Consider the following 43,488-nt stretch of genomic DNA (forward strand, 5'->3'; position numbering starts at 1 on the left):
GTCTGGGGTGTGGTCGGGTCCACAGGCCGTTGGCCCCAGGTTGTCAATATGTGGGAAGAAGACGGATTCGCCGGCCTCGCCGATTCATTCCGTATCGAACTGAGCAATTCAAACCTACAAGATCCTTCGCTGGCGAAATGGTGGGCAGGTGCGGCCGACCTGCGATCCGGTGGCATCGACCGGATAATGGTCCCGCACCACGACACTTCGCCCATCGAGGAACTCTGCGCAGCAGGCGCCACCGGCGAGGTCTATGCACACGAATTCGTCCAGGTCCGCCCCGGCACGGCACGCTCGTTCCTCTCTGCAGCACTCAATGAAGCCCGCCGGGTTCCTCACAAGCATGGATGGCAACTCGTCGGCGCCTGGTGGACAGCAATGCACAACGAAGACGAGTGCTTGTTGCTGTGGACGATCCCCTCGTGGGAGTCCTGGGCGCAGGTGGAAAACGAGTACTGCACTGGGATCGATGCACTTCTACCCGATACCAGTTCCGACATTCTTCGGCGCGACCGTATCTTGCTGGTTGACGCTCCCCTCTCCCCGTTCCGTACCGGTCGTCAGCCCTCACGTGCTGACCGAACCGACTGGACAGACTGACGCGCCGCGCCTTTCGTCAAAGCTTCCCTTCGGCACCCCGTTCAGGCCGATATGAACTGTTCTGAACCGGTGAGCGTGCCAGTCCATTCTGTTTGCCGTGCGATCCTCGACGTGACGCCATCGACGTTGCCTTTCATTTCGCGACGACATGCCAGCCACCAAGGAGCCACTCCATGAGAACTACCCCACACGCATCTGTCGAAGACAGCAACGCGATTCTCACCGTCACACTCAATCGTCCGGAAAAGCTGAACGCAATCAGTCCGGCTATCACTGAGGTGCTGTCCGATGCCGTGCGCGCTTTACGTGATCGCGATGATCTCCGCGTCCTGGTGATTCAAGCCACTGGCACTTACTTCACCGCCGGTTACGACATCACGGAGATCGACGAAACTGACCGGTCTCCTTCGGAATACCGCAATCATTATCTCGGCCATCATCGTCTCTACGACGCGATGGAGGAAGTCGACAAGCCGATTATCCTCGCAGTACAGGGCAAGTGTCTCGGGGCGGGCGTCGAGATGTCCGGCTCATGCGACTTCCGGTTTGCCTCGGACACCGCAACTTTCCGGTTGCCCGAGATCAACCTCGCCGTCATCCCCGGTAGTGGCGGCACGAGCAGGATGACACGATTGATCGGTCAGCACTGGACAAAATGGCTGGCGATGGCAGGACAGCCGGTCGATGCACAACGTGCACTGATGATCGGACTGGTCCATGACGTATACCCACTCGCGGGGTTCCACCAGCGAGTGCGCGAGTTCGCAATCGGTCTGACCAAGCTTCCCCGCGAGGCGTTGGGTCTGTCGAAGATCGCAATCAACATGTGTGCAAACACCGATCCCGCCACTGCGCGTGACGTCGAGCGACTGGCCAACAACGTCCTGGTCTACGGACATGAGTACAAGCAGCGGGTTGCCGACTTCAAGAACAGCACGTCCACACGCACCTGACGGTCGGGCTTATTGTGCGGTCTCACGGGGTTTCCAGGTACGTTCACTACGCGAAACCGCTGTGGACTGGTGGGCCCGGAACCCGTACAAGCACGTAAACAGGGGACACGTCCTGCTTTTCGCGGACGTGTCCCCCACCTATCTGCCGCTGGTCCCGGCACCGTCGAAACGACCTACGCGGCCATCGTTCATCAACTCATCCGTTCATCAACTCATCGACGGTGTTCCGAAATTTCTGCGCAGTACATCTTTTGCCAATTTCCCTGTCGGCGTACGCGGGAGATCCTCAACGACCTCGAGACGTTCTGGTCGTTGCCGTTTCGGGAAGTCTCGCTCATCCAGGAAAGCAGTGACATCCTCCATGGCAAGCCCTGTTGCCGTTGCGCGTAGCGTCACCACGGCGCAGGCGACCTCCCCCCATTCAGGATGTGGTAAACCAACCACGGCCACGTCGGCCACATCAGGATGCTCGACGAGTTCATCCTCGATCGCTCGAGCGCTGATGTTCTCGCCCTTGCGAATGATGATGTCTTTCAATCGACCGTGGATCGTCAGATTGCCGTCAGCGTCCAGACTCGCAAGATCACCGGTGCGCAGGTAGCCGTCCTCATCGAACGCAGAATCGTTGAGCGCGGTATCCACGTAGCCCTGCATGACTTGAGGACCTTTCACACACAACTCCCCGATCTCGCCCAGCGGCAACGACGTGCCGTCCCTACCAGCGATCTTGGCGTCGATCTCGGGGCTTAACTTGCCCTCTGCGGCGGCGAGGACGAGGTCGTTGTCGCCGTTGCTGCTCATCGCCAGGATCGGTGCTTCGGTCATGCCATATCCGGAGAGCACGCCCACACCACCCATCTCGCGTTTCACGTCAGCATGCAACGTGGGTGGCTTGGGTGCAGCGCCGCTGGTCATGGCCCGAATCTGAGGGAATAGTCTTTCGCCAGGCGGTAACGCCCGCTGGGCCTGCAAATAGAGATGGATGAAAACGACGCCTGATCCCGCCAGCGTCACCCGCTCCCTCTGCTGCAGTTCGACCGTCCGCTCGATGTCGAACTCCGAATCGATGATCAATGTCAATCCGTAAAGCAGAGATGCTCCCAGCCACGTACCGCAGCCACCGATGTGGGCAACAGGAAAAGCCATGCCGACCCGATCTTCGGATGTGCACTGCACACTCTCACCCATCCACCAGGACGAGGCCAGAACGGAAGCGTCCGTGTGCCGAGCCCCCTTCGGCTTCGAGGTTGTACCCGAGGTGTAGAAGATCCATCGCGCCGAGCCGTCGGCGACGTCGAAGGCCGGCGCCGGCGCCGGCGACTCGGGCAGGTCCCCGTCGAGCGAAATCAGCTCGATGTCAGGCATTTTCGCCGCCACCTCGCGAATAGCACCACTGAGATCCTTACCGCTCCACTCCGATGTCGTGATCATGAGCTTTGTGCCTGTTTGCGAGACCACGAACTCCAGATCGCGCGCGTTGAAAGTCGGCATCACCGGGTTCTGGATCGCGCCGAGCCGCGCCAGCGCCACAGTCAACACCAGCGCCTCGACAGTGGTCGGCAGCTGCCACATGACCACAGTTCCCGAGCCGACGCCATGTTCTACGCTGAGCGCCGCGGCAACCCGCTCCGCCCGCGACCTGAACTCGCCGAAACTCACCCGCCGACCCCGCTCGTCGACGATCATTTCGGAGTCCGGACTTTGCGCAGCGCGCCATTCCATCAACAGCCACAAATGCTCGAACTTCATCCGACCTCCGTTGTTGTTCAAAGTCTCTCTAGTATAATGTATACTCTAGGCACGCGTTTGATATCCGAAGGGCAATCGAGCCGCCGAATTCGATGAGGTATCGCAGTGTCAGCCCGTACGCTGGCACGACCGCTCAGGCACGGGGAGGCATTCGAATGGGCAACGGCGAACCGCTGGTGCGCACACAGGTCAACAACAGCATCGGGCGCTTGACTCTCTCCGATCCTGCAACACGCAATGCCCTCAGCAAGGCAATGAGCGACCAAATCGCGGAAGCCGTTGCCACGGCTCTCGAGGCCGGGGCACTTGTTCTCATTCTTGACGCCACTCCGCCCGTGTTCTGTTCAGGCGGATCGTTGGATGGACTGCTCGCATCGAACCAACGGTCGGCAGATGCGTACGCCGGCCACTTTGCACTTGCCGAGGCACCGGTGCCGACGATCGCTGCGATAGCCGCACCGGCTATCGGGGCCGGCGTGAGTCTTCCCCTGGTTTGTGACGTGGTGCTGGCCGGCGAGAGCGCGCGGTTTGATCCTCGATTCCTCGATGTAGGAATACATCCAGGCGGTGGCCATCTGTGGCGATTGAGTCAGCGAATCGGCGAGCAGGGTGCCGCCGCGATGGTGCTCTGTGGAGACCAACTGACCGGAGCCGAGGCCGCAGCGACAGGATTGGCCTGGCGTTGCGTCCCCGATCACAACCTGGAGTCGCTTGTCACACAATTCGCCGAACGCGTGGCGAGTCGGTCTCCCGCTCTCGTGCAGCGGACCAAGGAGAGTCTGCAAGCGATACGGTCGGCGCCCGACCTACGGACCGCGCACAGCATCGAACTGGCCGCACAGGAGTGGTCAGTCGAACAGCCGGAATTTCGCGAAACGGTGGAGAAGATACGAAGATCGCTACGCGCTCGGTGACGATCGCAGATCCTGCGAGAAAATGCCATTTGACTCGAGCAGCACTGCTACGCTCTCGGCTTCGATGCGAAGCATTGCCGCGTACTCGGCCTCCGCCGCAGCACCGTCGGCAGCCTTGATGGCACGCAAGATCGCACGAATGCCCTTCTTGTGTGTCTTTATGGCACCCGGAACTTCCGCGAAGTAATTTCCCGCAACAATGCTGATCGAAAGAATCCGGACCATTCCGACAATCCGTCGCGATTGCGCCATCCGAATGACCTGCTGCAGAAACAACCAATTGATCTGCCAAATCTCGTCAGGATCATCCGTGGCTTGTAGTGCCTTGTTCAGCTCCACCAATCGGTTCACCTCACCGACGTTTCCACGCTCGGTAGCCCGCCTGGCTGCGAAGCCATAGACGAGCCCGATCAACTCGTAGTGATCACGTACCGTATCCGCATCAAGTCCGTTGACGAAGGCACCTCGGTGGGCCTCGTTGGTGACCCACCCTTCACGGTCCAAAGCGATGACCGCTTCACGGACCGGTACCCGACTCACCTTCAGGTGTGCCGCGATCTCGTCCTGCGGCACCCTGTCCCCAGCATGCAACTGATTTGTGAAGATCATGCGTCGAATATGTTCTGCCACCTGCTGGGCGCTCGTCTTGCGCTCCAGGCCGGCGGGTTCTTGTCCGTAGTTTCCTATTTCCCCACTCGGAAAAACTGATTGCCTGACGATGTCGACCTCCCGGGCGCTAACTTTCCGGCCAAATGTATAAGATGTGCAACTTTATCAGACGGGAATTATATTAGCCCCTCGCAACATCGACCCCGACATGATAACGGCCGTGCGGGGGCGTCAAGGACGCCAAGCTACGACCGGGCCCGCTATATCGATCATCTCGCTCAATTGGCGGCTATCAGTGGCTAATGTCATCACCGAACTGGCACTCGAATGCATTGCCGCGCAAACTCTTTCTACATGAACCGTGTAATCCAGCGCGTCGCCGTCTTCGACCCACGCCTCCACCGGCACAGCCACCCTGAGTCGATCCGCGAGCTCCAGCAGTGCGACATCGGCATGCATCGGCACCCTGTCGAGTACAGCGAGCACCGGCCTGCCCGGCTCCGCCAGGCGAGCGACCAGCGCACACGCGATCGCGAAGCCCTCCGGCACAGGCTCGCCCGGCACGATGACGGTGTCGAGGATCGTCGTGCCGACAGTCCTGGCTATCCAGAACCCCGCCGTTCCAGGCTCGGCAACCACGAGGCCAGCACGTCCAGCGATCCACGCGGCGTACGTCGATGTCACTTTCGATGGGGGCAGCGGGCCGCTGTCCACAGACCAACCGCGTTGGGTGGCGGACGCCAGTGACACGCGTAACGCCGGCATCGGTTTGAAATCGGCGTCACTCCGGTAACTAATTGCCAATTCTCCGAGTAGATCTGGGGCGACCGTTATGTGATCCGCAAGCTGCCAACGTCGCGCTGGTGACTCGCACTCATCAAGCCCGGTGGCGACGATGAGATCCGCAGCGGCCAACCCAGCCAGATGGAAGTCGTCTTGCTGTAGACCGATTGTCGCCCAATGGTGCGGACTGCTCCAGGGAAATATGCCCTTGGCGCCCCATGTGTTGAGAACACCCAATCGCCCCGCCGCCGCAAGAGCATGCAAGCCTGGCACGGCACCCGCGTCGACTACTCCCGGACCGGCCAAAACCAACGGCGATGTCGCGGATTCGAGCCGATCGATCGTGGAGGTCACATCGAACTCCGCCGCGGGCCCAGGAGGTCGCGGTAGCTGCCAGGACCCAGCCGGTTCGGCAAGATCGAGGTCGAGTCTTACGCTCACCGATCGCCCGGTTTCGGCCTTATTGACCGCGAGGGACAGGACATCCTGCAACCCAGTGACGTCGCCGGCGACTAGACCGATATCTGCCGGCTCAGCCGCAGCGGCGGCGCCAAGGAACAGCACACCGTCAGACCAGGCGGCCGCCGGACGTCGATGGACACGACGATGTGCCGCAGCCAACAGCCGTGCGAGCTCTCTCGGAGCTTCAGTGGTGACGGGCATTCCGGATTGGCTGTCGCCGTACACGGCCCCGACACCACGTTCGCGCAGAAGCCGAAGCACGCGCCACCCGACCGTGTCTGCGTGGGGTGAAACACCGGTCATACGCGTGTACTCCGGTCGGCCACCAGCTGGGAGCTGGTTACCCACGTGGCACCTCGCGCCACGGGCGACCTTCCCAACTGTCCGGTTCCCTCGGCAGGCCTAGAACCTTTTCGGCGATGATGTTCTTGTTGACTTCGCTCGTGCCGCCCTCGATCGTATTTGCGCGGCTGCGGAGCATCCCTCGAACCTCAGCGGGCATCTGCTGGCGATATGCCTCTGCGATATCACCGTCCCATGCACCTTCGACCGCCGGCCACGTTGTCGCCTCCTCGCCGAGCAGAGCTGCCGCACATGCCTGGATCCTCTGGTTGAGGTCGGATCCGTGAACCTTTCCGATCGAGCTTTCCGGACCGGGTACCCGGCCTGCCGCCAGCGTGGATCGGACACGCTGATTGGTCCATTCGCGCATACGTTCCTCTGCCCAAAGTCGGGTGACCGCTGCGCGAACCGTCGAATCGCTCCAGCCTGTCCCCTGAGTGCGGGTCGCTTTTTCTTTTGCCAGACGCACAAGCCGACTCGCGCCCGCGCCCCCGATGCGGTCGACACCACCCGACCCTGCGCCCGAGACCATCTGCCGCTCACCAGAGAGAGTCGCCCGCGCCACTTTCCACCCGGTTCCGACCGCGCCTACGCGCTGCGAATCAGGCACCCGGGCATCATCGAGGAAAACCTCGTTGAAATCGATCTCACCGCCGATATGGCGCAGCGGCCGCACCTCGACGCCCGGCTGGTGCATGTCAATCAGAAAATACGTAATGCCTTCACGCTTGGGTACTTGGGGGTCGGTGCGTGCAAGCAGAACACCGAAATCCGCGAGATGTGCCCAAGTGGTCCACACCTTTTGACCACTGATGTGCCAATCTTCGCCGCTGGGAGTCGCGCGCGTGCTCAGCGATGCCAGGTCACTCCCCGCACCGGGCTCACTGAAGAGCTGGCACCACACCTCCTCGTTACGCACGATCGGCGGAAGGTAACGTAGCCGCTGCTCCTCCGTACCGTGTGCGAACAACGCAGGCGCCGCGAGGTTAAGGCCCAGCGGATTGAGGCTCGGCAAATGGTAGGGACGTAAAGCGCGACCTACTGCGACGGCAAGGTCGGAGTTCCAGCCGAGGCCGCCGTACTCCACGGGCCACGTCGGCACGACCAAACCGGATGCTCCGAAAGCCGGATACCATTGCCGGTACTCCTCCGGTGTACGAACCGCGCGCACGCCGGATGGTCCGTCGCTCTCGGCGGCCCGCAACCACTCCGTGGGAACAGCCGACCGGACCCAGTCCAAAGCCACCCGGACCGCTTCATCCGGAGAATCACATCGTGCCAGTACCGACTGCACATCCACGCCCGAAATAACGTCGGAGTTGTCTGCATCAGCGTTTACGTAATCAACCATTGTCCGCCAGTTCCTTCATTGTCACTACTGAACCGAGTCGGGTGACTATGGGTTCTTCGCCATGGATTCGATTGCACGGTCGCGTAATTCGAATTTCACTACCTTGCCGCTGGGATTGAGAGGCAACCCCGGCACCAACTCGACACGGCGCGGAACCTTGAAATTCGCCAGGCGCTGGCTGCAATGGTCAAACAGCTCTACCGGTGACGGCGTGCTCCCCGGTTTCGGCACAACGAACGCGAACCCGACTTCACCGAGACGCTCGTCCGGAACACCCACTACGGCAGCTTGCGCCACTTCTGAATGTCCGAGCAGCACGTTCTCGATCTCGGCCGGATACGCATTGAAACCGCCGACAATGAACATGTCTTTGATGCGACCAGTGATTCGGAGATTGCCGCCCGCATCAACGGCTCCAAGATCCCCGGTATGCAGCCAACCTTTCTCGTCGATCGTCGCTGTCGTCGCCTCATCGTCGGCGAAGTAGCCTGGGGTCACAGCGAACCCACGGACGAGTATCTCGCCGGATTCGTCGTGATCTACCACGTCGCCAGACGGATTGACGACGCGCACTTCCATACCTGGAACGGGGCGCCCGCTGGTGGACGCGATCACTTCAACTGGGTCGTCGAATCGACACGTCGTGACGGTTCCGGTGGTCTCGGTGAGCCCATAGGCGGTAACGACCGTCGCGAACCCCAACTCCGAGTGCATTCGGCGAACGAGCTCCATGGGCACGACCGACGCGCCGGTAACGGCGGCGCGCAGCGACGACTTGTCGTAGCCGCTCAGATCCGCGGCCAGCATCGACTGGTACAAAGTCGGCGGGCCCGGAAGCATGGTGATCCGTTCGCGTTCCACGAGCCGCATCACGGTGTCCACATCGAACACCGGGCACGGCACAATTGTCGCCCCCTTCAGGATGCACGCGAGCACAACGGACTTCAGACCCGCACAGTGGAAGAACGGATACAGCGCGAGATATCGGTCCCCGTGCTGCAACCCGACGCGGGCCGACCATTCGGTGTACATGCGAGTGCCCGCGCCGTGGGTGAGTACTGCACCCTTCGGTAGCCCCGTGGTACCCGATGTGAAGACGATGTCTGACGGGTCGTCCGCGGTCAGTGCCGAGATTCGCCGAGACACTTCGTCTTTGGTGGTCTGCTGCGTTCGTTTCAGGAACTCGGCCCATGTCGTATGTGTTCCGGCGGGCCCCGACAGAATCACGAGTTCCATCGACGCCGCGAGTGCCTCGTCCCGAGACAACACGTCCAGATAGTCGTTGCCCAGGAAGTCGGTGACCGTGATGAGAAGTCTGGCCTCGGCCGTCCGCAGCACGTGCGCCGCTTCGGGCGCCTTGAATCGAGTGTTGATCGGCAGCAGGACAGCGCCGGCCATATAGACACCGAGTGCGGTCGCAATCCAGTCCAACGAGTTCGGTGCCCACAAAGCCACCCGATCGCCTGGTTGCACACCACTGCCTACAAGGGACGTCGACACGGCCTCGGCCCGGTCCGCCAGCTCGGGCCAGGTGACCCGGCGGTCTCCGTCGACCACTGCGGTCTGCTCCGGCCACAGACGCACTGCTCGATCCAGTGCGGCCGGAATCGTAGATGGCACCACGTCGTGGAGCGCGGACGCGTTAGCCATCGAGAGCATTCGCATGCTGGTCCAGCGTCGCCCAACGTGGCTCGCGCTTCTCGGCAAACGCACGCGGCCCCTCTTCCTGGTCGGGGTGGCCCCAGACGCTGATGAGATCCTTTGCGCCGTGACGACAGGCTTCCGTCAGTCCGTGCTCGAGCGCCCCCCACAACGCGCGCTTGGTCGCAGCCAGCGCGACCGGCGAGTTACGAGCGATTTTCTCGGCGAGCTCCTGGGCCGCTTCCTCGAGCTTGTCCGGTTCCACCAGCTCGCCGACCATGCCCAGCTGATAGGCCCGCTCTGCCGACATCCGCTCGTGGCGTCCCACGAGCGCCATCCGCATCACAGCTTCGAACGGCATCTTGCGGATGAGCCCAATCGCTTCAACCGAGACGACCTGCCCCACCGAGACGTGCGGATCGAGAAACTGAGCGGTATTCGACGAGATGACAATATCGGCGTCGGCGAGGAAGTGGAATCCTCCGCCGGCACAAATCCCGTTGATGGCAGCGATCACCGGCTTCTGCACCTTTTGATGCCAGGCAGTGAAGTGCACATCGAAGTTCTCCATGGAGTCCTGGTAGCGCTGCATTCCCACGCCATCAGTGGCGATCTCTTCGACATCGACCCCGGTCTGGAAGGCACGACCGGCACCGGTGTTGACGATGACCCGCACCTCTGGATCGCGGTCGAGTTCGAGCCAAGCTTGCGCGAGTTCGTCACGCATCGCGTTATTCATCGAATTGAGACGCTCAGGCCGATTGAAGTAAAGCCAACCGACGGGTCCTCGCCGCTCGATACGCAACGTGGCGAAATCTGTGTAATGGGAGCAATTCTCGATGGTCATTTTCGCCTCTTGTTCACTTGGGGATCGGACGAGGTCGCCGGGTACCGCCAGAACTGGCCGTGGCTCGCCGCGCCTCGGTCAAGTCAGTCTCAAGGGCCTGCCAGAGCCCACTTTTGATGGCACGCAATACGTCCCGGGGAGTCTGCGCAATCTGCTCGCCGAGCATCTGGGCGGCCTCGCGCAACCTTTCCGGTGGTGAAACGACCTCACTGATGATGCCAAGTTCGAACGCCCTGGCCGCACTCAAACGCTGGTGTCCACCGAGCAAACCCAACCGCATCACCGGCTCGACCGCACCCCGCCGGGCAAGGCCGATCAATTCGAACACGCTGGCCTGCCCGACCGAAGTGTGAGGATCCACGAAAGATGCTGTCTCAGCGGCGATGACGATATCGGCGTCAGCGACGAAATGCAGCCCACCTCCGGCACAGACACCGTTAATCGCCGCGATCACGGGCGTAGCAACGTTGTTGTGCCACGCGGATAACCTGACGTCCGCACGTTTGGTTCGTCGGGACTGTTCGAGCAGCGCGTCAGGTTCGCGTGCCAGTTGCAGGATGTCGAGACCGGTCTGGAATGCTCTGCCATTTCCTGTATTCACGATCACCGAGACCTGCGGGTCATCATCGAGATCACGCCAGGCCCGTGACAGATCGGCCAGCATTGCCGCGTCCATCGCGTTGCCGACTGAAGGCCGGTCGAATATCAGCCAACCCACCGGACCGTGCCGCTCGACAATCAACCCGTGATATTTGCTGTTCATCGTCCGGTGAACTCCGCTCGCCGCTTGTTTGAGAATGCCGACAGCCCTTCACGGAAGTCCTCGCTACGGGAGGAGAGCTCCATCGCGAAAGCCTCGTTCCGAAGGTGGGCGTCGAACGGTGCGCTCTGCCCGCTGTGGAGCAGCCACTTGGTCAGGCCGAGCGCGACGGTGGGTCCGGCGGCCAACTCACCGGCGACCTTCTCGGCTTCGGATGTCACCGCATCCGATGGAACCGACCGTTCGATCAGGCCCCATTCGGCCGCCCGGTGCCCGTCGATCTGCTCACCGAGTATGAGCATTCGACGTGCCCGCATCTCGCCGATGCGTCGTGGAAGCAACCAGCTCACTCCGGCGTCCGGAGTGAATCCGCGCGAACAGTACGGCGCCCAAAAGCGTGCATCGTCGGCAACGACTGTCACGTCTGCAGCCAGCGCAAGTCCCATTCCGATCCCGGCCGCCCAACCGCGAACGGCACACACGATGGGCGTCTGGGACTCGAGCATGACCGGTATGAGCCGGTGTGCTTGTGCCGGAAGCCGACGCTGGATGCTGCCGGCGCGCGGGCGCTTACCGTCGCCGCCGTTACGCTTCACGATGTCGGCACCGGAGCAGAAATGATCACCTGCACCGTCGAGCAAGATCACCCGCACCGACTCGTCGGTGCCCGCCTCTACGATGGTGTTGATGAGGCCGGCCACCATAGTGTCATCGATTGCGTTGCGTTTGTCAGGCCGGTTGAGCTGGATGCGAAGTACCGAACCGCCCTGAGCGACGGTGAGTCCGGGAATGTCGGACGTCATTGCGCAAACCGCTCGACGATCGCCGTCATGGTCGTCTCAAGGTCCTTGCCAGGCGGGTCGATCAACCGCACTGGGCCGTGTTCTCTGCTGGGCAACAAGATAGTCGCGGAGCCGGTAGTGGTCTCGACTCCACGTTGATTTGTTGCAAGCAATGCGACATCGACTGCTGGCCGGCCACCCTCGGCCAGATAATGTTTGGTGATCTTGCCGCGCACCCATTGGGTGTCACCGACATAGTTGAAGGCTTTGAATCGACAATCCATCTTCCAGAGCCACGCGTCGTCACCCATCCAGTTGGTGCAGGCGTGGATGAGCCAGGTTTCCCTCATTCGGCCGTAGTCGAACGTGGTCGGATTGCCCGAGCGGCGTGCGAACTCGGGATCCCAGTGCACCCGCTGCATTGCATCGGGCACGTTGAGCTCGTCCCGATGATAGAACCGTGGGATCCGCCGCCGGTTGGCCACTGCCAGTTCAAGCGGGCGAATGTTGTAGAGCCCCATACCTACACCGACATGCCAACAGACCATGTCGGTAACAGTCAACGGGCCCTTGACAATCGGGCCGATCTCGTCGCCAGCGCTGACGTCCTCCCAGAATCGGAGCTCGCTGCCGCGCCTGCATTCCGCGAGCACAGCGTTCTCGATGTCCTCGATCTCGGTGTCGGTGTAGACATACGGTTCGATCGCAGCGTACTTCTTACGCTCCCGCGCTTTTTCCCGCTCGGTACGGATCATCAGCTTGTACTGCGCTGACAGCATACGGCCGGACTCTGTGGTGAAAGCCTGCCCGGTCCACTCGTGTACGGCACGTCCGGCGAACTCGCTGGTCTTGTCGTGAACCCCGACGAGTGAGTCGCGCCGCCGGACACGATTTCCAGCTTCCAAGGGCGCCCACCATTCCCTCGAGCTGCTCGCGTAGAAGGCGTGAACTCCGCGCAACGGGTCCCCCTTCATCAGCTCCCGATGCTCTTGTGCAATCTCGGTGATCTCGTCTTCGCCGATGAGGGTGTCACCTCCGACAAGGACCGGCGGGGCGATCGGAACACCCCACCGGGTTCCCGCCGCGTAGTCGCGGTCGCTCCACAACGGGTTGTCGTCACCGTAGGCCTGGGCAACGATTCGAAACGAGTCCAGACCGGGTTCACGGTAGTGCGGCGGACTGGGGTTCGGCACCGGGACACCGATTCGTTCGCGCAACCGCGCGATCCCGGCATCGGTGATCTGGCCGGCCGTATGTTGACCCATATCAGGCGACCGCGCCTGCCGATTCTCACTCAGGTTGCTGACCACTTGCTCTCCCAAAGCCGACTACGTTGTCAATAAATATACAACATACTATACTCGAATTGGGTCAACCCGGGAAACGGTAATTCGTTGAGACACAGATATCTTCGCTTGCTCCCGCCGATCGGGGCGCACAGATCCGGCACCAGAATCTTCATCGGGTCGGCCCGGATATTGACCTACACAGACGAGCGGAGTGCACGATGAGTGACAGCACGCAGGACATCGGCGCACTTGCCGAATCGGTCTTCACCGAATCATGTCCATTGGAAAAGGTGCGGACCTTGATGGCTGGGCGTGACGGATTCGACCGCGCGATGTGGCGCCGATGGGCGAAGGAGACTGGACTTCCTGGCATCGGGATATCCGAGAACTTCGGCGGAGCCGAGTTCTCCGTCGCCACCGTGGTTGACGTATTCGAGGCGGCCGGAAGTACCTTGGTCTGTGCCCCTCTGTTCAGCACGGCGGGCTTGACAGTCCCACTGATCCAGGCATCTGGTGATACGGACGCTGCCAGACGCTGGTTGCCCGGCATCGCCGACGGTTCTGTGACTGCATCCGTCGTGCTGGCGGCAACCCGACCTGTACACGCGACGCCGAGCACCGAACCTGGAACCTGGACCCTCGACGGCGCCCCGAGACCCGCACTTGATGCCGCCACCTCCGACGTGCTCTTGGTACAAGCCGACACCTCGGATGGATCCGGCGTTTTTCTCGTCGAAACCGATGCCTGTGCCGGGTTGACCCGTACTCCGCTGATGAGTTTGGACCTCACTCGGCGCCAGGCATCTGTGGCCCTGGAAGCGGTGCCCGCAATTCAGTTGGGTACAGGCGCAGATTGGGTCGACGCCGCACTGGACACGAGCCGGGTGTTTCTCGCTGCAGAACTGATCGGCGTCACTCGGCGATGCCTCGCCATGACCGTCGAATACACTTCCGGGCGCATTCAATTCGGCCGGCCGGTCGGATCATTCCAGACAATCAAACAGCGTGTCGCCGATCTTTTAATCAAGCTCGAATTGGCACGGTCGGCCGTCTGGCATGCCGCCTCGGCCGTTGATCGAAATGATCCCGACCGAGCCGTCTCCGCCGCGCTCGCCCTGGCATTTGCCGCCGAAACCGCTCTCTCCACCACAGCCGAAGCCATCCAGCTACACGGTGGCGTCGGTTTCACCTGGGAACACGATGTGCATCTGTATTACAAGCGAGCTCTGAGTGCAGAACATCTGCTCGGCACCATCTCCTCACACTGGGAACGAATCGCCAACCACCTCGATCACGTGGCCTGAGCACAGTTCCGCCCCAACAACGCCCGATGATCAGAACCAGCCGTGCCGTGCACCAGGCACGGTGGTCGCAGAGCAGCAAAGGATGTGTGCCATGGCACAAGGACCAACAGGCCAGGGAAAGTCCCCCAGCAGGCCACTTGAAGGTGTGCGGGTACTGGCCGTCGAACAGATGCAAGCACTGCCATATGCGACCCAGATGCTGGCACGCCTCGGAGCCGAGGTGGTCAAAGTCGAGCCACTTCACGGTGAGTCCGGGCGCTCAGCGCAACCATCCGTCACAGATGAAGCGGGACGACCCGCTGGTGCCACATTTCTGCGGAACAATCTTGGAAAGCGCAGTATCGCCATCGATCTCAAGTCCGAGCAAGGCCGCGAACTCTTGTTGCGGCTGGCCGAATCCTTCGACGTGTTCGCCGAAAATCTCGGGCCTGGCCGCGCCGACCGCTACGGTTTGTCCTACGAGACACTTGCCGCCCGGAATTCCCGTTTGATCTATCTAAGCGTGACCGGGTTCGGTAAGGAACCCGCCGACTCCCCGTACTCCGAGTGGCCTGCATACGCCTGCGTGGCGGAGGCAATGACCGGGATCTACGAATACTCCCGCCGACCGAATCAGCCTCCTGTGATCAACCCGGTCGGCGGACTCGGCGACACCGGAACTGGACTCTTCGGCGTCATCGGCGTACTTGCTGCCCTCCGTCACCGGGAAACCACCGGCCTCGGGCAGCTGGTGGACATTGCCATGTACGACTCGATGCTCTCCATCTGTGACCTTCCCGCCAACTACTGGTCGATGGGAATGCGCAACGAGCCAGACACGGAATTGCGTGTTCCCTACCTGCTCAAGTCTTTCCGCAGCAAAGATGGATGGTGTGTGCTGCAGGTTAGCCGACCTCACCAGTTCAAACGACTGGCTCAGTTGCTCGGACATGACGACTGGATCTCCGATGATCGCTTCGCCCATGGTTACGGGTGGTACGACCACTGGACTGACGAAATTCAACCAGCGCTCGAGAACTGGGCCGCCGGGCGCACCACGACAGAAGCAGCTGCTGCACTCGCCGGCGCGAGCATCACGGCCGCACCGTGCTTCACTGCCGACCAGGTCGTCTCGGACACCCACGCTCGTCGACGCAACATGCTGATCGAGATCCCGCGCACCGATGGTGTCAACGATCCGGTCATCGTTGCGGGCAACGCCGTCAAACTTTCAGCAGTTCCCGACCAAATCGAACCGCGCCCACCACTTCTCGGTGAACACACCGTCGAGGTTTTGGCCGATGCCCTCGGTCTCGAGGCCGCAGAGATCGCCGACCTCACGGCTGCCGGCATTCTCGGTTGCGACAAGATACTCAGCAGCTGAAGTGACAGTACGGTCACGACAGTTCGTGGTGCGGCATTCTTATTTCGTTGTCTACTAAGCCATTTCAACCAGAATGCCCGCCGGATAGGCGTAAGGTTGTGCGCGATACGACACCTGGTGGACGGTCAATTACGGACACCTGGACAGCTTCGGAAACACTCATGGAAGGGATGAATATGCAGTATTCACAAAGGTTTAAGGGCAAGGTTGCCTTCATCACGGGTGCCGCCCGAGGACAGGGGCGTGCGGCCGCTGTCCGACTGGCATCCGAAGGTGCAGATATCATCGCAATCGATGTGTGCGACAACGTGCCGACTGTCGAGTATCCCGGCTCGACCGCAGGCGACCTCGCCGAAACAGTCGCTGCTGTAGAGGAACTGGATCGGCGAATTGTTGCCACGAAGGCCGACGTTCGAGACTTCGACGCGGTCAACCGCGCGCTGAGCGACGGCGTGAGCGAATTGGGTCGGCTCGACGTCGTGGTAGCGAACGCCGGGATCTGTACGGCAAGCTGGTCGTGGGAGATATCGTCCGAGATGTGGAAGGAAATGCTGGATGTCAATCTGACCGGTGTGTTCCATACCGCGAAAGCAGCGATTCCGATCCTCATCCAGCAGGGCACGGGCGGCGCGATCGTGGTGACGAGTTCAGTCGCGGGGCTACGGGGCCTGCCCTTCCTCGGACACTATTCAGCGAGCAAACACGGTGTCGTCGGACTGTGCAAGACAATGGCAAATGAACTGGGACAATACAACATTCGAGTCAACACCGTTCATCCCCATGGCGTGGAGACCGGCATGAACCCGCCCAAGATGCATCACCTGATCGAAGAGAACGCTGCCACATTAGGGCCGATCTTCATGGGAACCCTACCCGATCAGGTGAGCCAACCCGAGGACATCGCCAACGCCGTAGCGTGGATCGCCTCGGATGAGGCCCGGCATGTCACCGGCATACAGCTTCCGGTGGACCTCGGAACCCTCGCACGCTGACAGTCACGATGGTGCGTCAAGGTATTGCTCGACGCACCATCTGCGGTATTGGCTGCGCCGTCAACAGAAAGACGTACGTCTTGCAGGACTAGAGGCGACGCCCGTCGGGTGAAAGACCCAATCCGTTGGGCGTGCCAGCCCCGGAGGTCGCGAGGCACTGACCCCGTTTGATCGACATCTGACCTCTGAGGGTCACGCTTCACGGTGAAGGATGCTGCCGTGCCGAAAACTGTTGTATGCAACAGTGGCGCGCCGTCATCGGCGGGATGGCCGAGCAGCAGTGCAGCGAGCGACGCTGATCGATCGGCGCGATGACCGACAAGTCGGTCACATCATCACCGCTGTACGACGTTTGGTGAATGCCGTCCACGCCTGCTTCACGATTCATTGCGGACAAGGCTCCTGCCATCTGTTCGGCCGAATCGGCGAGCGCGACCCGGACAGTCACCACTTGTTCGTGTGTTCCTGCGTGAAGAGCTCTAGGCCTCGCCGCGCACGGTAAAGGAGATCTGACCGCGTGCGACAAGCAGATCGACAACCTTTGCGGCGGCGGCGCGTGCCATCGTGCGGTAGCCGGCTTCTGCAGCCTCACCGTCTCCGGCCTCGACGGCCTGTGTCACCAAATTCATTCCGCCCCTGTGAATGTCGACCACTCCGGGGACTTCCGCGAAGTAGTTTCCCGTCACGAGGTTCATGATCAGGATCCGCGACATCGATATCATGCGGCGCGATCGCGCCATCCGCAGCAACTGCCGCAACATGGCGTTGTAGGTAGCCAACACCGCGTCGAGATCTTCCGCCCGCTGTAGGGCAGTGTTCAGTTCCACCAGTGTCACGACTTCTCCTGGGACACCGCGTTCTGTTGCCATGCGAGCTGCGAAGCCGTAGAGCATACCCAGGAACTCGTAGTGGTCGACGATCGTGTTCGCGTCAAGCCCGTTGACAAAAGCCCCGCGGTGAACCTCTGTGGTGACCCACCCTTCGCGGTCGAGGACGATCACAGCCTCCCTGACAGGCACTCTGCTGACCCGGAGCGCGGACGCGATCTCGTCTTGGGGTACCCGCTCCCCTGCCCGTAACTCGTTGGCGAAGATCATCTTCCGGATGTGGTCGGTGACCTGCGATGCGCTTGTCGGCCGGTACATGCCCGTCGATTCACGCGCACGTACTTCTGTTCCATCAGTCGAATCAAAACGCCTTGCAGTAATGACGACCTCCGATGACGCGGGACAGTGCAACCAGACGAATAGATTCATGATAAAAAATCAAGCACTAGAAGTGCATCAAATAGTGCGAGCCAGCTTGTCGCAGTGAGACCCAACGCTGCCGAAGCTCGTCTCGAGCAGCCACGCGCGCTTGAGATACAGATGCGCTAGAACCTCCCACGTGAATCCCATACCCCCGTGGACCTGCACACAACAACGCCCGTTCAGCCCTGCGGCCTCACCGGCGATGATCCTCGCGGCAGAAACGTCGACCCCCGCCGAGCCGACTTCAGGATCGTCGATCGACAGTGCTGCGACCAGCACTGTGGGACGTGCAATCGTCACTCGAGCGAGCGATTCGGCGAGAAGGTGTTTGATCGCTTGAAACCCGCCGATCACACGTCCGAACTGGGATCGTTCACCGGCATATCGAACCGCGAGATCCAGCGCTCCTCGGGCCACACCTATCTGAAGCGCGGCGGTAAGCACCTCGCCCTTCCTGGTCCAGTCCAGCGCTTCGGCCGGTCCGCCGATCCGCTCGCCCGAGGCCAATGCGCCAGGATCCACAACAACAGCCGACATCGGTGTCAACGGGTCCAGAGGGCGGGATAACCGGGTGGCTGACAACGCCTCGGGTGCCACCACGTGGAGTCCGTCATCGTCGACGATCACGACGTGAGTTGCTCGATCCAGGTTCTCCACCACAAGAACTGGCGAACGTAGATCTAGTGTGGCCACCACCGACTCGCCCTCGAGAACCCCGTCGATATGTCCCGCAGCCAGAAGGCTCGGCACCAAAGGTCCTGGAACGAGTGCGGCGCCCAGTTCCTCGGCGAGGATGACCGAGTCCGCCATCCCGAGACCCATTCCGCCGACACTCTCGGGAGCCCCGACTGCAAACACGCCGAGTTCCGCCAAACTGCGCCAATCTCTTTCCACGCCGGCGGGCATTCCTGCGCTCTCCGCGATCTCGTGATCAGCAAGCTCGCGCATTCGGTCAGCGTTGTAGACGCTCTTCAGGAAATTGCGTAAGCCGATCTGTAGAGCTCGTTGATCCTCGGTAAGGTTCAGGTCCACTGTGGCTCCCGCGGAAGGCCGAGGCCACGCTCGGCAAGGATGTTCTTCTGGATCTGCGATGTTCCTGCCGCAATCGTGAATGACAGTGTCTTGATGCGGTCTTCTACGAGGTGGCCATTCGATCGGCCCGGCAGATCGGTCATTGCCAACGACGCACGCCCGAGAACCCGGCTCGCCAGATCGCCGATACGTTGACGGTTCTCGGTGAACCTCAGCTTGAAGACTGACGCACCCTGCACGGGAACAGTCCCGTTTGCCGCATCTGAGACGTTCTGGCGAATCAGCGCCCACAGGCCCTGCTGCTCGGCCAGATGCATACCGACTTCGTGACGCAACGCGGCGCCGTCCCACAGCGTGCCGCCATCGGGTGAAGGCGTGACTCGAGCGATATGGGCCAGTTCCTCGAGGATGTTACGAGATTCGACGACGTCACTGATGAACGCGGTACCGCGCTCAAAGCTGAGGGTCACCATCGCGACGCGCCAGCCGTCGTTCTCCTCGCCGACCCGACTCGACACCGGAATCCGTACGTCATCCAGGACCAGCTCACTGAACTCATTACTGCCGGTGGCAGTTCGCAACGGACGAACATGGACCCCAGGAGTGTTCATCGGCAAGATCAACCACGTGATCCCACGGTGTTTCGGGGCAGCCGGGTCTGTCCTGACCAGCAACTCGCAATAGTCGGCGACTTGCGCCATGGACGTCCAGATTTTGCGGCCGTTGACCACGTAGTGCTCGCCGTCGCGTACCGCCGTCGTGCGCAACGACGCCAGGTCGGATCCAGAATCCGGTTCGGAAAAGCCCTGGCACCACACCTCGTCGCCGCGCAGTATTCGCGGTAGGTGCGCTGCGCGCTGCGCGTTGGTTCCCTCTACGATCAGGGTCGGACCTGCATGGAGCAGTCCGACGAAATTCGTCCCGACGTAGGGTGCCCGCGCCCGGGCGCTCTCTTCGAGAAAGATCAGTTGCTCCGTCGGAGACGCGCCCAAACCGCCATGCTCGGATGGCCAGTCGACGCCGGCATACCCTGCGTCACATAATTGACGCTGCCAATCGCTGTCGTACTGGCGGCGGGCGCGCCAATCGTCGTGACCCGGCTGGTCCGGCAGAGCCGGCAACCGCTCACTCAGCCACAGTCGTAGCTGCTCGCGAAACTGCAGTTCAGAAGGGCTGTAGCGCAGGTCCACACAATCTCCTACTCGTATCCGCAGCATCCGATCGGACACTGAAGCAAATATACATTATTGATGTTGCAAATTCAGGTGGATCGCCAATCCCTGCGATCACGGCCGCCAATGACCGTCCAGATTGCGCCGCCACCCGCCCGCAGCGTTGGTGCCTCCGTCGACATGGAGGGTACTTCCGGTCATGAATGCCGACATCTGGCTCGCCAGAAAAACAATTGGCCCGGCAACGTCTTCGGGAGTGCCGATACCGAGCGGCACCGATGCTGCGTACTCGTCGTACCCGTCCACCGCCGTATTGGCCCCTTGCGCGGCGGCAGCGAGCTCCGCGTCGCCCGGGGTGGGTATGGCATCCGGCGCCACACTGTTTACCCTGATCCTGCGATCCGACAACTCGAGAGCGAGTGTCCTCGTTAGCTGTTCGACTCCTGCCTTCATCGCGGCATAGATCGCGAAGCCTGGCGCGGCGCGGAAAGCTTCGACACTTGTGACATTGATAATGGATCCTCCATATGCCATCAAGGGCACGCCATGCCGGATCACATGGGTCACCGATGTGAAGTTCTCATCGATCAGAGCCTTCTGGCCTTTCGGCCGAACGTCCAGAAACGGAGACCAATAGCCCCCACCGACATTGTTGACCAAGATGTCGATCGGCCCCAGCGTCGCGCGGGCCTCGGCAAGGAACGCGGCGACCGCATCGTCGTCCCTCACGTCGAGTCGCCGGGCAACCGCGCGTCGCCCCCTCGCCCGAATCCGCTCGGCGACATCGCGTAGACCGTCGGCGTTGCGGTCACAGGTCGCCACGTCAGCTCCGTGCCTAGCCAGCGCTTCTACAGTAGCGGCGCCGATACCCTGCGCGCCGCCGGTCACGACCGCAACCTTTCCGGTCAGGTCGATATTTCCAGGACCGGCGGCGATATCGGACGTTCTCTTCGACGACATATGGACCCTCTCGATGGTGCGGCGAAATACGTGGGCAAACAATCAGCCGAAGACTAGGGCTGGCCCACTTGCACTCTCAATCAAGATATTACATATTATATTCATGAGCGATCATCGAGGAGTATGCGCGTGGGGCGTGTATATACCGCATCACAGACTGGACAGGTCGACCATCGCACCGGTGGCGGGCACCGGCGGCGGGCGCGGAGTCCGCGCAGTCGCGTCACACGACGAAGACACAACCACCATGGGTGTCGAAGCGGCGCGTGCCGCGTTCCGCAGCTGCCGTGGTGACGTCAAAGCGCTATGGTTCGCCACCGCGACACCGTCGTACTTCGACCGCACCAACGCCACCGCCATCCACGCAGCATTGCGGTTGGATCGAACCGTTCCGGCGTACGACGCGCTCGGTTCGGTCCGGTCCGGACTCGGTGCATTGCGCGCGGCGCTGGTCGACACCCGCAACGCGTTGGTCATCACCTCGGACATTCGCACAGGCCTGCCCGGCGGCCCGGACGAGTCGGCCGGCGGTGACGCCGCGGCCGCACTACTAATCGGAAACGGAACCGACACACCGGTGTTGGCAACAGTTCTCGCCCACGAATCACTGTCCGACGAATTGCTGGATCGCTGGCGTACGCCTGGCGCACCCGCCTCCAAGGTCTGGGAGGAACGCTTCAGCGAGGCCCTCTACACCCCGATCGGTACCGAGGCACTCAAAATCGGTCTCGCCGCGGCCGGCATTGCTGCCGAACAGGTCGACCACCTCGTGGTCGCAGGCCTGCCCGACCGGGCCATCAGTGCGGTGACGCGCAAGAGCGGAATCAATGCCGATCGAGTCATCGACCGACTCGATGGTGTGCTCGGCAATCCAGGCACCGCACAACCCACGCTGTTACTGGCGTCGGCGCTCGAGCAGGCCGAGCCCGGACAACACATTGTCGTCCTCTCGCTCGCCGACGGAGCGGACGTTCTGGTCCTTCGCACGACAGATGGTCTCAGCACCTACCGATCTGGTCGCCCAGTGGCCGACCAACTCGCCACAGGCGGGCCTGTGTCGTACGGCCGCTATCTGGCGTGGCGAGGGCTGTTGCCCGTCGAACCGCCGCGCCGGCCTGAACCTGCACGGGTGTCCTCACCCGCGGCCGCCCGCAACGCAGACTGGAAGTTCGCCTTCACTGCCGGCGGCAGCGCCGGAGAACCTCATCTGCCGCCACGCCCCACCGACACCGTGGGCGTACCGATGGCAGACGTCCTCGGCACCATCGTGACCTTCACCATCGACCGGCTGTCGTACTCACAAAGTCCCCCTGTGGTTTTCGCAGTGGTCGACTTCGACGGTGGCGGGCGGTTGCCCGTCGAACTGACCGACGTGAAGGCGGACGAAGTGGAGATCGGCCAGCGCGTCGAGATGACATTCCGAAAGCTGTCCACCTCAGACGGTATTCACAACTATTTCTGGAAGGCGCGGCTACACCGATCCGTGGCCGACCCGCGGCAGGAGCACTGAATGGTTGCACACAGCATCAAAGATCGAGTCGCCATCGTCGGGATGGGTTGCACCCGTTTCGGCGAGCACTGGGACAAAGGAATCGACGAACTCATCATCGACGCCGCCGAGCAGACATTCGCGTCAGCCGGTCTCGACCGGCAGGAAATCGACGCTTACTGGCTGGGAACCGCACAGTCGGGCATGAGCGGAATCACCCTCGCCAGGCCCCTCGGACTCGTCGACAAGCCCGTCACTCGCGTCGAAAACTATTGCGCGACAGGATCAGAAGCACTGCGTCAAGCGGTGTATGCAGTGGCGTGTGGGGCGTATGACACAGCAATGGCACTGGGCGTGGAAAAGACGAAGGATGGCGGCTTCCAGGGTCTGAACGCGAATCCGATCCCAGGTGACGGCACCGGTCGCACGCTTGCCGCCGCTGCAATGTTCTCGATGGTCGCGCCGGCCTACGCCAAGAAGTACGGCGTGGCACCCGACGATATGCGCCGTGCCATGGCCAGGGTAGCGTCCAAGAATCACTACAATGGGGCCCGCAACGAGCGTGCTCAGTTTCGCAAGGAAATGAGTGTCGATCAGATCTGCGCCATGCCAGCGGTTGCCGGTGATCTCAGCGTTTTCGACTGCGCGGGAGTTGCCGACGGCGCAGCGGCGGCAATCGTCGTCCGAGCCGAAGATGCACACCAGTACACAGACAAGCCGCTCTACGTCAAAGCCCTGTCCTTCATCGCAGGGAATGGACGCGGACTCACCGATCCGGCCTACGACTACACCCATTTCCCCGAGGTCGGCCGATCAGCGGACATAGCATACGCCCAAGCCGGTGTCACTTCGCCGCGGGACCAGATCGCGATGGCGGAAGTACATGATTGTTTCACCCCGACCGAGATCGTGCTGATGGAAGAACTCGGATTCGCCGCACGAGGCACCGCCTGGAAGGAAGTTCTCGACGGCAGGTTCGATCTCGACGGAGACCTTCCCGTCAACCCGGACGGTGGACTCAAGGCTTTCGGACATCCCACCGGCGCCTCGGGACTGCGGATGATGTTCGAAGCCTGGCTGCAGATGCGGGGCGAAGCGCCCCCAGAGCGACAGATCTCGACTACTTCTGACCGATCGTTGGCCCTATGCCACAACCTAGGTGGCTATCCAGGCGAAATGGTCAGCTTCGTGTCCATTCTCGGTACCGAACTCGAGGAGGCAATCGCATGACCGTTGATTCCGATCGCAACGCGACCACTTCCACGGCCGACACACTTCGGCTTGTCCGCGACGGCGGCGTTCTCTGGGTCCGTCTTCATCGTCCGGAAAGTCGAAACGGGGTCAATGACACCATGCGCGACGAACTCGTCGCTGCTTTGACCACCGCGGATGAGGATCCTGAAGTGCGGTGCATCGTCATTGCCGGGTCGGGTGACGATTTCTGCGTTGGCGCCGACCTCGCCGCATCGGGCCCTCCCCCGACCACTCCGTTGGCATTCCGCCGTCCGATGCAGCCATACCAGGAGCTGTTCCGCATCATTTGGGAACTGGAAACCCCAGTGATCAGCGCGGTGCGAGGCCGGGTGGCCGGGATCGGCTGGATGCTGGCCCTTCTGGCCGACATTGTGGTGGCAAGCGAAGACGCCCGCTGGACGCATGTATTCGGCCGACGCGGCATGGTTCCGCATGCCGGCGATCCGTACTTCTTGCCCAGGATTCTTCCTTTGCGTGTCGTCACGGAGATCGCAATGCTCGGAGACACACTGAAATCGGAGGATTTGTACCGGTATCACGCGATCAACCGTGTGGTTGCCGACGCGGACGTCGAAACGACCGCCAAAGAACTCGCAGCACGGCTTGCAGTCGGACCCACGCTGAGCCTCGGCCAGACCAAACGCCTGTACCGACGATCCTTGGCAAGTGACATCACCACAGCTTTCGCCGAGGAGTCGGCTGCGAGCGCGATGCTGTCGCAGACCCGCGACCGGGTCGAGGGCATGATGTCGCTGATGGAAGGCCGACGGCCTGAGTTCACCGGATCATGATGGTCCACGACCAAAGGTAAACGGCAATGAACTATCCACTCTCCGCATGCGGTGCTGTAACGGTCGACGCAGCGCTGCGGTCAGCTGCTGAGCAGTTCGGTGATCGCGTTGCATTCATTGACGGCATACATCGCATCACTTACGGGGAGTGGGCTCGGGCTGCTGCCGGAGTTGCCACGATCCTGGCTGAGGCAGGCGCGCGGCCAGGACAGGTCGTGTGTCTCGCGCTCCCGACGTCGATCGAGTTTGCCGTCTCCTACATCGCCGCACTGTGGACCGGCGCCACGGTCACCGGTGTCGATACGAGACTCGGTCCCACTGAACTCACCGGAATCCTCGGCACAGTGCAACCCGTCGTCACGGTCGGTGCCGAAGACACCCGCGGGTGCGCGGTGGCCGCAGAACTCGGTGGCACCGCCATCTCCCGCGCGGACGTGGTCGGCGCCATGTCCGGTCCGGAAGCGGCCTATGCCACCGGCACAGACCCCAATTCCCCCGCCGCTATCGCGTGGACAAGCGGTACAACCGGCGCACCGAAAGGTGCGTGGTACAGCCATCGGGTGCTGGAGTTCGCAGCTTCACAATCGGGCCCGCTCAGCGCACCGTACGATCGCAGGCTCTTCGCTACTCCGTTCGCCCACGTCGGCTTCCTCGGACGGGTCTGGGAACAGCTGGCGTGGGCCATCACGACTGTCCTCACGCCTCGACCGTGGTCGGCGTCGGCAATGCTGGAAACCATTGAGCGAGAGCGGATTACCGTTGCACAAGGTGTCCCGCTGCAATGGCAGAAGGTACTGGAACACCCAGACCTGGAGACGACCGATCTGTCGTCTCTACGTATCATCGCCACCGGGGCCACCCGCGTGCCGCCCGAACTCGTCCGTTCGTTACGGGCTCGACTGCTGTGTCCGGTGGTTGTCCGCTACGCGAGCTCCGAGGTGCCGTTGGCCACCGGAACATCACCGGAGGATCCGCCAGACATCACAGCGGAAACCGTGGGCCGGCCCCTTCCCGGGGTGGAAGCAAAAATTGTCGACGAGGACGGCATACCGGTCGGACGCAATACAACTGGTCGTCTGCTCCTGCGATCTCCGGGCGCGATGTCGGGCTATTGGAACGACCCGGTGTCGACTCGGGAAGCAATCGACCACAACGGCTGGATCGACGTCGGTGATCAAGCCCGTCAGACTGACCGCGGTGACATCGTCATGCTCGGTCGCAGGTCGGACATGTACGTTCGCGCCGGATATAACGTCCATCCGCTCGAGGTCGAACGCATCTTGTCTGCGCATCCAGAAGTACTGGAAGCAGCGGTGTTAGGCGTTCCCGCTGCAGTTGTGGGTGAGATCGGTGTGGCATTCATCGTTCCGGAGGCGAGTGCAGGCCCGGGGGTCGTCGAGAAGGTACGTGCCTGGTGCAACGAATATCTGGCCGACTACAAGGCACCCGATCGCGTTGAGATCGTCGACGAGCTTCCTCGCAATGCGATGGGAAAGATTGACAAACGCGTACTGCGCAGCGGATTGGCAGAGCTGACGAAGAAAACGAGGTTGAGAAGTTCTCAGGTTTGACTTCAGTTATTCCTGAATCACGGCGTATGTCAGTACCTCTGAACCAACCGCGGCCAGATCGCGTATAGCTGCGCCAGTTGGGGCCAACAGGATTGAGCACCGGGCACTTATTGGGAGGATTGTCCACCCAAGGACCGAACGAAGCTATTCGGAGAAACGCCTTATTTCGTTCATAGACAATATATAATATCTGTGGTTATATTGATAAAGATTCCAGGTCCAGCCATCCGAAAAGCGCTTCACTCGGCGGCAGCGCGTGATGCCGTCGGAGTGGACCCAACACGAGCGCCAACTGTTCGCGTCGGCGTTATCAACCGACGCGACGATGTTGCCACATACCTGACCGAAGACAGTCTCGCGAACTGAAAGGCACCGACGAGATCGGGTGGGTCGTCGAATGGATCGCCTCTCACCCAAGATTTTTCACCTGCTCGGTCAAGCTCGCTACGACGACGTGGCGCGATGTACTGCGTCGCCCATTACATCACTGCGGGACCACCGCAATTGGTGATGTACATCCGATACGGAGCTAAGTACCGCCCTGATCGATCCGGCGACTGAAAACAGTCCGCCATTGCGTACAGATAGACTGGACCGAGACAAGGAATCTCAAGTGATTCAAAGAGAATCGACTAATGGCCCCCTGCATCACCAGCGCGCACTGGTGATCAGCGGCGGTTCAGGCGTGGGGCTCGGCTCGGGCCGACTACTAATACGTTACGGCGCCGATGCCAGCATTGTCCGACGAACGAAGTACGCACCACTGGGCAAGCCAGGCGGTTCCGATGCACGGGGTTGACCTGCCTCGGCCGCAACTGACAATGGACCTGGGGTCGTTCTCGGCCGTTGACCCGTGCATTTTGAGAGACCTGCGCGAACGGGCGCTGTTGTATGACCGAGCCGGTATCGATCGTTTGACTGTTTCCGATCACGTTGTGTTCGGCGAGGACTTGCCCGAGTACGGCAGGCGCGAGATCGGTGGCCATGCCGGTGGCCTGCAGCCTACCGGACCCGACGGGCATTGGCTCGAACCGCTTACGACACTGACGTATGTTGCAGGATTCACCAATCACGTGAGGCTCGCCACGAATATCCTGCTGGCGGCTCTTCGCCGACCAGTGGTGTTGGCGAAAAGCGCTGCAACTCTCGACGTGCTCTCGGGTGGTCGACTCGACCTCGGAGTCGGTGTCGGGTGGCAGGCTGCGGAATATCAAGCGGCCGGTCTCCCGCTGAAGGGCCGTGGCGAGTTACTCGAGCATACGTTGGATGTTTGTCGTGCCCTCTGGACGGAACCTGTGGCGTCGCACCAGTCGGCAAATCTGTCGTTCCACCGCATCCACATGATGCCCAAGCCGGTACAGCCTGGAGGTGTTCCTATCTGGGTGAGCGGCACCGTCAATAAACGGGTGGTCGCCCGCGTCGCCCGGTACGGCGCAGGCTGGATTCCGTCGGGTGCAGCCGCGGCCGATATCGGCGCCGGAATCCGTGAGATGAAGACGGGCATTGAGCAAGCTGGTGGAGATCCCATCGACTTGCAAGTCGCCGCCGGGTTGCCCGCCATCCGCAATTCGAAGGGCGATTTCGATGTCGCTGCGACCATGGATCAGGTCGGACACATGGCCGAGTCCGGGGCCACCGACCTTCGGCTTCGGATCGCGCTTCCTCGGGATCCCGAGGAAGCCCTTGAGAGTCTTCGCGACACCGTCCTTGCCTTCCGCAAGGCCGCGGGCCGCACCGATCAATTGCCTGCGTTGAGCCGGTGAAACTGCCGTCCCCCGATACCCGATGCCCACCCCCGCTGAGAAGGCGGGCATCGGGTATTGGCGGCTTTGCCGGAAGCCGACCCGGTCGCGGACGACCCGATCGAGCCGGATGTAGTTTCTCGGATACAGGGCCTGTGGGTCGCTACGTGTGGCGGCCCACAGGCTCGGGCTATATCAGAAAATAGAGCGAATCGCCGGATCCAGCCGTCGGAATCTCATCCTGGTTATGGACTGACACAGCGCCTGAGGCCGAAACAATCCGTCTTCACAGTCGTGAACGAGAACAATCCGTCTTCACAGTCGTGAACGAGATTGCCAACACTGTTAGTCGATAAAGTAGTTCAGCGACGGTCGGCCGTTTCCACCGGTACGTCCGCGCTGTGCGGTGCTACCAATTGACGGCAATGTATGACTCTCGATGAACTCGAGTAATCCTTCGCGTGCACCTTCGCGGCCGAGTCCGCTCTGCTTGACTCCCAGAACGGAGCTGCCGGGTCTGCGACCGGACCGCGGTTGATCGCTACCATCCCGCTTTCCAACGCTCTGCGGCTCCGAGCGCGCGGGCAAGGTCACGACTGAAGACGTAGGCACTCAGTCCATATTCGGTGTTGATTGCAGCCTCGATTACCTCCTCGTCGGTGTCGAAGGCACAATCGCGGCAACTGGACCGAAGATTTCTTCCCGGCTGATGGCCGCGCCAGTTGGGACATCGGCCAGCACAATCGGCTCGTAGTAGAGGGCGGCACGTTCGGGGGTCTGACCGCCAACGACGATCCGTGCACCCCGCCTGACGGCGCTATCGACAAGTTCGGCAACCGTGGTCACGCTCTTGGCGTCGACGAGCGGTCCGCACTGGGTAGTTCCATCGACGCCTGAACCGACCACGAGTGCCTCCATGCGCTGTGCGAGACGCTCGACGAAGGTGTCATGTATTGAGCGGTGCACGAGGATACGGTTCGCCGCAGTACAGGCTTGGCCACGATTGCGCATCTTGGCCACCATCGTCTCGTCGAGCGCAACATCGAAATCGGTGTCGTCGAGAACTATGAGGGGCCCATTTCCGCCTAGTTCCATCGCGCACTTGAGGATCTGATCCGCGGATTCTCGCAACACCGCGCGTCTGACTTCAGTGGATCCGGTGAACGAGGGAAGGCGCACCCGAGGGTCGCGAAGCATGGCGGAGACGACAGGACCGGCATTGCTTGTGGTCACGACGTTGACCACAGCCAGCACGCCTGCTTCAGCGAGGATGGACGCTATGTGATCACGAAGAAGATCACTCTGGTCGAGGACCGAAATTCAGTGTTGGCGAAGATTCATCGGTCCACCAGGCCATCCCGACGTGGCCCAGCACCGCTTCAGCTGCTTCCGCCAACTCGAGAGCCTCTGCATCACTGAGGCATTCGAAAAGTCGGCCGACCCCACGGTTTGTCCCGTCCTCGGCAGCCCGCCACTGGTCGACAAGGTGCGATACCTCCGGCAGGGGGTCAGTCCAGCCCCACCCCGGGGCGAGAACCGGCGTACGAATTGCCAACGCCTCCAAAGGGAGCAAGCCTGCAGCCCGCACCGCGCCGGCGTGCAGACCGGCACGCAATTCACGCAAAGCGTACAGACGGTGCATCGTGCGCCGCGACAACGAATCAGGTTCCGGGAGGACGCGCCACCCTGCAAATAGAGGTGCCACCGCCGATGGCGAGTTTTCGATGATACGTCCGGTCAATTCGCAGAGACGTTCCAACGGAAGGTCGGACGAAAGGCCTGCGTCACCCCACTCTGCGACCATGCCCGCCCACGCTCGAGATGCGTTGCCCAGGGTCGTCTTTCGCGTTCCGGCCTGATAGTGCGAACGTACCCATTCCGGTTCGAACCAGGTCAGTGCGGAGCAGATCACGTCCGCACTCACGTCACCCATCACACCACCCCGACCCAGCACGTAAAACTCGTACCCTTCGAGGTCTACTTCGTCGGCGCGCTCAAGCGCCGCTCCCATGGCAGCCGCCGGGATTGCAAATATCGCGTCGGTTGTTCGCTCAGCTGTTTCGATCCGGGTCACGGTCGCCTCCTTGGTTTCAGACTCTGACTACGTAACGTCGATTACCACAACGGGAGAGGCCAGCACGGTTCATCAACTGGCCATCCGGCTCAATCGCGCCAAAGCCCGGGGCCCATCGGGCAATTTTATATAATGCGGCCTCAATTAGAGCACGCCGAAAGGTTTCCGGCACACGCTGTCAGATCCCCAGAAGTTGCTGGACAGCACGACAATACGAGGATTGACAATCGCAATCACTTGCGACTAATCTCACACAACATACAATATAGATGTTGAAGAAACTCGACTTTGATCGCATCTTCCGCCGCGCCCACCGCGCCGCAACAACGCAGTTGTCTACATCGTTCTCTCACCTCACCACCCACAGCCACGAAGGGATTCTTGTGACTACCCACATGGACCGATCGGTCAGCGCAACGACGCCGGAAACCACGGCCGAACAGCTGGAAGTCAATCCCTTGGTGCCGGCCAACGACGTGGATACCACCGGCGTGCCGTTCCGTATGAACGACGGCGTCCACATTCCGGCTGAACGGTACTACGACAAGAGCTTCGCGGACCTGGAAAACAAAAAGCTCTGGATGAACACCTGGCAGTGGGCTGCCCGGGTAGAAGACATACCGAACCCTGGCGACTACATCGAGTACACCGTGGTCGACGAGTCTGTCTTCGTTGTTCGCACAGACGCCGACACCATCAAGGTTTTCCAGAACGTATGTCCTCACCGCGCGACTCGGCTCGCGCAGGGCTGCGGCACATTCGGCGGCAGTCAGATCGTGTGTCCGTTCCACGGGTGGCGATGGAATCTCGATGGTTCAGAGTCGCTGATCTACGGACGCAAAGGCTTCATTCCTGAGTCCATTACTTCCGACAAAGTATCGTTGTCGGAGGTACGGCACCAGATTCGATACGGGTTCATCTGGATCACGTTCGACAACGACGCGCCTACACTCGACGAGTTCTTCGGCACGATCGATAAGAACATCGCGCCGCTGAGCATGGACAAGATGCGCGTTCGATGGTGGAAATACACCGTCCTGGATGCCAATTGGAAGGTCGCACTCGAGGCGTTCATGGAGGCGTACCACATCATGCAGGCACACCCGGAGCTCGCGATGGGTGTGACCGGCGAAGGTTACAATCCCGACTCCCAGCGGTATGCCTTGCACGGTATGGGCCACGTGAACGGTGTCTACAAGAGCGAAGAAGGAACGCCGTTCGATTCCGACGTCATGGGCTTCGGCGAGTTCTTCCTGGAGCAGAACCGGGTGCTGTTCGAAGGCACTGATGGCACGAACACGATCCGGGACGAGACGATCGCCGACCGCGTCCGTTACCAAGACCTGCCGGACGAAGCGATTCTGCCGACGTTCATGCAGGAGTACTCGGCCTACGCCAAGGACGCGGGCATCCCGTTGCCGCCGCCCAACCCCGATGCGGCGCAGTACGCATTCTTGTTCCCGAACATGGTACTTCTGGGCTTCTTCGGAAACCTGCTCTTCTACCGCGTCCGTCCGAACGGCGATGACCCGAACACCTGCATCTTCGAGGTCTTCGCCATGCAGATCCCGCCGGCCGCAGAACCCGAACAGGCTCCGGCGCGCCCGGAAGGTCCGCTGGCCTTCGAGGATTGGCCGTTCATCCTTCGCCAGGACATCGACAACATCGTTCGGCAACAGGCCGGCTACCGCAGCAAGGCCTTCAAGGAAGCGACCATGTCTCCGCGCATGGAAACGATGATCTACGTCATGCACAACGAGATCGACCGCTATCTTGCGCGGTGAGTCCCGAAGGACTCGAGCCGATTCGGACCAGGGGCCGCTTGCCGTCATGCGGGTGGAACCCGCAGGACACCTCATCGAAGTCCGGCCAGGTGAGTCTTTGATCGAAGCAGCATGGAGAGCCGACTACACATGGCCGACGCTGTGCTTCGGCCGCGGTACATGCACTGCGTGCCAATGTGAGGTCGTCGAAGGTCTCGATCAGGTGTCGGACCGTACCGAGGCCGAACATGTGATGCTGAGCGACCTCAGCCGACGTCGGCGACGAACCGATCCGCGCCGGGTACGACTTGCCTGCCAGGTAATGGCATCCGGCGACGTAGTCATCCGAAAGCCGGGCGTAATCAAGAAAGACCCGGCATGACGGGGCACTCACGGTCGTCATTTGCCAGTGCAGTCGTTTCTCCCACACTACGAATGGAGTTTGATTTGCCTTCACAAGTCGACACCGAGTTGGCGCACACAGTCGCGCATGACGATCTGGTAGGTATCTACACAACCGCCACGAAGATCAAGCAGTACGACGAAACGTACCGCGGCATGATGCGTGCCGGAAAAATCGGCGGAATGTACTACTCGCCGAGCGGACAGGAGATCATCCCGTCCGCGATGAGCGCTGTGCTCCGTAACGACGACTACGTTCTCACCATCTACCGAGGTGTGCACGACCAGATCGCCAAGGGCGTGCCGCTGCGAACCTTGACCGCAGAGTTCTTCGGCCGCGCCCCCGGTAGTTGCAAGGGCAAGGGCGGCCCTATGCACATCACCGACGTCAGTTCCGGATTGATCGTCACCACCGGTGTTGTCGGTTCCGGTCTCCCGATCGCTGTGGGCGTCGGACTATCGGCGCAGATGCGCAAGACCGACCAGGTCACTGTGGTGAACTTTGGTGACGGTGCCACCAACATCGGGGCTTTTCACGAAGCCATGAATCTTGCGTCGCTCTGGAAGCTGCCGGTCATCTTCCTGTGTCAGAACAATCAGTACGCGGAGTACACCACGCTGGCAAACGGCACGTCGGTGACTGAGATCGCCCAGCGCGGCGCCGCGTACTCCATGCGATCCTTGCGCGTTGACGGGAACGATCCCGCTGCGATGTACAGCGCAGCGCGAACTGCTGTTGAAGCCGCACGAGCGGGAGAGGGTCCGACATTGATCGAGGCGCTCACCTATCGCCTCCAAGGACATGCGATGGGCGACGGTATGGAGTACATGCCCGCAGAAGAATTGGCTGCTGCCATCGCCGCCGATCCGGTGTTGAGAATGCGTGCACAGCTCATCGAGTCGGGTGTCCTGACCGAAGGTCAAGTAGAGGCGATAGAGAAGGAGGTTCGGGACGAAATCGACGACGCATTCGAGTACGCGCTGGCCGCACCACTTCCCGACCCATCCGAACTGACCACCGACGTATACGCGGAGAGTGTCTGAGCCATGACAATACAATCCGGAACCCACGACGAGACCGCTGCGGTCGCCACGCGCACGATGACGATGCTCCAGGCAATCAACGAAGCACTGGATATCGCTTTGGATCTCGACGAGACCGTATTCGAACTCGGCGAAGACATCCAGGACCCCAAGGGCGGTGGATTCGGTATCCACAAGGGGTTATCGACGAAGTACGGTCTCGAACGGGTACGACCGACCCCGATTTCCGAACAGGCGATCATGGGCGCAGCAATCGGTTCTGCGATAACCGGGATGCGACCGGTCGCGGAGATCATGTTGATGAACTTCATCGCGGTGTGTGCAGACCAGTTGGTCAACCATGCCGCGAAACTGCGGTACATGTCCGGCGGCCAGACCAACGTTCCGTTGACAGTTCGGACCGTCACCGGCGCCGGGGGTGGCTTTGGTGCCCAGCATTCCGACATGCTCGAAGGTCCGCTGATCCACACGCCCGGACTGAAAGTCGTTGTTCCGTCAACGCCTGCCGATGCCAAAGGCCTCTTGCTTTCTTCGATCTTCGACGATGACCCGGTGGTCTTCATCGAGATGTACCCGCTGTACTTCGCCGCCAAAGGCCCCGTACCCGAAGGCGACTATCGGATTCCGTTGGGGAAAGCGCGAACCGCGCGTGCAGGCTCGGATGTGACGTTGATCAGCTGGGGTCGTCAGGTGCACGACTGCCTGGCAACAGCGGAGACTCTGGCCGCGGATGGTATCGATGCCGAAGTCATCGACCTGCGGTCACTCTCCCCGGTGGACACCACCGCCATCCTCGAGTCGGTGGGACGTACCAAACGCGCCGTGATCGTTCACGAGGCGGTCCGCCGCAACGGATTTGGCGCGGAGCTGGCCGCCACCATCAGCGAAGAGCTCTTCGGGGAGCTGCAAGCACCGGTCCGACGAGTCGCCAGCGCGAACACACCGGTCCCCTACTCACCGTCGCTCGAATCGATCTTCACACCCAATCCGGCTGTGATCGAGAAGACGGTACGCGACCTGCTCGCCTAACGGGCACGTGCACATCGGCGAGCCGATCTGCAGTGCAGATCGGCGCGGATTTAACGAAGGACTTGAAGGCAATGGAACTGAGTATTCCCCAGATGGGTGTTTCCGTCACCGAGGGCGAGTTGACGGAGTGGCTGGTCGAAGACGGCGCTTCCGTCGATATCGGAGACCCTCTCTACAACCTGGCAACCGACAAGACAGAATCGGAGATCGAGGCGCCTGCCGCCGGCGTGCTGCGAATCATTGCCGCTGCCGGGCAGACGTACGAGGTCGGCTCCATCGTCGCTGAGATCAACTGAAAGTCAACATAAGTCGGAGTTAATCGACTCCGCGTATGTACGAGCTCGAGCACAGGCTTGCCCGGCCTGACACATCACGATCGGAGTTTAGTATGAGCAATGAACTGACCCACGAGCAACCGTACGACGTCATCGTCGTCGGCTACGGCGCCGCGGGTGCATCTGCGGCAATCGAAGCAGCCGACGCGGGCGCCCGGGTACTAGTGCTCGACCGCGGTTACGGCGGCGGCGCGTCGGCACTGTCCGGCGGCGTTGTGTATGCCGGTGGCGGTACGCGCCACCAGAAGGCCGCGGGTCTCATCGACACTCCGGGGTTCATGTTCGACTACCTGCGTCAAGAAGTCGGGGATGCCGTTTCCGAAAGGACACTCAGAGCGTTCTGTGAGTCGAGCGTGGAGATGGTCGATTGGCTCGAAGAGCAAGGTGCCGAGTTCCGCGGAACGCTCTGCCCCTACAAGACGTCGTACCCGACCGATAACCACTATCTTTACTATTCGGGCAACGAAAAGGCATGGCCGTTTGTAGAACACGCGACTCCCGCTGCCCGTGGGCATCGGCAGTTGGCGACGGGCCTGAACTCGGGGAAAGAGCTTTTCGCTCGATTGAGCGGTTCGGCGATGGCCAAGGGTGTCCATTTCCTTCCACTATCCAGAGTCCAGTCGTTGATCATCGAAGACGGTCAGATCGCGGGTGTGAAGTACCGGACCGTCGATCGTGAGAGCGCGGCGGGTATCCAGTACGCCAAGCTCGTCAAACGCGCCTCCAAGTTGACCAACTGGGCCCCCTGGCTCATCGGGAGTGTTACCGCCGCTGCGGAGAAGTTGTGGCAGGAGAACGGGACTGACGGGGAGGCGCGCGCCCGCACGGTCGTATTGTCGGCCGGCGGCTTCATCTTCAACCCGGAGATGAAAGCCAAGTATGCCGGTGATTTCGCCGACCTCACGCCGCTGGGCACCGAAGGAGACGATGGGTCGGGCATCACGCTGGGCGTATCGGCGGGCGGCTCGACGGACAAGCTCGAACGGATGACCGCGTGGAGGTTCATGTCGCCTCCCAATGCGTTCCTCGAAGGGGTCACTGTCGGTCCGCAAGGCGGCCGCATCGCAAACGAAGACCTGTACGGAACCACACACTCGGACATCATGATCCGGGAGCATCAGGGCAAGGGCTTCCTTCTGCTCGATTCCCGTCAGTGGAACAAGGCCCGCAAACAGCTGCCTCACCAGACTCAGCTTTTCCAGCGGCTCCAGGCCGCTTATCTGTTCTCCCCCTTCGGCCACAAGAAGGCAAAAACCATCAGCGCATTGGCGAAGAAGCTCGGAGTGCCGGCGGAAGCAGTTTCAGAGACGGTGAACGCATACAACGAGGGCATCAACTCGGGAACGGGAGACCCGGCACACAAGGCCCCGTCTCTCTGCACCCCGGTCGCAGAAGGTCCGTTCTACGCGATCAACATTGCGATCAAGAATGCTTTCGCGTACCCGACACCGGGACTGACGCTCGGCGGGCTGCGCGTCGACGAGACGACGGGCGAGGTTCTGCGTGACAACAACGAGGCCATTGCAGGCCTCTACGCGGCCGGGCGCAACGCGATCGGGATCTGCTCGAACAACTACATCAGCGGACTCTCGCTCGCGGATTGCATCTATTCCGGTCGACGTGCCGGACGACATGCCGCATCCGTCGGCACATTCACGTCGAACACTGAGCACGCGCAGAGCGTGCGCGAGTAGAAGGGCAACTGCCCCTCCCACCGGCACATCGGCACACCGCACATGTGTGCGGGTCAGCCCCTGCAGTTGTGTACCCGGCGCGGCTTCATCGTCGCGCCGGACTGACTGAGAAGAAGCGTGAAGCGGAGGCTCCGAATGGTTGAGGAACAACACGTCGATGTAGTAGTGATCGGTTTCGGAGCCGTCGGCGCAACTGCCGCCTTCGCAGCAGCCGAAGCAGGTGCTCAAGTCACAATCCTCGAGCGCAAGCCGTCACCGTCATTCGTACGCATTGCGCGGCCGCTGAGGCGCCGCCGGGCGGCTGATCGATTGAGCCTGCCTGCCAACGGAATCGAGCTGAAGAATCGATGCGACGTGCACGACCTGGTAGTCGAGGGCGGGCGTCGGAGTGGGCTATAGCGAGCTGCCGGCGGGTATCACAGCCACAATGCACCGCCGGCTCTCGTCGTCGGTCCGCTTGCAACGGCGATATGATTCTCCCTCGGCGCACGGGCTACGGATCGCTTGTGGTGCAACGAATCCGAGGTCGCCGAGATCGGATGCTCTGCAGTTGTCCTGAGCACCGTTCCGGCCCGGTGGGAGTTCCTTGCCACTGCGCTCTGGAGGCTCCGTCGGGGTGACGGGAGTACCGGCGACAAGTCACCCGCACCCTCGGACCTCATGCCTCCGACGTTGACCGAAATCGACACGGGCACCTCGGAGCTCACAGTCCGGACCTGGTGTGCAGCCCGATCCGGGGTCGATCCAACGGCTATGTCATCACTCCGCGTCAACGAAGAAACTGCCTGTTCGCCGGCGAGGTTCACAAGTTCCCACGGCTGTATGCCGGAGTCTCGATCGTCCTGTAGGTCTCTGCGGACCGGCAGGCGTCTGCGATCGCGGCGGGTGCCGGCCGCAGCGACTGTCGCGAAAGCCCACCGGTCCTTGTTGGAGGTCTGACGTCGTCAGCGTCATCGACTGAGCAATCGCCTCCCACTGGATCGAAGATTCGAGCCCCGCGGCAGCTGTCTCGAGGCCAGTTTTCATCACTCGCGTTGCGATAGGACCGGCTTCGGCGATGCGAACAGCGGTGGACAAGGCATGTTCCACAGCATTGTCCACGGCCTCCGTCACCAATCCCTAATCCAACGCCTGACGCCCCCCGACCTCTCAACCCGTGTAAATAATGTCCTGCGCACGAGTCAATCCAACGGCCTCGGGCAACAACCAGGTTGAGCCCAATCCACCGTGAGCTCCTCGGGAGACGAATGGCTTGCTGAACACTGCGTTATGGCCGGCTATCCTCAAATCGCATGCCAACGCGAGACATACACCTCCGCCGACTGCCTGCCCGTTGACACGAACCGGGATACGACGGGGTGCAACCAAGTATGTTAGAACGGCAGCATGCGCGGTCCCAGCATCTTAGTGGTGAGATCCGGAGCGTCCTCGATCAATGACCGATTAGCGCCGGAACAGAACGCGCTGCCCTCACCGGGCACCACGATCGCGGCGCAGGGTCCGGTGATCTGCTCCGGGCTCCACCGCAGATCGAGTTTCGCCTGACCCGCACTACCGCTCCTACTTCACAGCGGGCCGTGGGATGAATTTGGCTAAGGATGAGGTTGAATCGCACCGGAGTTCGTTTGTTTTACTTCAGGCATTGCTGCACCCGAGAGAGGTCCACGATGCCCCGACGCTATCCACCTTCAGTTCCGCCGAAAAGTTCTCGACCTGTTGAAGTCAGGCCGCACGGTCGCCGAGGTCGCCTCGGATCTCGATGTCACCGAACAGACCATCTACAACTGGCTTGGGCCAGGAGCTCATCGATACAGGGCAGAAGCCGGGCCTGAACTCGATCGAGAGCGCTGAACTCGCCGCTGTCCGTCGTCGAATCGCGGAATTGGAAACCGAACTTGCCATTGCCAAACGCTCCACCGAGTTGCTGAAGTCGGTGGCGGCCGCAAAGGCGGTTCGAAGCGATAAAAGTGGTGGCCAAGGAGGGGCTACCCGTCCAGACGGCGTGCCGAGTTCTGGAGGTATCGGAGTCCGGCTTCTACGAGTGACGGAAACCGGCCACCCTCGGAACGCTCACTGCGACATGCCTGGCTGACACAGCTCATCACCGAGGTTCACACCGCCTCGCATGGCACCTACGGTGCCCGCCGGGTCCACGCCGAACTCACCCTTGGTCACGGTATTGCTGTTTGACACGGCTGTATCGAATTGTTGATGAGAGCTGCTGGTGTGAAAGGACTTCCGGGAAACAAGCGTGCGCGTTCCAAGCATCAGACCCCGAGTGCGAGCGATCTCGTGGACCGTAAATTCACCCGCGACGAACCGAACAAACTGTGGGTCACCGATATTACGGAACATCCCACGCCTTGTATTCCAGCAATCGTCGCAACACTCGTGGTTACGAGACTTCCAGTAAAGCACTCAGGCGCTCTGCAGGGGTGTCCCAGTCGAGCGATTTCCGGGGTCGGTCGTTGAACTCCTCCGCGACGGCCAAAATCGGAATTACCTCTGCTGCTGCACAACTCGCGATTCCCCAGCCGGAGATGTCGCCAGCACAGGAGCGAGAAATTCGGCACGGTTCAGTTCGAATCAAGCCGCCCTACTGGGTCTGAATTAGATTGACATTCTCATCTGACCGTACAAGATAGACCTCTCCATAAGCAGTTTCTTCCTCACTGTCTGATCAAGACGATCCATGACGTCGAGCTCCCGACGATGGAGTAGGTCGGTTGGTTCAATAGCCGTCGTCGGCACAGCACCTTCGACATCGTCACTTCCGACGAGTTCGATGCCGCCGTATTGTGCTCTGAACCCCAACGCTCCATCGAGATGTTGTCGGCACCGGAGCGGCAAAGGAATCCGTCTTGACAGCGCTCTCGCGGCTGTTCGCTTACGGGGATTTTGCGGTTGCAGCCGCCGCAACCCAAGCAGCGCTCTCGCGGCTGTTCGCTTACGGGGATTTTGCGGTTGCAGCCGCCGCAACCCAAGCAGCGATCTGGGCGCGTCGCACGAAGCCCAACTTAGTCAGGATATGTTCTACATGCCCTTGTGCGGTGCGCTGAGAAATGACAAGGCGATCTGCAATCTCCCTATTGGTCAGGCCCTCGGCCACGAGATCAGCCACCTGCCGTTCACGTTTGGTTAGCTCCGTCGCCGGACATGCCGTGGTCTTCGAGACTTCGGGTTCTTCACCAAGGGCATAGGCGATTGCGGCATCGAGATCCAACGAGCCACCTTCACGGTATTCGGACTCGAACGCCGCCCGGCCTAGAGCCCGGATCGTGTTGCGCTCGCATTTATCATGGTAGACAAGAAGCTTCGGATACAGCACGGTGGAACTGCCCGACGTCTGAGACATTGCCTTAGCTGCACCAAATAGCACAGCAGCGCGCTGACTGTCTCCTGTGTCGGATTCAAGCCAAGCCAGCGCCTCCAAACACGTAGCGGCCATCAAGGAATCCCGTCGGAGACGGATCAGCTCCAGCCCCTGCTGCAGTAGGTGCAGCGCTCGGGCTTGATCGTTTGCAAGCCGCGCGGCAACTGCTGTGGCCCACAAGGCATATGAGCGATTGACCGATTCCCCATGCGATTCGTTGATCGCGAGGGCCTTCTCGTCGCATTCAAGTGCTCCCGTGATGTCCAGCTGAAAGAGTCGCGCCCATCCAAGGCTCAAGAGCGCTCTTACCTGAGCGAATACATCGCCGTGTTCGGCAAAGGTGGAGTGAGTTCGCTCCAACGTTGCGACTGCGTCGGCGAAGTTGCCCGCATATATGTCGTGAAGCCCTGCGGTGAGTTCGACGAACGCGTGCGCATGCGGATTGTCCGTTTGTTCAGCAAGGTTCCAGGCTTGCGCGACTAGCGAGGCTGCTGCGGCGCGGTCTTCGAGGCCGTCGGCAAGATGGCACGCGCGACACAATGCCTTGGCGCGAAGGGTTTCGGAGGTAGGCTGCTGAACTGCGAGTGCGCGGTCAAGCCAATGGCGAGCCTGACCGAGTTGGCCGCGCGAGTACCAGAACGGTTGCAGGGCTGTTGCAAAAGGCAACGCGGAGCCTGACTCGGCATCCTCGGTGAGGGCGAATTCAAGCGCCTCCCTGAGGTTGGGTTGCTCACGATCGAGGCGAGCGATCCAGTCGAGCTGCCGAGATGAGATCCACTCTGCATCGGCGTTGAGGGCTAGCTGTTGATACCAGTGTTGGTGACGTCGACGCAGGGCTCGAACCGCGCCCGGATCCCCCACCTTCTCTCGACCATAGTCACGCAGAGTTTCGAGTATTCGAAACCGCACGACCACGTCTGACTCCTCCCTGATCAGAATAGATTTGTCGACCAGGGATGCCAGCACGTCGAGTAGGTCGTCCAGTCTCTCGCTGCACTGGCACACCTGGGTTGCGGCGTCGAGATCGAAGCCGTGGGCGAATACCGACAGCTGCGCCCAGATCTGTTGTTCGATCGGTGTGCACAGTCCGTAACTCCAGTCGATACAGAGGCGCAGGGTCTGTTGACGGCTCGGCGCATCTCGGCTGCCTCGCGTGAGCAGCGTGTAGCGATCGGTTAGTCGCTGCAGGAGCTGCTCAGTAGACATGGCGGGCAACCGCGCTGCCGAGAGTTCAATCGCGAGCGGTAGCCCATCCAAACGCTCGCAGATCCTCGCCACTGTGGTCGCGTTGCTCTCGGTGATCTCAAAGCCTGGCAGAGCAGTGGCGGCGCGTACGGCGAAGAGATCGACCGCATCGCTGTGGTAGATATCTTGAGGAAGGCCCCGGTCCATGTCAGGAACCCTCAGTGGCGGCACCCGAAGAACCGCTTCACCCCGGATACTCAGAGGCTCTCGACTGGTGGCCAGTATTCGTAATGTTGGGCAGGCACGCAGCAGCGTTTCCACCAGCTGCGCTGCCGAATCCACTACCTGTTCACAGTTGTCCAGTACCAGTAGCAACTTCTTAGGCGCGAGGAACTCCACCAGGCGCTCAAGCAACGGCCGCTCCGATTGATGGCGCAGCCCAAGTTCGGCGGCAACCACATCCGTCAACAGCGCACCATCCCGCAGCTTGCCCAACTCGACTAGCTGCATCCCGTCAGCGAACGCCCGTTTCGCGTTGGTTGCGACTCGTATCGCCAGCCGTGTTTTGCCCACCCCACCGATTCCGGTCAACGTCACCAGCCGTGACGTCCCTAGGAGACTCCTCACCTCCGACAGTTCGACACGGCGGCCGACAAAGGAGGTGAGCTCCAGCGGTAAGTTCCGCTTTCCCCCGACGAGCGCAGCGCCGGGCGGATTGTGAACATCGTGTCGGCCGACAACCAGTGGCACCGGCGAGGCTGGACCGCCGATGTTTTGCTCGTCATCGGAATTGTCTTGTATCAGCATCTCGTCGGTGGGGAGCCCATTCCGGGCCTGCATTTGCTGGAGCAGTTCGCCGAACTCAGCCGCCGAGGGCCGGTCGCCAGGAGAATGGCACATAGAGCGCTCAATCACCGCGGCAACATCTCCACCTATGCCGTGCTCAGCCGGATCTGGGAGAGGTTGTGTCGTGATCCGCAAGAACTGGGCCACCACCTGCTCATCACTGTGGCGTTCGAATGCGACGTGCCCGGTCAGTGCAGTGAACAACGTGGCTCCAAGCCCATAGACATCCACAGCGGGTGTCGGCGGGCTCCCGATAAGCACTTCAGGGGCGGCGAATGCGGGAGAGCCGGCGACGGTCCCAGGCGCGGTCCTGAATCCGTCGGCGATATGTGCGATGCCGAAGTCCGCCAGCACGGGCTCACCATAGTCGGTGAGCAATATGTTCGCCGGTTTCACGTCACGGTGGATGATGCCGAGTCGATGAGCGGTTTCGAGACCGCCCGACATCTTCACGCCGACTCGCAATGCCTCCTGCAATGAGAGCGGGCCCTTCCGCCGAATACGGATGCTCAGAGACCCCTCCGGGAAATATGGCATCACCAGGTAGGGGCTGCCGCTATCGGTCGTACCGATCTGAAGGACGCTCATAATGTTGGGATGCCCGGTCAACCGGCCCATCGCCCTCTGCTCCCGCAGGAAGCGCTCGCGGTTCTCATCGTCCAGCCCGGAGGGAAGCACCTTTACCGCCACCGTGCGATCCAAGGCGGTCTGGATACAGCGATACACCACGCCAAATCCGCCGTGTCCGATTTCCTCGGCCTGATCAAAACCGGCCGCTCTCAACTCGCTCGTGACCAAGCCGGCCACGTCGCGTTGAGTCAAGAATCGATCGTCATCGGTCATCGTCATCGTCCGCCAGGGAAATCCCACGCTCGGGGCCGCCCGGCAGGATCCATTCTACATTCGCTCGATCTTCGTTGAGGGTTTGGCCACCTTCGTCGCTGGGCGAAGGTATTGATTGCAGTGAAGTGTTGCAGTCCCTGCGACCTGGGGATATCAATACCTGGCCCTGAAGTACCGGGTTTGCTGCTCACCGATCTAGCTGGATGCTAGAGAAGTGGCTGCTTTAGGCACGGTTAACTGGGCGGCCCAATACTTTTCGTGTCCGAGTGCGGAAATGTTGCGAGAAGCATTATGGTCCGCATTCGCGGCCCACCCGCACTTCTGGCACTCGAACAGTGCTTGACTGCGACGGTTCTTCGGATCACAGAACCCACACTGCGAACACGTGCGGGAGGTGTTGCGCGAGTTGATCACCTCCGCATCACCAGGTTCTTTTTCCGGCGCGCCGTGACCGAGTGGAGTCGGTGCCCGGTGGATTCGGCATAAGCGGCGGCTCGGGGCGTGTGGGCGCCAGGTAGTGGAGGTGCGGTCGCCCCTGGAGGTGATCAGCGCTGGAGCGCAGGATAATTCTGCCCGGATAGGTTGAATTATGTTGTGCCGCAATGGGTGGATTGATCGGAGATCTCAGCACTTGCCCAGGTCTTTCGCCGACCTACTGCGATAACTCGGCCTGATTGCGGGACTCAACGACGCGACGAACCGATCATCAAACTGATATAAAGAGGTAGCCATGATCATGCAGTCGGTGCCCTGCACCCAGTCGATAGAACACCGTCGACTGCCCCCCCTCAAACCGCTAACCCACAGCAAGCCGATCGGGTGACTCTCCGGCGAGTCGTTATTTCCGGAGCGATTGGCAACTTCGTCGAGTGGTACGACCTGGCGATTTACGCGTATG

General features: G+C 61.2%; 37 protein-coding genes and 1 pseudogene (1 of these 38 cut by a window edge). 20 read left to right on the forward strand and 18 right to left on the reverse strand.

Features of this window, described 5'->3' with window-relative positions:
- A protein-coding gene (locus R4P64_RS31365) for a hypothetical protein (RefSeq protein ID WP_317824122.1) crosses the window boundary here: on the forward strand, positions 1-600 show its 3' portion. Its footprint begins 129 nt before the window's first position; 600 of the gene's 729 nt are visible here — the last part of the coding sequence; its start codon lies off the left edge, out of view; its stop codon occupies positions 598-600.
- A 173-nt stretch (positions 601-773) separates the two neighbouring features.
- Entirely contained in the window at positions 774-1,553 is a 780-nt protein-coding gene (locus R4P64_RS31370; protein WP_317824123.1) for an enoyl-CoA hydratase/isomerase family protein, read from the forward strand.
- A gap of 207 nt (positions 1,554-1,760) precedes the next feature.
- Here R4P64_RS31370 and R4P64_RS31375 read toward each other — a convergent pair whose 3' ends face one another.
- Entirely contained in the window at positions 1,761-3,302 is a 1,542-nt protein-coding gene (locus tag R4P64_RS31375; RefSeq protein ID WP_317824124.1) for a class I adenylate-forming enzyme family protein, read from the reverse strand.
- A gap of 155 nt (positions 3,303-3,457) precedes the next feature.
- Here R4P64_RS31375 and R4P64_RS31380 point away from each other — a divergent pair, with 155 nt between their 5' ends.
- Positions 3,458-4,216, forward strand: a complete 759-nt coding sequence (locus R4P64_RS31380) for an enoyl-CoA hydratase-related protein (RefSeq protein ID WP_317824125.1) — start codon at positions 3,458-3,460, stop codon at positions 4,214-4,216.
- Here R4P64_RS31380 and R4P64_RS31385 read toward each other — a convergent pair.
- The 8 genes from R4P64_RS31385 to R4P64_RS31420 form a co-directional block, all read right to left on the reverse strand.
- On the reverse strand, positions 4,202-4,936 hold the full coding sequence (locus R4P64_RS31385) for a GntR family transcriptional regulator (protein WP_317824166.1): 735 nt from the start codon (positions 4,934-4,936) through the stop codon (positions 4,202-4,204). The genes R4P64_RS31380 and R4P64_RS31385 overlap by 15 nt on opposite strands.
- 120 nt (positions 4,937-5,056) lie before the next feature.
- Positions 5,057-6,418: a hypothetical protein gene (locus R4P64_RS31390; RefSeq protein WP_317824126.1), complete on the reverse strand. Its 1,362-nt coding sequence runs from the start codon at positions 6,416-6,418 to the stop codon at positions 5,057-5,059.
- A complete protein-coding gene (locus R4P64_RS31395) occupies positions 6,411-7,706 on the reverse strand; it encodes an acyl-CoA dehydrogenase family protein (protein WP_411742750.1) in 1,296 nt (431 codons plus the stop codon). The genes R4P64_RS31390 and R4P64_RS31395 overlap by 8 nt, the downstream gene beginning before the upstream one ends.
- Positions 7,707-7,808: 102 nt before the next feature.
- A complete protein-coding gene (locus tag R4P64_RS31400; protein ID WP_317824129.1) occupies positions 7,809-9,413 on the reverse strand; it encodes a FadD3 family acyl-CoA ligase in 1,605 nt (534 codons plus the stop codon).
- On the reverse strand, positions 9,406-10,251 hold the full coding sequence (locus tag R4P64_RS31405; RefSeq protein ID WP_317824130.1) for an enoyl-CoA hydratase/isomerase family protein: 846 nt from the start codon (positions 10,249-10,251) through the stop codon (positions 9,406-9,408). Before R4P64_RS31405 ends, R4P64_RS31400 begins: the two co-directional genes overlap by 8 nt.
- Positions 10,252-10,264: 13 nt before the next feature.
- Positions 10,265-11,014 (reverse strand): enoyl-CoA hydratase/isomerase family protein, encoded by a 750-nt coding sequence (locus R4P64_RS31410; protein ID WP_317824131.1) that lies wholly within the window; start codon positions 11,012-11,014, stop codon positions 10,265-10,267.
- Positions 11,011-11,814: an enoyl-CoA hydratase/isomerase family protein gene (locus R4P64_RS31415; protein ID WP_317824132.1), complete on the reverse strand. Its 804-nt coding sequence runs from the start codon at positions 11,812-11,814 to the stop codon at positions 11,011-11,013. Before R4P64_RS31415 ends, R4P64_RS31410 begins: the two co-directional genes overlap by 4 nt.
- Positions 11,811-13,058: a hypothetical protein gene (locus R4P64_RS31420; protein ID WP_317824133.1), complete on the reverse strand. Its 1,248-nt coding sequence runs from the start codon at positions 13,056-13,058 to the stop codon at positions 11,811-11,813. The genes R4P64_RS31415 and R4P64_RS31420 overlap by 4 nt, the downstream gene beginning before the upstream one ends.
- Positions 13,059-13,300: 242 nt before the next feature.
- Here R4P64_RS31420 and R4P64_RS31425 point away from each other — a divergent pair, with 242 nt between their 5' ends.
- The 3 genes from R4P64_RS31425 to R4P64_RS31435 all read left to right on the forward strand — a co-directional run bounded on the left by R4P64_RS31425 (position 13,301) and on the right by R4P64_RS31435 (position 16,741).
- On the forward strand, positions 13,301-14,386 hold the full coding sequence (locus R4P64_RS31425; RefSeq protein ID WP_317824134.1) for an acyl-CoA dehydrogenase family protein: 1,086 nt from the start codon (positions 13,301-13,303) through the stop codon (positions 14,384-14,386).
- Positions 14,387-14,477: 91 nt separating this feature from the next.
- The gene (locus R4P64_RS31430) at positions 14,478-15,749 is read left to right on the forward strand and encodes a CaiB/BaiF CoA-transferase family protein (RefSeq protein WP_317824136.1); all 1,272 of its coding nucleotides are present in this window, start codon (positions 14,478-14,480) and stop codon (positions 15,747-15,749) included.
- Positions 15,750-15,925: 176 nt separating this feature from the next.
- Positions 15,926-16,741, forward strand: coding sequence for a mycofactocin-coupled SDR family oxidoreductase (locus R4P64_RS31435; protein WP_317824137.1), 816 nt, complete (start codon positions 15,926-15,928; stop codon positions 16,739-16,741).
- Between the two features lie 479 nt (positions 16,742-17,220).
- Here the strand turns inward: R4P64_RS31435 and R4P64_RS31440 are convergent, their stop codons facing one another.
- The 4 genes from R4P64_RS31440 to R4P64_RS31455 form a co-directional block, all read right to left on the reverse strand.
- Positions 17,221-17,886: a GntR family transcriptional regulator gene (locus R4P64_RS31440; protein ID WP_317824138.1), complete on the reverse strand. Its 666-nt coding sequence runs from the start codon at positions 17,884-17,886 to the stop codon at positions 17,221-17,223.
- Between the two features lie 138 nt (positions 17,887-18,024).
- A complete protein-coding gene (locus R4P64_RS31445; RefSeq protein WP_317824139.1) occupies positions 18,025-19,023 on the reverse strand; it encodes an acyl-CoA dehydrogenase family protein in 999 nt (332 codons plus the stop codon).
- Entirely contained in the window at positions 19,014-20,213 is a 1,200-nt protein-coding gene (locus tag R4P64_RS31450; protein WP_317824140.1) for an acyl-CoA dehydrogenase family protein, read from the reverse strand. Before R4P64_RS31450 ends, R4P64_RS31445 begins: the two co-directional genes overlap by 10 nt.
- Positions 20,214-20,309: 96 nt before the next feature.
- Positions 20,310-21,155, reverse strand: a complete 846-nt coding sequence (locus tag R4P64_RS31455) for an SDR family oxidoreductase (RefSeq protein ID WP_317824141.1) — start codon at positions 21,153-21,155, stop codon at positions 20,310-20,312.
- 103 nt (positions 21,156-21,258) lie between these two features.
- On the opposite strand from R4P64_RS31455, the gene R4P64_RS31460 reads away from it, so the two are divergent.
- The 5 genes from R4P64_RS31460 to R4P64_RS31480 all read left to right on the forward strand — a co-directional run bounded on the left by R4P64_RS31460 (position 21,259) and on the right by R4P64_RS31480 (position 28,023).
- Complete coding sequence (locus R4P64_RS31460; protein ID WP_317824143.1) at positions 21,259-22,665, forward strand: OB-fold domain-containing protein; 1,407 nt, start codon at positions 21,259-21,261, stop codon at positions 22,663-22,665.
- On the forward strand, positions 22,666-23,874 hold the full coding sequence (locus tag R4P64_RS31465) for an acetyl-CoA acetyltransferase (protein WP_317824144.1): 1,209 nt from the start codon (positions 22,666-22,668) through the stop codon (positions 23,872-23,874).
- Positions 23,871-24,689 (forward strand): enoyl-CoA hydratase/isomerase family protein, encoded by an 819-nt coding sequence (locus tag R4P64_RS31470; protein ID WP_317824145.1) that lies wholly within the window; start codon positions 23,871-23,873, stop codon positions 24,687-24,689. Before R4P64_RS31465 ends, R4P64_RS31470 begins: the two co-directional genes overlap by 4 nt.
- A gap of 26 nt (positions 24,690-24,715) precedes the next feature.
- The gene (locus R4P64_RS31475) at positions 24,716-26,260 is read left to right on the forward strand and encodes a class I adenylate-forming enzyme family protein (RefSeq protein ID WP_317824146.1); all 1,545 of its coding nucleotides are present in this window, start codon (positions 24,716-24,718) and stop codon (positions 26,258-26,260) included.
- A gap of 785 nt (positions 26,261-27,045) precedes the next feature.
- Positions 27,046-28,023 (forward strand): TIGR03619 family F420-dependent LLM class oxidoreductase, encoded by a 978-nt coding sequence (locus R4P64_RS31480; protein WP_317824147.1) that lies wholly within the window; start codon positions 27,046-27,048, stop codon positions 28,021-28,023.
- Positions 28,024-28,543: 520 nt separating this feature from the next.
- On the opposite strand, the pseudogene R4P64_RS31485 reads toward R4P64_RS31480, so the two are convergent.
- Both R4P64_RS31485 and R4P64_RS31490 read right to left on the reverse strand, forming a co-directional pair.
- Positions 28,544-29,256 (reverse strand): annotated as a pseudogene (locus R4P64_RS31485) (aldehyde dehydrogenase family protein).
- A gap of 43 nt (positions 29,257-29,299) precedes the next feature.
- Complete coding sequence (locus R4P64_RS31490) at positions 29,300-30,076, reverse strand: helix-turn-helix domain-containing protein (RefSeq protein ID WP_317824148.1); 777 nt, start codon at positions 30,074-30,076, stop codon at positions 29,300-29,302.
- A 272-nt stretch (positions 30,077-30,348) separates the two neighbouring features.
- Between R4P64_RS31490 and R4P64_RS31495 the strand changes: the two genes are divergently transcribed.
- The 7 genes from R4P64_RS31495 to R4P64_RS31525 all read left to right on the forward strand — a co-directional run bounded on the left by R4P64_RS31495 (position 30,349) and on the right by R4P64_RS31525 (position 36,742).
- On the forward strand, positions 30,349-31,860 hold the full coding sequence (locus R4P64_RS31495) for an aromatic ring-hydroxylating dioxygenase subunit alpha (protein ID WP_317824150.1): 1,512 nt from the start codon (positions 30,349-30,351) through the stop codon (positions 31,858-31,860).
- Positions 31,861-31,906: 46 nt separating this feature from the next.
- On the forward strand, positions 31,907-32,221 hold the full coding sequence (locus R4P64_RS31500) for a 2Fe-2S iron-sulfur cluster-binding protein (protein ID WP_317824151.1): 315 nt from the start codon (positions 31,907-31,909) through the stop codon (positions 32,219-32,221).
- Between the two features lie 65 nt (positions 32,222-32,286).
- Positions 32,287-33,285: a thiamine pyrophosphate-dependent dehydrogenase E1 component subunit alpha gene (locus R4P64_RS31505; RefSeq protein ID WP_317824152.1), complete on the forward strand. Its 999-nt coding sequence runs from the start codon at positions 32,287-32,289 to the stop codon at positions 33,283-33,285.
- Between the two features lie 3 nt (positions 33,286-33,288).
- Positions 33,289-34,314: an alpha-ketoacid dehydrogenase subunit beta gene (locus R4P64_RS31510; RefSeq protein ID WP_317824153.1), complete on the forward strand. Its 1,026-nt coding sequence runs from the start codon at positions 33,289-33,291 to the stop codon at positions 34,312-34,314.
- Positions 34,315-34,385: 71 nt separating this feature from the next.
- The gene (locus R4P64_RS31515) at positions 34,386-34,610 is read left to right on the forward strand and encodes a lipoyl domain-containing protein (protein ID WP_317824154.1); all 225 of its coding nucleotides are present in this window, start codon (positions 34,386-34,388) and stop codon (positions 34,608-34,610) included.
- Positions 34,611-34,702: 92 nt separating this feature from the next.
- Entirely contained in the window at positions 34,703-36,343 is a 1,641-nt protein-coding gene (locus R4P64_RS31520; RefSeq protein WP_317824155.1) for an FAD-binding protein, read from the forward strand.
- Positions 36,344-36,478: 135 nt separating this feature from the next.
- Positions 36,479-36,742, forward strand: a complete 264-nt coding sequence (locus R4P64_RS31525) for an FAD-dependent oxidoreductase (RefSeq protein ID WP_317824157.1) — start codon at positions 36,479-36,481, stop codon at positions 36,740-36,742.
- Positions 36,743-37,492: 750 nt separating this feature from the next.
- On the opposite strand, the gene R4P64_RS34165 is transcribed toward R4P64_RS31525, so the two are convergent.
- Entirely contained in the window at positions 37,493-37,711 is a 219-nt protein-coding gene (locus tag R4P64_RS34165; RefSeq protein WP_411742745.1) for an enoyl-CoA hydratase/isomerase family protein, read from the reverse strand.
- Positions 37,712-38,059: 348 nt separating this feature from the next.
- On the opposite strand from R4P64_RS34165, the gene R4P64_RS34170 reads away from it, so the two are divergent.
- On the forward strand, positions 38,060-38,194 hold the full coding sequence (locus R4P64_RS34170) for a hypothetical protein (RefSeq protein ID WP_411742746.1): 135 nt from the start codon (positions 38,060-38,062) through the stop codon (positions 38,192-38,194).
- Positions 38,195-38,443: 249 nt separating this feature from the next.
- Positions 38,444-38,533, forward strand: coding sequence for a transposase (locus R4P64_RS34175; RefSeq protein WP_411742751.1), 90 nt, complete (start codon positions 38,444-38,446; stop codon positions 38,531-38,533).
- A gap of 757 nt (positions 38,534-39,290) precedes the next feature.
- On the opposite strand, the gene R4P64_RS31530 is transcribed toward R4P64_RS34175, so the two are convergent.
- Positions 39,291-42,590: a protein kinase domain-containing protein gene (locus tag R4P64_RS31530; RefSeq protein WP_317824158.1), complete on the reverse strand. Its 3,300-nt coding sequence runs from the start codon at positions 42,588-42,590 to the stop codon at positions 39,291-39,293.
- Between the two features lie 195 nt (positions 42,591-42,785).
- Positions 42,786-43,004: a zinc ribbon domain-containing protein gene (locus tag R4P64_RS31535; protein WP_317824159.1), complete on the reverse strand. Its 219-nt coding sequence runs from the start codon at positions 43,002-43,004 to the stop codon at positions 42,786-42,788.
- Between the last annotated feature and the right edge of the window lie 484 nt (positions 43,005-43,488).

The sequence above is a fragment of the Rhodococcus sp. IEGM 1366 genome, from assembly GCF_033142425.1.
In the GTDB taxonomy this organism is placed as follows: Bacteria; Actinomycetota; Actinomycetes; order Mycobacteriales; family Mycobacteriaceae; genus Rhodococcus_F; species Rhodococcus_F globerula.

What these genes read in the sequence shown, in the direction of transcription:
- R4P64_RS31430 (WP_317824136.1), top strand. Translation starts at nt 14,478, where the DNA reads ATGGCACAAGGACCAACAGGCCAGGGAAAGTCCCCCAGCAGGCCACTT.
- R4P64_RS31515 (WP_317824154.1), top strand. Translation starts at nt 34,386, where the DNA reads ATGGAACTGAGTATTCCCCAGATGGGTGTTTCCGTCACCGAGGGCGAG.
- R4P64_RS31455 (WP_317824141.1), bottom strand. Translation starts at nt 21,155, where the DNA reads ATGTCGTCGAAGAGAACGTCCGATATCGCCGCCGGTCCTGGAAATATC.
- R4P64_RS31380 (WP_317824125.1), top strand. Translation starts at nt 3,458, where the DNA reads ATGGGCAACGGCGAACCGCTGGTGCGCACACAGGTCAACAACAGCATC.
- R4P64_RS31420 (WP_317824133.1), bottom strand. Translation starts at nt 13,058, where the DNA reads ATGGGTCAACATACGGCCGGCCAGATCACCGATGCCGGGATCGCGCGG.
- R4P64_RS31510 (WP_317824153.1), top strand. Translation starts at nt 33,289, where the DNA reads ATGACAATACAATCCGGAACCCACGACGAGACCGCTGCGGTCGCCACG.
- R4P64_RS31425 (WP_317824134.1), top strand. Translation starts at nt 13,301, where the DNA reads ATGAGTGACAGCACGCAGGACATCGGCGCACTTGCCGAATCGGTCTTC.
- R4P64_RS31500 (WP_317824151.1), top strand. Translation starts at nt 31,907, where the DNA reads ATGCGGGTGGAACCCGCAGGACACCTCATCGAAGTCCGGCCAGGTGAG.
- R4P64_RS31475 (WP_317824146.1), top strand. Translation starts at nt 24,716, where the DNA reads ATGAACTATCCACTCTCCGCATGCGGTGCTGTAACGGTCGACGCAGCG.
- R4P64_RS31520 (WP_317824155.1), top strand. Translation starts at nt 34,703, where the DNA reads ATGAGCAATGAACTGACCCACGAGCAACCGTACGACGTCATCGTCGTC.
- R4P64_RS31480 (WP_317824147.1), top strand. Translation starts at nt 27,046, where the DNA reads ATGCACGGGGTTGACCTGCCTCGGCCGCAACTGACAATGGACCTGGGG.
- R4P64_RS31410 (WP_317824131.1), bottom strand. Translation starts at nt 11,014, where the DNA reads ATGAACAGCAAATATCACGGGTTGATTGTCGAGCGGCACGGTCCGGTG.
- R4P64_RS31470 (WP_317824145.1), top strand. Translation starts at nt 23,871, where the DNA reads ATGACCGTTGATTCCGATCGCAACGCGACCACTTCCACGGCCGACACA.
- R4P64_RS31435 (WP_317824137.1), top strand. Translation starts at nt 15,926, where the DNA reads ATGCAGTATTCACAAAGGTTTAAGGGCAAGGTTGCCTTCATCACGGGT.
- R4P64_RS31530 (WP_317824158.1), bottom strand. Translation starts at nt 42,590, where the DNA reads ATGACCGATGACGATCGATTCTTGACTCAACGCGACGTGGCCGGCTTG.
- R4P64_RS31405 (WP_317824130.1), bottom strand. Translation starts at nt 10,251, where the DNA reads ATGACCATCGAGAATTGCTCCCATTACACAGATTTCGCCACGTTGCGT.
- R4P64_RS31465 (WP_317824144.1), top strand. Translation starts at nt 22,666, where the DNA reads ATGGTTGCACACAGCATCAAAGATCGAGTCGCCATCGTCGGGATGGGT.
- R4P64_RS31460 (WP_317824143.1), top strand. Translation starts at nt 21,259, where the DNA reads ATGAGCGATCATCGAGGAGTATGCGCGTGGGGCGTGTATATACCGCAT.
- R4P64_RS31400 (WP_317824129.1), bottom strand. Translation starts at nt 9,413, where the DNA reads ATGGCTAACGCGTCCGCGCTCCACGACGTGGTGCCATCTACGATTCCG.
- R4P64_RS31375 (WP_317824124.1), bottom strand. Translation starts at nt 3,302, where the DNA reads ATGAAGTTCGAGCATTTGTGGCTGTTGATGGAATGGCGCGCTGCGCAA.
- R4P64_RS31415 (WP_317824132.1), bottom strand. Translation starts at nt 11,814, where the DNA reads ATGACGTCCGACATTCCCGGACTCACCGTCGCTCAGGGCGGTTCGGTA.
- R4P64_RS31440 (WP_317824138.1), bottom strand. Translation starts at nt 17,886, where the DNA reads ATGTACCGGCCGACAAGCGCATCGCAGGTCACCGACCACATCCGGAAG.
- R4P64_RS31370 (WP_317824123.1), top strand. Translation starts at nt 774, where the DNA reads ATGAGAACTACCCCACACGCATCTGTCGAAGACAGCAACGCGATTCTC.
- R4P64_RS31525 (WP_317824157.1), top strand. Translation starts at nt 36,479, where the DNA reads ATGGTTGAGGAACAACACGTCGATGTAGTAGTGATCGGTTTCGGAGCC.